Origin of the sequence: Streptomyces purpureus (assembly GCF_014648195.1) — a bacterium.
GTDB classification, from domain to species: domain Bacteria; phylum Actinomycetota; class Actinomycetes; order Streptomycetales; family Streptomycetaceae; genus Streptomyces; species Streptomyces purpureus.
Genome location: NZ_BMQQ01000022.1, coordinates 70,653 through 124,314 on the forward strand (window position 1 = coordinate 70,653; position 53,662 = coordinate 124,314).

At 72.6% G+C, this 53,662-nt stretch carries 44 protein-coding genes and 1 pseudogene; 29 read left to right on the forward strand and 16 right to left on the reverse strand.

Annotated features, from left to right (window positions below; translation table 11 throughout):
- Positions 1 to 343 precede the first annotated feature (343 nt).
- The 15 genes and pseudogenes from IEZ01_RS24775 (at position 344) to IEZ01_RS24840 (ending at position 18,336) form a co-directional block, all read left to right on the forward strand.
- Positions 344 to 1,915 (forward strand): PucR family transcriptional regulator, encoded by a 1,572-nt coding sequence (locus IEZ01_RS24775; RefSeq protein ID WP_019889838.1) that lies wholly within the window; start codon positions 344 to 346, stop codon positions 1,913 to 1,915.
- 317 nt (positions 1,916 to 2,232) lie between these two features.
- On the forward strand, positions 2,233 to 3,192 hold the full coding sequence (locus IEZ01_RS24780) for an EamA family transporter (protein ID WP_189203845.1): 960 nt from the start codon (positions 2,233 to 2,235) through the stop codon (positions 3,190 to 3,192).
- Between the two features lie 67 nt (positions 3,193 to 3,259).
- Positions 3,260 to 3,841, forward strand: a complete 582-nt coding sequence (locus IEZ01_RS24785) for a hypothetical protein (protein WP_189203847.1) — start codon at positions 3,260 to 3,262, stop codon at positions 3,839 to 3,841.
- A 51-nt stretch (positions 3,842 to 3,892) separates the two neighbouring features.
- Positions 3,893 to 4,060 (forward strand): annotated as a pseudogene (locus IEZ01_RS36270) (hypothetical protein); the annotation flags it as partial.
- Positions 4,061 to 4,096: 36 nt separating this feature from the next.
- Positions 4,097 to 4,564, forward strand: a complete 468-nt coding sequence (locus IEZ01_RS24790) for an outer membrane protein assembly factor BamB family protein (RefSeq protein ID WP_386384644.1) — start codon at positions 4,097 to 4,099, stop codon at positions 4,562 to 4,564.
- 214 nt (positions 4,565 to 4,778) lie between these two features.
- Positions 4,779 to 6,224, forward strand: a complete 1,446-nt coding sequence (locus IEZ01_RS24795; RefSeq protein WP_189203851.1) for an aldehyde dehydrogenase family protein — start codon at positions 4,779 to 4,781, stop codon at positions 6,222 to 6,224.
- 520 nt (positions 6,225 to 6,744) lie between these two features.
- Positions 6,745 to 8,676: an acyl-CoA dehydrogenase family protein gene (locus IEZ01_RS24800; protein WP_019889842.1), complete on the forward strand. Its 1,932-nt coding sequence runs from the start codon at positions 6,745 to 6,747 to the stop codon at positions 8,674 to 8,676.
- A 312-nt stretch (positions 8,677 to 8,988) separates the two neighbouring features.
- Complete coding sequence (aroA, locus tag IEZ01_RS24805; protein ID WP_019889843.1) at positions 8,989 to 10,221, forward strand: 3-phosphoshikimate 1-carboxyvinyltransferase; 1,233 nt, start codon at positions 8,989 to 8,991, stop codon at positions 10,219 to 10,221.
- Positions 10,222 to 10,269: 48 nt separating this feature from the next.
- Positions 10,270 to 10,998, forward strand: a complete 729-nt coding sequence (locus tag IEZ01_RS24810; protein WP_019889844.1) for a hypothetical protein — start codon at positions 10,270 to 10,272, stop codon at positions 10,996 to 10,998.
- A 59-nt stretch (positions 10,999 to 11,057) separates the two neighbouring features.
- Positions 11,058 to 12,317, forward strand: a complete 1,260-nt coding sequence (dxr, locus tag IEZ01_RS24815; protein ID WP_019889845.1) for a 1-deoxy-D-xylulose-5-phosphate reductoisomerase — start codon at positions 11,058 to 11,060, stop codon at positions 12,315 to 12,317.
- Complete coding sequence (locus IEZ01_RS24820) at positions 12,314 to 13,615, forward strand: M50 family metallopeptidase (RefSeq protein ID WP_019889846.1); 1,302 nt, start codon at positions 12,314 to 12,316, stop codon at positions 13,613 to 13,615. The genes dxr and IEZ01_RS24820 overlap by 4 nt, the downstream gene beginning before the upstream one ends.
- Before the next feature lie 138 nt (positions 13,616 to 13,753).
- Positions 13,754 to 14,911, forward strand: a complete 1,158-nt coding sequence (ispG, locus tag IEZ01_RS24825; protein WP_019889847.1) for a flavodoxin-dependent (E)-4-hydroxy-3-methylbut-2-enyl-diphosphate synthase — start codon at positions 13,754 to 13,756, stop codon at positions 14,909 to 14,911.
- A 136-nt stretch (positions 14,912 to 15,047) separates the two neighbouring features.
- Positions 15,048 to 15,908, forward strand: a complete 861-nt coding sequence (locus IEZ01_RS24830; protein ID WP_189203853.1) for a GNAT family N-acetyltransferase — start codon at positions 15,048 to 15,050, stop codon at positions 15,906 to 15,908.
- A 21-nt stretch (positions 15,909 to 15,929) separates the two neighbouring features.
- Positions 15,930 to 16,466: a GNAT family N-acetyltransferase gene (locus IEZ01_RS24835; RefSeq protein ID WP_019889850.1), complete on the forward strand. Its 537-nt coding sequence runs from the start codon at positions 15,930 to 15,932 to the stop codon at positions 16,464 to 16,466.
- A 175-nt stretch (positions 16,467 to 16,641) separates the two neighbouring features.
- Complete coding sequence (locus IEZ01_RS24840; protein ID WP_019889851.1) at positions 16,642 to 18,336, forward strand: proline--tRNA ligase; 1,695 nt, start codon at positions 16,642 to 16,644, stop codon at positions 18,334 to 18,336.
- Between the two features lie 410 nt (positions 18,337 to 18,746).
- On the opposite strand, the gene IEZ01_RS24845 is transcribed toward IEZ01_RS24840, so the two are convergent.
- The 4 genes from IEZ01_RS24845 to IEZ01_RS24860 form a co-directional block, all read right to left on the reverse strand.
- Positions 18,747 to 19,709 carry a slipin family protein gene (locus IEZ01_RS24845; RefSeq protein ID WP_189203855.1) on the reverse strand — a complete coding sequence of 321 codons (963 nt, stop codon included), beginning with the start codon at positions 19,707 to 19,709 and terminating at the stop codon, positions 18,747 to 18,749.
- Positions 19,710 to 19,770: 61 nt separating this feature from the next.
- Positions 19,771 to 20,670, reverse strand: coding sequence for an aminoglycoside phosphotransferase family protein (locus IEZ01_RS24850; RefSeq protein ID WP_189203857.1), 900 nt, complete (start codon positions 20,668 to 20,670; stop codon positions 19,771 to 19,773).
- Positions 20,671 to 20,721: 51 nt separating this feature from the next.
- On the reverse strand, positions 20,722 to 21,138 hold the full coding sequence (locus IEZ01_RS24855; protein WP_019889854.1) for a ferritin-like domain-containing protein: 417 nt from the start codon (positions 21,136 to 21,138) through the stop codon (positions 20,722 to 20,724).
- Positions 21,135 to 21,659 (reverse strand): hypothetical protein, encoded by a 525-nt coding sequence (locus tag IEZ01_RS24860; protein WP_019889855.1) that lies wholly within the window; start codon positions 21,657 to 21,659, stop codon positions 21,135 to 21,137. Before IEZ01_RS24860 ends, IEZ01_RS24855 begins: the two co-directional genes overlap by 4 nt.
- Before the next feature lie 164 nt (positions 21,660 to 21,823).
- Here IEZ01_RS24860 and rimP point away from each other — a divergent pair, with 164 nt between their 5' ends.
- From rimP to IEZ01_RS24905, 9 genes are all read left to right on the forward strand, one after another.
- A complete protein-coding gene (rimP, locus tag IEZ01_RS24865; RefSeq protein ID WP_189203859.1) occupies positions 21,824 to 22,321 on the forward strand; it encodes a ribosome maturation factor RimP in 498 nt (165 codons plus the stop codon).
- Positions 22,322 to 22,323: 2 nt separating this feature from the next.
- Complete coding sequence (gene nusA, locus IEZ01_RS24870) at positions 22,324 to 23,331, forward strand: transcription termination factor NusA (RefSeq protein ID WP_019889858.1); 1,008 nt, start codon at positions 22,324 to 22,326, stop codon at positions 23,329 to 23,331.
- Positions 23,332 to 23,492: 161 nt separating this feature from the next.
- On the forward strand, positions 23,493 to 23,771 hold the full coding sequence (locus tag IEZ01_RS24875; RefSeq protein ID WP_040875203.1) for a YlxR family protein: 279 nt from the start codon (positions 23,493 to 23,495) through the stop codon (positions 23,769 to 23,771).
- 148 nt (positions 23,772 to 23,919) lie between these two features.
- Complete coding sequence (gene infB, locus IEZ01_RS24880; RefSeq protein WP_078513420.1) at positions 23,920 to 27,015, forward strand: translation initiation factor IF-2; 3,096 nt, start codon at positions 23,920 to 23,922, stop codon at positions 27,013 to 27,015.
- A 142-nt stretch (positions 27,016 to 27,157) separates the two neighbouring features.
- Positions 27,158 to 27,451 carry a DUF503 domain-containing protein gene (locus IEZ01_RS24885; RefSeq protein ID WP_019889861.1) on the forward strand — a complete coding sequence of 98 codons (294 nt, stop codon included), beginning with the start codon at positions 27,158 to 27,160 and terminating at the stop codon, positions 27,449 to 27,451.
- A gap of 26 nt (positions 27,452 to 27,477) precedes the next feature.
- The gene (rbfA, locus tag IEZ01_RS24890) at positions 27,478 to 27,927 is read left to right on the forward strand and encodes a 30S ribosome-binding factor RbfA (RefSeq protein ID WP_019889862.1); all 450 of its coding nucleotides are present in this window, start codon (positions 27,478 to 27,480) and stop codon (positions 27,925 to 27,927) included.
- Entirely contained in the window at positions 27,924 to 28,823 is a 900-nt protein-coding gene (gene truB / locus IEZ01_RS24895; RefSeq protein WP_019889863.1) for a tRNA pseudouridine(55) synthase TruB, read from the forward strand. The genes rbfA and truB overlap by 4 nt, the downstream gene beginning before the upstream one ends.
- Positions 28,824 to 29,020: 197 nt before the next feature.
- Complete coding sequence (locus IEZ01_RS24900) at positions 29,021 to 32,710, forward strand: trypsin-like peptidase domain-containing protein (protein WP_189203860.1); 3,690 nt, start codon at positions 29,021 to 29,023, stop codon at positions 32,708 to 32,710.
- A 41-nt stretch (positions 32,711 to 32,751) separates the two neighbouring features.
- Entirely contained in the window at positions 32,752 to 33,708 is a 957-nt protein-coding gene (locus IEZ01_RS24905) for a bifunctional riboflavin kinase/FAD synthetase (RefSeq protein ID WP_078513421.1), read from the forward strand.
- 26 nt (positions 33,709 to 33,734) lie between these two features.
- Here IEZ01_RS24905 and IEZ01_RS24910 read toward each other — a convergent pair whose 3' ends face one another.
- Positions 33,735 to 34,952 carry a cytochrome P450 gene (locus IEZ01_RS24910; protein WP_019889866.1) on the reverse strand — a complete coding sequence of 406 codons (1,218 nt, stop codon included), beginning with the start codon at positions 34,950 to 34,952 and terminating at the stop codon, positions 33,735 to 33,737.
- A gap of 255 nt (positions 34,953 to 35,207) precedes the next feature.
- On the opposite strand from IEZ01_RS24910, the gene IEZ01_RS24915 reads away from it, so the two are divergent.
- A complete protein-coding gene (locus IEZ01_RS24915; protein ID WP_019889868.1) occupies positions 35,208 to 36,362 on the forward strand; it encodes a type III polyketide synthase in 1,155 nt (384 codons plus the stop codon).
- A 15-nt stretch (positions 36,363 to 36,377) separates the two neighbouring features.
- Here IEZ01_RS24915 and IEZ01_RS24920 read toward each other — a convergent pair whose 3' ends face one another.
- From IEZ01_RS24920 to eccE, 8 genes are all read right to left on the reverse strand, one after another.
- Entirely contained in the window at positions 36,378 to 37,370 is a 993-nt protein-coding gene (locus IEZ01_RS24920) for an oligopeptide/dipeptide ABC transporter ATP-binding protein (protein WP_189203862.1), read from the reverse strand.
- Positions 37,367 to 38,341: an ABC transporter ATP-binding protein gene (locus tag IEZ01_RS24925; RefSeq protein WP_019889871.1), complete on the reverse strand. Its 975-nt coding sequence runs from the start codon at positions 38,339 to 38,341 to the stop codon at positions 37,367 to 37,369. Before IEZ01_RS24925 ends, IEZ01_RS24920 begins: the two co-directional genes overlap by 4 nt.
- Positions 38,338 to 39,240, reverse strand: coding sequence for an ABC transporter permease (locus tag IEZ01_RS24930; RefSeq protein WP_019889872.1), 903 nt, complete (start codon positions 39,238 to 39,240; stop codon positions 38,338 to 38,340). Before IEZ01_RS24930 ends, IEZ01_RS24925 begins: the two co-directional genes overlap by 4 nt.
- Positions 39,237 to 40,289 (reverse strand): ABC transporter permease, encoded by a 1,053-nt coding sequence (locus tag IEZ01_RS24935; protein ID WP_189203864.1) that lies wholly within the window; start codon positions 40,287 to 40,289, stop codon positions 39,237 to 39,239. The genes IEZ01_RS24930 and IEZ01_RS24935 overlap by 4 nt, the downstream gene beginning before the upstream one ends.
- 3 nt (positions 40,290 to 40,292) lie before the next feature.
- Positions 40,293 to 42,158, reverse strand: a complete 1,866-nt coding sequence (locus IEZ01_RS24940) for an ABC transporter substrate-binding protein (RefSeq protein WP_189203866.1) — start codon at positions 42,156 to 42,158, stop codon at positions 40,293 to 40,295.
- Positions 42,159 to 42,332: 174 nt separating this feature from the next.
- Positions 42,333 to 45,422, reverse strand: a complete 3,090-nt coding sequence (locus IEZ01_RS24945) for an SCO5717 family growth-regulating ATPase (RefSeq protein ID WP_189203868.1) — start codon at positions 45,420 to 45,422, stop codon at positions 42,333 to 42,335.
- A 239-nt stretch (positions 45,423 to 45,661) separates the two neighbouring features.
- On the reverse strand, positions 45,662 to 46,435 hold the full coding sequence (locus IEZ01_RS24950; RefSeq protein ID WP_019889876.1) for a hypothetical protein: 774 nt from the start codon (positions 46,433 to 46,435) through the stop codon (positions 45,662 to 45,664).
- On the reverse strand, positions 46,435 to 47,718 hold the full coding sequence (gene eccE, locus IEZ01_RS24955) for a type VII secretion protein EccE (protein WP_028798050.1): 1,284 nt from the start codon (positions 47,716 to 47,718) through the stop codon (positions 46,435 to 46,437). Before eccE ends, IEZ01_RS24950 begins: the two co-directional genes overlap by 1 nt.
- A gap of 190 nt (positions 47,719 to 47,908) precedes the next feature.
- On the opposite strand from eccE, the gene eccB reads away from it, so the two are divergent.
- The 4 genes from eccB to IEZ01_RS24975 all read left to right on the forward strand — a co-directional run bounded on the left by eccB (position 47,909) and on the right by IEZ01_RS24975 (position 51,581).
- A complete protein-coding gene (gene eccB, locus IEZ01_RS24960; protein WP_189203870.1) occupies positions 47,909 to 49,462 on the forward strand; it encodes a type VII secretion protein EccB in 1,554 nt (517 codons plus the stop codon).
- Positions 49,463 to 49,477: 15 nt separating this feature from the next.
- Positions 49,478 to 50,725: a type VII secretion-associated serine protease mycosin gene (gene mycP, locus IEZ01_RS24965; protein WP_019889879.1), complete on the forward strand. Its 1,248-nt coding sequence runs from the start codon at positions 49,478 to 49,480 to the stop codon at positions 50,723 to 50,725.
- A gap of 173 nt (positions 50,726 to 50,898) precedes the next feature.
- Entirely contained in the window at positions 50,899 to 51,237 is a 339-nt protein-coding gene (locus IEZ01_RS24970) for a WXG100 family type VII secretion target (protein WP_019889880.1), read from the forward strand.
- Between the two features lie 50 nt (positions 51,238 to 51,287).
- Positions 51,288 to 51,581 carry a WXG100 family type VII secretion target gene (locus IEZ01_RS24975; RefSeq protein ID WP_019889881.1) on the forward strand — a complete coding sequence of 98 codons (294 nt, stop codon included), beginning with the start codon at positions 51,288 to 51,290 and terminating at the stop codon, positions 51,579 to 51,581.
- A 66-nt stretch (positions 51,582 to 51,647) separates the two neighbouring features.
- Here the strand turns inward: IEZ01_RS24975 and IEZ01_RS24980 are convergent, their stop codons facing one another.
- The 3 genes from IEZ01_RS24980 to IEZ01_RS24990 form a co-directional block, all read right to left on the reverse strand.
- On the reverse strand, positions 51,648 to 51,893 hold the full coding sequence (locus IEZ01_RS24980; RefSeq protein WP_019889882.1) for a DUF397 domain-containing protein: 246 nt from the start codon (positions 51,891 to 51,893) through the stop codon (positions 51,648 to 51,650).
- A 45-nt stretch (positions 51,894 to 51,938) separates the two neighbouring features.
- Positions 51,939 to 52,940 carry a type VII secretion system-associated protein gene (locus IEZ01_RS24985; RefSeq protein ID WP_019889883.1) on the reverse strand — a complete coding sequence of 334 codons (1,002 nt, stop codon included), beginning with the start codon at positions 52,938 to 52,940 and terminating at the stop codon, positions 51,939 to 51,941.
- Positions 52,937 to 53,662: scabin-related ADP-ribosyltransferase (locus IEZ01_RS24990; RefSeq protein WP_189203872.1), on the reverse strand; the 726-nt coding region annotated here is incomplete at its 5' end. The genes IEZ01_RS24990 and IEZ01_RS24985, both read right to left, overlap by 4 nt.

Consider the following 53,662-nt stretch of genomic DNA (forward strand, 5'->3'; position numbering starts at 1 on the left):
TCGGCCCACCGGCCGCCCCGGCCGGCCCGGCGGGGCCTGGCCGCACTCGCCGAGTCCGGCGCCCGTGGACGGCGCGCCCGCGGACATGCTTCCGCCGCCCGCCCACCTTCCGCCGCCCGCCCACCTTCCGCCGCTTCGGTCGGCTCGCCCCGGTCGCCCCGGTCGGGCCAGCCCGGCCCGGCTCGGCTCGGCTCACCCCGCCCCCGGTCGGCCCGGCCCACCCCGCCCCGCCCCGTTCGCCTAGCGAGGCCCGCCCCGCCGGGCAGGCGCGGGTCCGCTCGGGCCCTGGCAGAATCGGAGCACCTCCTCTCCGTCCCCGCCGCCCGAAGGGCCTACGGTCCCCATGCCCCCCACGCTCGCCTCGCTCGTGCAGCACTCGGCGCTCAAGCTCACCGTGCGCGCGGGTGAGGACCGGCTCGACATCCCCGTGCGCTGGGCGCATGTGAGTGAGCTCGCCGACCCCGTCCCGTACATGGAGGGCGGCGAGCTGCTCCTCGTCACGGCCATGACCCTCGACGCCGAGGACCCGGCGGCGATGCGCCGCTACGTACGGCGGCTCGCCGGCGCCGGTGTCGTCGGCATCGGGTTCGCCGTCGGCGTGAACTACGACGCGATCCCGCAGGCCCTCCTCGACGCCGCCCGCGAGGAGAACATGCCGCTCCTGGAGGTCCCGCGCCGCACGCCGTTCCTCGCCATCAGCAAGGCCGTGTCGGCGGCGATCGCGGCCGACCAGTACCGCGCGGTCACCGCCGGCTTCGAGGCCCAGCGCGAGCTGACCCGCGCCGCCCTCGCCGAGGGGCCGGACGCGGTCGTGGCCCGGCTCGCCGCCCATGTGGACGGCTGGGCCGCGCTGTACGACGCATCCGGTACCGTCCTCGCCGCCTCGCCCGAATGGGCCGCCCGGCGCGCCGCCCGGCTCACCGCCGACGTGGAGCGGCTGCGGGAGCGCCCCGCGCCCGCGAGCGCCGTCGTCGGCGGGACGGACGACCGGGTCGAGCTCCAGTCCCTGGGCACCGGCCGCCGGGTACGGGGCGCGCTCGCCGTCGGCACCGGCGCCCCGCTGGGTACCGCCGAGCGGTACGCCGTGCACTCCGCGATCGCCCTGCTGACCCTGACCACGGAACGCTCCCGCTCGCTCCAGGCCGCCGAGCAGCGGCTCGGCGCGGCCGTCCTGCGGATGATGCTCTCCGGCCAGCCCGACCACGCCCGTGCCGTGGCCGGTGATCTGTACGGCGGCCTGCTGGACGCCCCGTTCCGGCTGCTGATCGCGGAGAGCGCGGGGGAGAAGGACCCGGCCGCCGAAGCCCCGCTGCCCGCCCTCGCCGAATCGCTTGAGGCGGCCGCCGCCCGGGCCGGGGAGGCCGTCCTGACCGTCCCGGAGGGCGAGGACCGGCTGGTCGTCCTCGCCGGCGACGGCGGCGCGGTCGTCACCGCCTGCGAGATGTACGGCGACAAGGAGGCCGAGGACGCCCACCTGGTCGTCGGCCTGTCGGCGCCCACCGGCCCGATCGCCGCCGCGGCCGCCTACAAGCAGGCCGAGCAGGCCCTGTCGGTGGCCCGCCGCCGCGGCCGCGCCCTCGTCGAGCACGAGGAGCTCGCCTCCGGCTCTGTCCTCCCGCTCCTGGCCGACGACGCCGTCCGCGCCTTCGCCGACGGCATGCTGCGGGCCCTGCGCGAACACGACGCCACCGGCCGCGGCGACCTGGTGGCCTCCCTGCGCGCCTGGCTCTCCCGCCACGGCCAGTGGGACGCGGCCGCCGCCGACCTCGGTGTGCACCGCCACACCCTGCGCTACCGGATGCGCCGGGTGGAGGAGATCCTCGGCCGCTCCCTGGACGACCCGGACGTCCGGATGGAGCTGTGGCTGGCCCTCAAGGCGACCGGCGAGCCACAGCAGCCGGAGCAGCCGAAGTAGCGGCGAGGCGTAGGGCTCGCGTCCGAGCCGGGAGGGAAGTGTCCCGTACCCGAGCCAGGATGCGAACGCCCCGTACTCGAGCCGGCCGGCAAACGTCCCGTACCCGAGCCGGGTGCGAAAGCCCCCGTACCCGAGCCACGATGCGACGGCCCGTACCCCAGCCAGTCGGCAGCGCCTCGTACCCGAGCCGGATGAGCACGCCTCGTACCCGAGCCGCCCGCCACCACCCCCAATCCTGCCCGAGTGCGGGCAGGGCGCTGCCCGAACTCGGGCAAAACTCTTGGCGTTTGAGGTTCCTGATCCCTAACCTCCTGGACATGACACGCCCCGCCGTCGACCCGGCATCCGACACCGAAGGCCCCTCCGACGCACCGCCCGCCCCGACCCGCCGTCGGACGTCCGCGGCGGTCTGGGGCGCCCTCGCCATCGTGTACGTCGTGTGGGGCTCCACGTACCTCGGCATCAGCGTGGTCGTCGAGACGATGCCCGCCTTCCTCTCCGGGGCCGCCCGCTTCGTCACCGCCGGGCTGCTGCTCGCCGGACTGCTCGCCTGGCGCCACGGTCCCGGCGTGCTCAGGGTCGACCGCCGCCAGCTGATCTCCGCCTCCGTCGTCGGTCTCCTCCTCCTGCTCGGCGGCAACGGCCTGGTCGTCCTCGCCGAGACCTCCATACCGTCCGGCCTCACCGCCCTGCTCATCGCCGTCGTGCCCGCCTTGGTCGTGATGCTCAAGGCCGGCGCCGGCGAGCGGCCCGGCGCCGGAGCGCTCTGCGGTGTCCTGCTCGGCCTCGCCGGGCTCGCCGTGCTCACCCTGCCCGGACTCAGCGGAGACGTACGGATCGGCGGCGTGCTGACCGTCGTCGCCGCGAGCACCCTGTGGGCGATCGGCTCGTTCTCCGCCTCGCGGATCCCGATGCCGAAGAACCCCTTCGCCGCCAGCGCCTACGAGATGATCGCGGGCGGCCTCGGCTGCCTCGCCGTCGGTCTCGTCCGCGGCGAGCAGCGCGGACTCGACCTCGCCGCCTTCTCCGCCCGCTCCTGGGTCGCCTGGGGCGGCCTGGTCCTGTTCGGCTCGCTGGTCGCCTTCACCGCGTACGCCTGGCTGCTCCAGACCGCGCCGATCTCCCTCGTCGCCACCTACGCCTACGTCAACCCGGTCGTCGCCGTGGCCCTCGGCGCCCTCGTCCTCCGCGAGGCGCTCAGCTGGCCGATCGTGCTCGGCGGCCTGATCGTCGTGGGCGGCGTCTGTCTCATCGTCTCGACGGAGAGGCGCGGTTGAGACGCGGTTGATCACCGATCCCCTACCCTGAAGGCCATTCGAACAGGTGTATCTGGGGGGGATTTGCATGTCCAACGCCGAAGCGGCGGCGCAGGGGTGGAGACGGCTGCTCGCCATCCTGGTAGGGGTCGCGGTGGTCCTCGGACTCGTCGTCGGCATTCCGTTCGTGTTCCTGGTCAACTCGGGCTACCTGCCGGGCTTCTCCATGACCACGGCCTGGGAGGCTCCGAACGAAGGTGAGAGCGCCGGCCAGGGCGACCGCGTCTGGCTCGCCGACGACACCGTCGTCCGCAGCCGCTTCGACTCCGTCGCCGGCTTCGACGTCCGGTCCGGTGCGAAGCGCTGGGAGTACGTCGTGCCCCGCCGGGCCGAGATATGCGCGGTCAGCGACGGCTCGGGTGATCCGGTCGCCCTGATCGCCTACGGCGAGGCGGGCCGGGAGACCGGGACCGGGGCCGGGACCGGCGAGGGGAGGCCGGGCAAGGGCTGCGCCACCGTCGTCGCGATCGACCTCACCAAGGGCCGCGAGCTGTGGCGTACCGTCCGCACCCCGACGACCGGGAAGGCCGGCCCAGGGGCGGGCATCGTCGTCGCCGGCGGTGGACTCGGCGTGCTCCACACGGCGGCCGCGTCCGCGCCTTCGACCTGAAGACCGGCGCTCCGCGCTGGACGGCCGCCCTACCGAAGGGCTGCGTCCCGGGGCCACGTCGCCGTCTCGCGCAAGCAGGTCGTCGCCGTCCTGGGCTGCGGCACCGAGGCCAAGCTCGCCGCGTTCGACCCGGCCGGCGGGAAGGCGCGCTGGACCGTGCCGGTCGACGCACGGCGCGGCGTGGCCGCGGACGCGAACGTGCGCGTGATGTCCGCCGACCCGGCGGTGGTGAGCGTCGCGGATCAGGACGGCGGCATGCGGGCCACCCTCGCCTTCGGTTCCGACGGCCGTCTCCAGAGCCGGATCGACGACGTCGGCGATCATGGCTCGATCAGCGAAGCGGTCGTCGAGGGCGGACGGCTCTTCACGATCGCCTCGTACGAGGGTGGACAGGGCGGCTCCTGGGAGCGGGTCGTCGCCTTCGACCTCGCGAGCGGCCGTGAGCTGTGGCGGGAGGACGTCGGGAACGGCACCAGCGGCGTCGACGTCCTGAACGTGACGGACGGCCGGGTCACAACCGTGAGAACGGACTGGAAGTACGGGGACACGCTGTACGTCTTCGACGCCGCCACGGGGGACGAGGACGACGACCGGGCCTTCCGCGACCATGTGGTGGGTTACGCCGGCAAGCTCGGGGACGTGCTCACCCACCAGGATCTGGTCGTCGCGGTCCGCGGGAGCGAGGGCGGGGGCCGCCCCTTCTCGGTGTACGAGCGCTGGTGACGGGTTTCCTGTACGAGCCCTGGTGACGGGCCGGGCTCGTACCTCGGGGTCTCGTGCACGAGCCCTGGTGACCGGCCGGGGCTCCTGCCTCGCCAAAGCGGACAGGAGCCCCCGCCCACCACTCCAGGACGGACAAGCGACCCTCCGCCCGCTTCGCCCTAACGTGTCACGTGAGCGATCGCTCGCACCCCGATACGGAAAGGGCCGGGACGCAATGACGACCACCCACGGCTTCTGGCTCGCCGGCCGTCAGGCCACCGGCGAGGCCACCTTCGACGTCACGAACTCCTTCGACGGACGTCTGGTCGGCAAGGTCAGCGTGCCCACCGAGGCTCAGGTCGAGGAGGCCGTGGCCGCCGCCCACGCCGTGGTGGACGAGTTCGCCGCCACCCCCGCCCATGTGCGCGCCGCCGCCCTCGACCACGTGTCGAAGCGGCTCGCCGAGCGCACCGAGGAGATCGCCCAGCTGATCTCCGCCGAGAACGGCAAGCCGATCAAGTGGGCCCGCGGTGAGGTCGGCCGTGCCGTCTCCGTCTTCCGCTTCGCGGCCGAGGAGGCCCGGCGCTTCAACGGCGGCGAGGCCCAGCGCCTCGACACCGAGGCCGGCGGCGTCGGCCGGCTCGCGCTCACCCGCCGTATCCCCAAGGGTGTCGTGCTCGGCATCGCGCCGTTCAACTTCCCGCTGAACCTCAGCGCCCACAAGGTCGCCCCGGCCATCGCCGTCGGCGCCCCGATCATCCTCAAGCCGGCCCCGGCCACCCCCATCTCGTCCCTGATCCTGGGCGAGCTGCTGGCCGAGACCGACCTGCCGGCCGGTTCCTGGTCCGTGCTGACGGTCCCCAACGACCGGATGCCCGCCCTCGTCCAGGACGAGCGCCTCCCCGTCATCTCCTTCACCGGCTCAGACAAGGTCGGCTACGCCATCCAGCAGTCGGTGCCGCACAAGCACTGCACCCTGGAACTCGGCGGCAACGCCGCCGCCGTCGTCCTCGGCGACTGGGCGTCCGAGCAGGACCTGGACTGGGCGGCGACCCGTATCGCCACCTTCTCCAACTACCAGGGCGGTCAGTCCTGCATCTCCGTGCAGCGCGTGATCGCCGACGCCTCGGTCTACGACCGCCTGGTGCCGAAGGTCGTCGCCGCGGTCGAGGCCCAGGTCACCGGCGACCCGGCGGACGACGCCACCGACGTCGGCCCGCTGGTCGACGAGAACGCCGCCAAGCGCGTCGAGGCCTGGGTGGAGGAGGCCGTCGCGGCCGGCGCGACCCTGCTCACCGGCGGCAAGCGCGACGGCGCCACCTACGCCCCGACCGTCCTCGCCGACCTGCCGGCCGACGTCACCCTCGCCCGCGCCGAGGTCTTCGGACCGGTCCTCACGATCGCCAAGGTCGACGGAGAGGCCGAGGCGTTCGCCGCGGTCAACGACTCCGACTTCGGCCTCCAGGCCGGCGTCTTCACCCACGACCTGCAGACCGCCTTCCGCGCCCACCGCGCGCTGGAGGTCGGCGGCGTGATCATCGGCGACGTCCCGTCCTACCGCGCCGACCAGATGCCGTACGGCGGCGCCAAGAAGTCCGGCGTCGGCCGCGAGGGCGTCCGCTACGCCATGGACGACTACACCTACGAGCGGGTGCTGGTTCTCACGGGCCTCGCGCTGTAAAACGTTCGCCCCAGACCGACGGCCGGAGCCCACTGTGCGGGGGCTCCGGCCGTCTTTTTTGCGACGGTGTCGCCGACGACGGGACACCTTGCCTCAGGTGGCGTCGGCGCAGCGCGGCGAGGCCCTTCCTCAGATCGTCGAGGTTCATCACCGGCTCGAACGTGACCTCGGCGCCCATCTCCTGGAACAACGGGTCGGCGATGGCGGCAGCCGCGACCCCCACGGTCCCATCCGTGCTCAGGGGGAATCCGGTGCCCTCTTGCCCCCGCAGCCCGCTGACCCCCCACCGCAACATCTCGTACGCCGAGGCGACGAGACTCCAGCCGTCCGTCCGAGGAAAACCACCCGGACGCATCCCCCGCCGTCATGCCGATCCGATGCGGGCACCGCACAGCGCTGCACCCGTCCGCCGGCCCCGCCCCCGGGGCTCCGGCCGCCTTTCCGTCTTTCCGTACGCTCCGAAATCGGGTACTACGGACGAGTAGCCACGAGCCCCCCAACCGCGGCGAGGTGAGCTGTCATGTCCGCCCCTACTCAGAAGCCCCAGCAGCCCAAAGTCACCGAGCGTGAGGCCCGGCAGGTCGCCGAGGCCGCGCGCGAGCAGGACTGGCGCAAGCCGAGCTTCGCCAAGGAGCTCTTCCTCGGCCGCTTCCGCCTGGACCTCATCCACCCCCACCCGATGCCGTCCGAGGAGGACACACGGCGCGGCGAGCAGTTCCTCGCCAAGCTGCGCGTCTTCTGCGAGACGAAGATCGACGGCGCCCTGATCGAGCGCGAGGCCCGGATCCCCGACGAGACCGTCAACGGCCTCAAGAAGCTCGGGGCGCTCGGTATGAAGATCGACCCCAAGTACGGCGGCCTGGGCCTCACCCAGGTGTACTACAACCGCGCCCTGGCCCTCGTCGGCTCCGCCAGCCCCGCCCTCGGCGCCCTGCTCTCCGCCCATCAGTCGATCGGCGTACCGCAGCCGCTGAAAATTTTCGGCACCCAGGAGCAGAAGGACGCCTTCCTGCCCCGGCTGGCCCGTACCGACATCTCCGCGTTCCTGCTCACCGAGCCCGACGTCGGTTCGGACCCGGCCCGGCTCGCCACCCTCGCCGTGCCCGACGGCGACGACTACGTCCTGGACGGCGTGAAGCTCTGGACCACCAACGGCGTGGTCGCCGACCTCCTCGTCGTGATGGCCCGGGTGCCGAAGTCCGAGGGCCACAAGGGCGGCATCACCGCCTTCGTCGTCGAGGCGAACTCGCCCGGCATCACCGTCGAGCACCGCAACGCCTTCATGGGCCTGCGCGGCCTGGAGAACGGCGTCACCCGCTTCCACCAGGTCCGGGTCCCCGCGGCCAACCGCATCGGCCCCGAGGGCGCCGGCCTCAAGATCGCCCTCACCACCCTCAACACCGGCCGCCTCTCGCTGCCCGCGATGTGCGTCGGCGCCGGGAAGTGGTGCCTGAAGATCGCCCGCGAGTGGTCGGCCGTACGGGAGCAGTGGGGCAAGCCGGTCGCCCGGCACGAAGCCGTCGGCACGAAGATCTCCTTCATCGCCGCCACCACCTTCGCCCTCGAAGCCGTCGTTGACCTCGCCTCCCAGATGGCCGACGAGGACCGCAACGACATCCGCATCGAGGCGGCACTCGCCAAGCTGTACGGCAGCGAGATGGGCTGCCTCATGGCCGACGAACTGGTCCAGATCCGCGGCGGCCGTGGCTACGAGACCGCCGACTCGCTCGCGGCCCGCGGCGAACGTGCCGTCCCCGCCGAGCAGATGCTGCGCGACCTGCGCATCAACCGCATCTTCGAAGGCTCCACGGAGATCATGCACCTGCTGATCGCCCGCGAGGCCGTCGACGCCCACCTCGCCGTCGCCGGCGACATCATCGACCCCGACAAGTCCCTCTCCGACAAGGCGAGGGCGGGCGCCAAGGCCGGCGGCTTCTACGCCCGCTGGCTGCCCAAGCTCGTTGCCGGACCGGGGCAACTGCCCAGCTCGTACGCGGAGTTCGGCCCCCTCGCCACACACCTGCGGTACGTGGAACGGGCCTCCCGCAAGCTCGCCCGCTCCACCTTCTACGCGATGTCCCGCTGGCAGGGCCGGATGGAGACCAAGCAAGCCTTCCTCGGCCGGATCGTCGACATCGGCGCCGAACTCTTCGCGATGAGCGCCGCCTGCGTACGCGCCGAGCACCTGCGCCTCACCGGCGACCACGGCCGGGAGGCCACCCGGCTCGCGGACGTCTTCTGCCGCCAGTCCCGGCTGCGCGTGGAGGAGCTCTTCGGCCGTCTGTGGGCCAACACGGACGACGACGACCGCAAGATCGTGAACGGCGTCCTGGACGGCAGCTACACCTGGCTCGAAGAGGGCATCGTCGACCCGAGCGGCGAAGGCGCCTGGATCGCGGACGCGACCCCCGGCCCCTCCGAACACGAGAACGTCCACCGCACCATCGACTGAGACACGGGTGGCCGTCCCGCCCTGCGGAACGGCCACCCGCCACCCGGACCCGCCACCCGGACCCGCCACCCGCCACCCGGACCCGCCACCCGGACCCGCCACCCGGACCCGTCACCCGGACCCGCCACCCGGCACCTGTCCCGGCACCACGGTCGCGTGGCCGTCCCGCCGCACGGAACGGCCACCCCGCGCCGGCCAGCCGTCACCCGGACCCACCACCCGCCACCCGTCTCCGACCCCACGGCCCCCCTGGCCGTCCCGCCCTGCGGAACGGCCACCCGTCACCCACCGTCCGTCCGGCACCATGGCCCCGTGACCGTCACCCACATCCCCGGCTCCAAGTCCGTCACCGCCCGCGCCCTCTTCCTCGCCGCGGCGGCCGACGGAACCACCACCCTCCTGCGGCCCCTCGTGTCCGACGACACCGAGGGGTTCGCCGAAGGGCTCGGCGCGCTCGGCTACCGGGTCGAGCGGACGGCGGACGCCTGGCACATCGAGGGCCGCCCCCAAGGGCCCGCCGCCGACAGCGCGGACGTCTACTGCCGCGACGGCGCCACCACCGCCCGGTTCCTGCCCACCCTCGCCGCCGCCGGCCACGGCACGTACCGCTTCGACGCCTCCCCGCAGATGCGCCGCCGCCCCCTCGGCCCGCTCACCACCGCGCTGCGCGCCCTCGGCGTCGACCTCGTCCACGAACAGGCCGAGGGCCACCACCCGCTGACCGTCGCCGCGCACGGCATCAAGGGCGGCGATCTCACCCTCGACGCCGGGCAGTCCTCGCAGTACCTCACCGCGCTCCTCATGCTCGGCCCGCTCACCGCCGAGGGCCTGCGGATCACCGTCACCGACCTCGTCTCGGAGCCGTACGTCGAGATCACCCTTGCGATGATGCGCGCCTTCGGGGCGGAGGTGACCCGGGACGGCCGCACCTACACCGTCGCCCCCACCGGCTACCATGCCACCACCTACGCCATCGAGCCCGACGCCTCGACCTCCAGCTACTTCTTCGCCGCCGCCGCCCTCACCGGCACCACCGTCACCGTCCCGGGCCTCGGCACCGGCGCCCTCCAGGGCGACCTCGGCTTCGTCGACGTGCTCCGCAGGATGGGCGCCGATGTGGAGATCGCCGACGGGCGGACCACCGTCCGCGGTACCGGCCGCCTCCACGGGCTCACGGTCAACATGCGGGACATCTCCGACACCATGCCGACCCTCGCCGCCATCGCCCCGTTCGCCGACGGACCCGTCCGGATCGAGGACGTCGCCAACACCCGCGTCAAGGAGTGCGACCGGCTCGACGCCTGCGCCGAGAACCTGCGCCGGCTCGGCATCACCGTCGACACGGGCCCCGACTGGATCGAGATCCACCCCGGCACCCCCGCCCCCGCCGAGATCGCCACCCACGGCGACCACCGCATCGTGATGTCCTTCGCGGTGACCGGCCTGCGCACGCCCGGCATCACCTTCGACGACCCCGGCTGTGTCCGGAAGACGTTCCCCGAGTTCCATCACGTTTTCGAGGAGTTCCGGCACGTCACCGCCTGATCACCCATAATCGGCAGGCGATCGCGATCACCACCGATGGGGGCACGGATGTTCGGCACGGCGAAGCACACGGCGGCGCTCCTTTTGGCGGGGGTGATGCTCACCGCCTGCTCCGGCACACCCGACGGCGGCTCCGACGACAAGCCCGCCGCCTCGCCGACGCCGAAGACGCCCGCCGCGGCCGGCGCCCTCACCGAGGCCCAGCTGAAGTCGGCCGCCTTCACCGACGGCGAGAAGGTCGGGAAGTACACCGCCTCCGAGTACACCCTCGGCGCCCCGCTCAGCGAGAGCTACACCGCCCAGCCCGCGCTCTGCCAGCCCCTGGTCAGCCTCGCCAAGGAGGTCGCCGACCCCGACCCGGCCGCCGAGGTCCAGCGCAAGGTCGACGTCCCCGACGAGATGTTCGGCCTCGAAGTCGCCGTCCAGCTGCGCAGTTACGCCGACGGCGGCGCCGCCACCGTCCTCAAGAACCTCACCGCGGCCGGCAGCGGCTGCGCCGCCGGATTCACCGAGGAACGGGCCGTCGCCCAGGCCAAGTACCTCAAGGTCGAACCCGCCAAGGCACCCGCCCTCGGCGACGAGGCCAAGGCCTTCCGCTTCACGATCCTCGACGTCAAGGGCGAGGTGAAGCTGTACGAATACCTCACCGTGATCCGCTCCGGCTCCACCACGCTCGCCTTCCGCGCGGAGATCACCGACACCAAGGACATCGGCGGCGTCCCCGCCGAGGTCGTCAACGCCCAGTGGCGCAAGTTCCAGGCCCTGGGCACGGTCTGAGCACGACGGGAGGGCCCGCGCTGTCAGGGCCGCGCGCGGATACGGCAAGAATGGGGGGCATGAGCGACAGCCCCTCTCCTCTCGCCGACCCGCATATCGTCTTCGATCCCTCCGAAGGCCGCCGGGACATCGTCGTCCTCGGCTCCACCGGGTCCATCGGCACCCAGGCCATCGACCTGGTCCTGCGCAACCCCGACCGCTTCCGTGTCACCGCGCTCTCCGCCGCCGGCGGACGGGTCGCGCTCCTGGCCGAGCAGGCGCACCGGCTGCGGGTCCGTACGGTCGCGGTGGCCCGTGAGGACATGGCGCCCGCGCTCCGGGACGCGCTCAAGGAGCGGTACGGCTCCGAGCCGCTGCCCGAGATCCTGTCCGGACCGGACGCCGCCACCGAGGTGGCCGCCTCCGAGTGCCACACCGTCCTCAACGGCATCACCGGCTCCATCGGTCTGGCGCCGACCCTCGCCGCCCTGGAGGCGGGCCGCACCCTCGCCCTCGCCAACAAGGAGTCGCTGATCGTCGGCGGCCCGCTGGTCAAGGCCCTGGCCAAGCCCGGCCAGATCATCCCCGTCGACTCCGAGCACGCCGCCCTCTTCCAGGCCCTCGCCGCCGGCACCCGCGCCGACGTCCGCAGGCTCGTCGTCACCGCGTCCGGCGGCCCCTTCCGCGGCCGTACGAAGGCCGAGCTGGCCCATGTCACCCGCGAGGACGCCCTCGCCCACCCCACCTGGGCGATGGGCCCCGTCATCACGGTCAACAGCGCCACCCTGGTCAACAAGGGCCTGGAGGTGATCGAGGCGCACCTCCTCTACGACATTCCCTTCGACCGCATCGAGGTCGTCGTCCACCCCCAGTCCTACGTCCACTCGATGGTGGAGTTCACCGACGGATCGACCCTCGCCCAGGCCACCCCGCCCGACATGCGCGGCCCGATCGCCCTCGGCATCGGCTGGCCCGAGCGGGTCCCCGACGCGGCCCCCGCCTTCGACTGGTCCACCGCCTCCACCTGGGAGTTCTTCCCGCTGGACAACGACGCCTTCCCGTCCGTGGGACTCGCCCGCCACGTCGGGGAGATGGGTGGCACGGCCCCGGCGGTGTTCAATGCGGCGAACGAGGAATGTGTTGCCGCGTTCCTCGACCAGCGGCTGCCGTTCAACGGAATCATGGATACGGTCACCGCAGTCGTCACCGAACACGGCTCACCCGCCCGGGGAACCTCACTGACGGTGGCAGACGTCCTGGAAGCGGAGACCTGGGCCCGGGCCCGGGCCCGTGAACTGGCAGACAAGCTCGACCAGCGGACCGCGGAGGCGCGCGCATGACGATTCTGTTGACGGTCCTCGGCATAGCGCTGTTCGCCGTGGGGCTGCTCTTCTCCATCGCCTGGCACGAGCTCGGCCACCTCTCCACGGCCAAGCTCTTCGGCATCCGGGTGCCCCAGTACATGGTCGGCTTCGGCCCGACGATCTGGTCCCGGCACAAGGGCGAGACGGAGTACGGAATCAAGGCCATCCCGGCCGGCGGCTACATCCGCATGATCGGGATGTTCCCGCCCGGCCCGGACGGCCGGGTCGAGGCCCGCTCCACCTCCCCCTGGCGCGGCATGATCGAGGACGCCCGCGAGGCCTCCTTCGAGGAGCTCAAGCCCGGCGACGAGACGCGGCTCTTCTACACGCGCAAGCCGTGGAAACGCGTCATCGTGATGTTCGCCGGACCGTTCATGAACCTGGTCCTCGCCGTCGCGATCTTCCTCGGCGTGGCGATGACCTTCGGCTTCGCCAAGCAGACCACCGAGGTGGCCGGCGTCCAGAAGTGCGTGATCGCGCAGAGCGAGCGGCGCGAGACCTGCGCCGCCAAGGACGCCGTCTCACCCGGCCAGGCCGCCGGACTCAAGGTCGGCGACAAGATCGTCGCCTTCAACGGCGAGCCGGTCACCACCTGGGGCGACCTCTCCGACCGGATCCGCGCCACCATCGGCCCGGCCACCATCACCGTCCACCGCGACGGCGAGGAGAAGGTCCTCACCGCCAACCTCGCCAAGAACCTGGTGGCCGCCAAGGACTCCGACGGCGAGGTCATCCCGGAGAAGTTCGTCGAGGCCGGCTACCTCGGCTTCGAGGCGAAGACCGTCATCCAGCCGCTCTCCTTCGGCGAGTCCTTCGTGAGGATGGGCGACATGATCGAGAACGGCGTCGACTCGGTTGTCGCCCTCCCCGGCAAGATCCCGGACCTGTGGAGCGCGGCCTTCGGCGACGGCGAGCGCAAGGCCGACTCCCCGGTCGGTGTCGTCGGCGCCGCCCGGATCAGCGGCGAGGTCATGAACCTCGATGTGCCCACGGAGAACATCGTGGCGTCGTTCATGATGCTGCTCGCGATGTTCAACCTCTCGCTGTTCCTGTTCAACATGCTCCCGCTGCTCCCGCTGGACGGCGGCCACATCGCGGGCGCCCTCTGGGAGTCCGTACGCCGCAACGTGGCACGGCTCTTCCGGCGCCCCGACCCGGGGCCGTTCGACGTGGCGAAGCTGATGCCGGTGGCCTACGTGGTGGCGGGGATCTTCATCTGCTTCACCCTGCTCGTACTGGTCGCGGACATCGTCAACCCCGTGAAGATTTCCTGACCGGACCCCACGTCGGAGCAGAAGTACAGCGGCCGGACACCCCGTGGTGTCCGGCCGCTCGCCGTCGGGGCTGTAATCTCGGTAACTGGAGCCCGCCGATCTCGGGACCTCGATCCACACCTTGGGGTTGCACAGCAGATGACCGCGATTTCTCTCGGTATCCCGTCCGTTCCGACGAAGCTCGCCGACCGCCGGGTCAGCCGGAAGATCCACGTCGGCTCGGTCGCCGTGGGCGGTGACGCGCCTGTCTCGGTGCAGTCGATGACGACGACCCGGACCTCGGACATCGGCGCCACGCTCCAGCAGATCGCGGAGCTGACGGCGTCGGGCTGCCAGATCGTACGGGTCGCGTGCCCGACCCAGGACGACGCCGACGCGCTGGCGACGATCGCGCGCAAGTCGCAGATCCCGGTCATCGCGGACATCCACTTCCAGCCGAAGTACGTCTTCGCGGCGATCGACGCCGGCTGCGCGGCGGTGCGGGTGAACCCGGGCAACATCAAGCAGTTCGACGACAAGGTCAAGGAGATCGCCAAGGCTGCGGGCGACGCCGGGACCCCGATCCGGATCGGCGTGAACGCCGGCTCCCTGGACGCGCGGCTGCTGAAGAAGTACGGCAAGGCCACCCCCGAGGCGCTGGTGGAGTCGGCGCTGTGGGAGGCCTCCCTCTTCGAGGAGCACGGCTTCCGCGACATCAAGATCTCGGTCAAGCACAACGACCCGGTGGTGATGGTCAACGCCTACCGTCAGCTGGCGGCGCAGTGCGACTACCCGCTGCACCTGGGCGTCACCGAGGCCGGTCCAGCGTTCCAGGGCACCATCAAGTCGGCCGTCGCCTTCGGCGCGCTGCTGTCCGAGGGCATCGGTGACACGATCCGGGTCTCCCTGTCGGCCCCGCCGGCCGAGGAGATCAAGGTCGGCATCCAGATCCTGGAGTCGCTGAACCTGCGCCAGCGCCGACTGGAGATCGTCTCCTGCCCGTCCTGCGGCCGGGCCCAGGTGGACGTGTACAAGCTGGCCGAGGAAGTGACGGCGGGCCTGGAGGGCATGGAGGTCCCCCTGCGCGTCGCCGTCATGGGCTGCGTCGTCAACGGCCCGGGCGAGGCCCGCGAGGCGGACCTCGGTGTGGCCTCCGGCAACGGCAAGGGTCAGATCTTCGTCAAGGGCGAGGTCATCAAGACCGTGCCGGAGTCGAAGATCGTGGAGACCCTGATCGACGAGGCCATGAAGATCGCCGAGCAGATGGAGAAGGACGGCGTCGCCAGCGGCGAACCGACCGTCGCCGTCGCCGGCTGACCCGTCGCCGTCGCCGGCTGCCCACCTCGCCACCGGCACTTGTCGGCCACCGAAGCCCCGCCCCCAGGGCGGGGCTTCCCGCTGCGGCCGACACTCCCCAGGCACGCCAGGTACAGTGCGGAGATCAGCAGACCGCATGGTGAGGCCCCTCGTGTTGACGCAAGCCCCCACCCGGGTCCTCGAACCCGGCGATCTCGGCGCCGCGCTCGCCGTCCTGGAGAGCGCCCCCGTCGAGAACGCCTTCGTCACGGCCCGCGTCCAGGCCGCCGGGCTCGACCCCTGGCGCCTCGGCGGCGAGATGTGGGGCTGGTACGACCGCGGCCGACTGCACTCGCTCTGCTACTCCGGCGCCAACCTCGTGCCCATCTGCGCCACCCCGGAGGCCGTCCGCGCCTTCGCCGACCGCGCCCGCCGCGTCGGCCGCCGCTGCTCCTCCATCGTCGGCCCCGCCCCGTCCACCTCCCAGCTCTGGCGCCTCCTCGAACCCAGCTGGGGGCCCGCCCGTGACGTACGCCCCCACCAGCCCCTGATGGTCACCGAGCAGCCCTCGGCCGACATCGCCCCCGACCCGCTCGTGCGCCGCATCCGCAAGGACGAGATGGACGTGATCATGCCCGCCTGTGTGGCCATGTTCACCGAGGAGGTCGGCATCTCCCCGATGGCCGGCGACGGCGGACTGCTCTACCAGGCCCGGGTCGCCGAACTCGTCTCCACCGGCCGCTCCTTCGCCCGTATCGAGGACGGCAAGGTCGTCTTCAAGGCCGAGATCGGCGCGGCGACCCCCCAGGCCTGTCAGATCCAGGGCGTCTGGGTCGCCCCCGAACACCGAGGCCGGGGGCTGTCCGAGACCGGCATGGCCGCCGTGCTCCAGTACGCCCTCGCCGACGTCGCCCCCGTCGTCAGCCTCTACGTCAACGACTACAACACCCCCGCCCGGGCCTCCTACCGCCGCGTCGGCTTCCGCGAGGTCGGCGCCTTCATGAGCGTGCTCTTCTGAGGCACTTGTAGGGTTCGCCGCATGAATGACGTCGTGGTCGGACCGGTCAACCTCGCCGCACGGGTGGACGACGCCCTCGCCGTGCAGGCCCTCGCCTTCGGGCTCAGCGAGGACGAGATCGCCGTACGCCGCCATATCGTGCTGCGCCACCTGCTCAACCCCGGCGCGTGTGCGTACGGCGCCACCACCCCCGAGGGCCGCCTCGTCGGGTTCGTCTACGGCATGCCCAACGACCGCACCCACTGGTGGTCCACCGTCGTCGAACCGTACCTGCGCGCCACCGGCACCGAGGACTGGCTCGACGACTCCTTCGTCATCACCGAACTCCACGTCCACCCCGACCACCAGGGCCGCGGAATCGGCCGCGAGCTGATCACCACGATCACCGACGCCGCCGAACAGCCCCGCTCGATCCTCTCCGCCATCGACACCGAGAGCCCCGCCCGGGGCCTGTACCGCGCGCTCGGCTACACGGACCTGGCCCGCCGCGTCCTGTTCCCCAGCGCGCCGAAGCCGTACGCGGTGATGGGCGCGCCGCTCCCGCTACGGCGGCGCTGACGCACCGGCCGGGGGTCCGGGGGTTGCCCCCCGGGGGACACAGTCCCAGCGCGCCGAAGCCGTACGCGGTGATGGGCGCGCCACTGCCCCTTCTGCGCCGGAACTGATTACCGCCCGCGGGCGCCGCCCGGCTAACCTCCTAGCCATCACACTTTTCACCGCAGGAGAGTTCCCCATGGCCCAGGTCCAGCGCATGTCCCGGTTGATGGTCAAGACACTGCGCGACGACCCGGCGGACGCCGAGACGCTCAGCCACAAGCTGCTCGTCCGCGCCGGATACGTCCGCCGCAACGCCGCCGGCATCTGGTCCTGGCTGCCGCTGGGCATGAAGGTCCTGGAGAACGTCTCGCGAGTGGTGCGCGAGGAGATGGACGCGATCGGCGCGCAGGAGGTCCTGCTGCCGGCGCTGCTGCCCAAGGAGCCGTACGAGGCGTCCGGCCGCTGGGAGGAGTACGGCGCCGAGCTGTTCCGCCTGAAGGACCGCAAGGGCGGCGACTACCTCCTCGGCCCGACCCACGAGGAGATCTTCACCCAGCTGGTCAAGGACCAGTGCACGTCCTACAAGGACCTGCCGGTGATCCTCTACCAGATCCAGACCAAGTACCGCGACGAGGCGCGTCCCCGTTCGGGCATCCTGCGCGGCCGTGAGTTCCAGATGAAGGACTCGTACTCCTTCGACACCACCGACGAGGGCCTGGCCGAGTCGTACGCGCTGCACCGCCAGGCGTACATCAAGATCTTCGACCGGCTCGGCCTCAAGCACAAGATCGTCTCCGCGATCTCGGGCGCCATGGGCGGCTCCGCCTCCGAGGAGTTCCTCGCCCCGGCCGCGGCCGGCGAGGACACCTTCGTCTACTGCCCCAACTGCGACTACGCCGCCAACACCGAGGCCGTGACCTTCAAGGCCGAGGCGGTCGACGGCTCGGCGGTCGGCCCGGTCGAGGAGCTGGACACCCCCGACACGCCGACCATCGAGACCCTCGCCGAGCACCTGGGCGTACCGGCCTCCGCCACGCTGAAGAACCTCCTGGTCAAGGTCGACGGCGAGATCGTGGCCGTCGGTGTCCCCGGCGACCGCGAGGTCGACCTCGGCAAGCTGGAGGACCACCTGTCCCCGGCCGTCGTCGAGATGGTCACCGCCGAGGACTTCGAGGGCCGCGAGGACCTGGTCCGCGGCTACGTCGGCCCGCAAGGCCTGGACAAGGTCCGCTACATCGCCGACCCGCGCGTCGCCCCGGGCACCGCGTGGATCACCGGCGCCAACAAGGCCGACAAGCACGCGAGGAACGTCGTCGCGGGCCGTGACTTCGAGGTCGACGACTACTTCGACGTCGTCGTGGTCGAAGAGGGCGACCCGTGTCCGAAGTGCGCCACCGGCCTGAAGCTGGACCGCGCGATCGAGATCGGCCACATCTTCCAGCTCGGCCGGAAGTACGCCGATGCCTTCCAGCTCGACGTGCTCGGCCAGAACGGCAAGCCGGTCCGGGTCACCATGGGCTCGTACGGCGTCGGCGTCTCCCGCGCGGTGGCGGCGCTCGCCGAGCAGCACGCCGACGAGCAGGGCCTGTGCTGGCCCGCCGAGGTCGCCCCGGCCGACGTCCACGTCGTCGCCGCCGGCAAGGCGCTCCAGACCGAGCTGGCGCTCGAGGTCTCCGAGAAGCTGAAGGCCGCGGGGCTGCGCGTGCTGGTCGACGACCGGGCGGGCGTCTCCCCGGGCGTGAAGTTCACCGACGCCGAACTGATCGGCGTCCCGAAGATCCTGGTCGCGGGCCGCCGCTCGGCCGAGGGCGTCCTGGAACTCAAGGACCGCCGCACGGGCGAGCGCGAGGAACTCACGGTCGACGAGGCGATCGCCCGCCTGAGCGCGTAGCCACGCCGCCGCGAAACGCCCGAGGGGCGGTGCCCGCAGGGGCACCGCCCCTCGGCGCGTCCGGACCTGTCGCGCCGGTGGCCGTGGCGCCCGGGCGCGGCCCAGGGCGGCCCGCAGGGGGCTGCCGCGCCAAGATCCCCAGGGCCGGCCGCCGCGGCAGCGACCCTCGCCCATGCCGAGACGTGGGGCATCGCGGCCGGGGGCGTACGGCCCGCGAGGGCCTGCGCCGTCTGGATTCGAGAGCCGGCTGTCGGGGCAGCGACTCCCGCCCGCGCAGAGGCGTGTGGCCTCGCGGTGCCAAGGCAGCCCGCTCGCATCCCAGGGCCGACCGCCGCAGCAGCGACTCCTGCCCGCCCCGAGGCCCGCCTCGCCGCCCGGACGTACCGACCCGTGCCCCGCGGCGCCCTACCTCACGGCTCCTGACGACCCTCCGGGTCGGCCGCTGCGAGTGGTGGCTCCGGGGCCGCAGGGCCGCCCGGTTCGCCGGGGAGGGCTTCCGGGGCCGGGCCCGGTGGGGCCTCTGGGGCCATGGGCGGGAGGTCGCCGTCGCGCAGCAGCGGGGGTGCCGGGGCCGCGGGTGGCTCCGGGAGCGGCGACGCCGGCGCGGTCGGCGGTTGGCCCGCGCGTTCCAGGAACCGCAGCAGTTCCACCGGGATCGGCAGCACCAGCGTGGAGTTCTTCTCCGCCGCCACCGCCATCACTGTCTGCAGCAGCCGCAGCTGGAGCGCCGACGGCGCGTCGGCCATCTGATGCGCCGCCTCCGCCAGCTTCTTCGACGCCTGGAGCTCCGCGTCCGCGTTGATCACCCGCGCCCGGCGCTCCCGGTCCGCCTCCGCCTGGCGGGCCATCGACCGCTTCATCGTCTCCGGCAGCGAGACGTCCTTGATCTCGACCCGGTCGATCTGCACGCCCCACCCGATGGCGGGGGAGTCGAGCATCAGCTCCAGGCCCTGGTTGAGCTTCTCGCGGTTGGACAGCAGATCGTCGAGGTCGCTCTTGCCGATGATCGACCGCAGCGACGTCTGCGCCATCTGCGAGACCGCGAACTTGTAGTCCTCGACCCGGACCAGCGCCTCCGCCGCGTCCACGACCTTGAAGTACACGACCGCGTCGACCCGGACCGTCACGTTGTCCCGCGTGATGCCCTCCTGCGCGGGCACAGGCATCGTGACGATCTGCAGATTCACCTTGTGCAGCCGGTCCACCACCGGAACGATCATGGTGAAGCCGGGCCGGCGTACCTCGCCCATCAGCCGACCGAAACGGAACACCACACCCCGCTCGTACTGCTTCACGACGCGCGCGGCGGCGCCCACATACACGGCAGCGGCTATTCCCACGCCTGCCGCCGCGGACAACAGCTCTTCGACCATCACGGCCCCCTGAGCTCCGAGCCGGGTGTTACCCCTACCGTATGCCCGGTATGGGGTGTTTCTACAGCCAGCCGGCGAACTCCAGCAGAACCTCGCCTTCCTGACGGCGCCCGGCCGCCAGCGCGCGCGTGGCGCTCTCCACCGCGCGGAACAGCGTCCAGCCGCGCAGCCGCTCCGGGTCCAGCTCCAGCGAGTCCGCCAGCCGGTTCACCCGCCGCCGGGCCGCCGACGCGCCCGCCGAGGAGGCGACCAGGTCCTCCACCCGGTCCCGGACCAGCCGCGCCAGGTCGTAGGCCCGCTCGCCCACCAGCGGCTCCGGCCCGACCGCCAGCCACGGCGCGCGGTCCCCTCCGAGGACCTTGCCCTGCCGGAAGCAGCCGTGCAGCAGCAGCGTCTCGGGGGAGTGCGCGAGAAGCTCCTCGCGCGCCGCGAGCGCGGCCGCGACCAGCGAACCGGCCACCGGGTCCGCCGACCACGACGCCATCGCCCCGGCCATCGGCTCCGTACGCCCCGTCACCGACTCGAAGGAGTGGTCCGCCGGCGGCTCCACCCACAGCCGCCGTGCGATCCCCGCCGCCTCAAGGAGCGCCTTCGCCTCCGGGAGCGAACGCAGGGACACCTCCGGGTGCAGCCGTTCGAGCAGCAGCGACCCGTCCCGCAGCGCGGCCAGCAGCCGCACCGCCCCCCACCCGTTCCAGTGGGCCAGCGCGTCGCGCTCCCGCTCGGGCGCGGCGAACGGCGGGGCGATCTTCAGCGCGGCGGGCTCACCCTCCGCCGTACGGACGAGGATCACCAGACTGCTCCGCCCGCCCGGGACCACCGTCCGCTCGGCCTCCACCTCGCCCAGGGAGAGCGACTCCCGGGCGAGGTCGGGCAGCCGCCCGAGCCATTCGGCAGCGGCCGCGTCCCCGTACGTCTCGCCGAGCACACGTGTCAGCCGCTGGGGCGGTTCGAGACCCATACGCGCGTTGTTCCCTTTCACAGCCTGGTCGGAGCCGGACCGGAGCCCGGCTCAGGCGCGCTCGGCGAGCCCAGGAAAGGCTACGCCGCTGCCGCGCCACCGCACGGCCCGCACCGCTGCCTCACGCAGCGCCGCTGCCGCGTCCCGCCGCAGGGGCCCCTCGGCGGCGCGTACGAGATCGGAGTACACCGCCGCGACCCGGTCCTCCAGGACGGCGGCCAGGCGCACCGCGGCGGCCGTGTCCGGCACCGGGAAGGGCAGCGCGTACGCCGCGAGGGCCGCCACCGGCTGCCCGCCCAGGTCCCGTACCGTCCGCCCCAGCGCGTCCCGCCGGGCCCGGTGACCGTCGTACGCCGCGGCCGCCTCCTTGCGGCGCTCCGCGCCGATCCGCCCGCCGACGACGCCGTAGCCGTACACGGCCGCGTGCTCTGCGGCCAGCGCCGCCTGCGCGGCGTCCAGGGCGCTCATGACCGCGCCCCGGTGTCCGTGAGGAGATACGCCTGCGCCGCGCACGACGCCGCGACCGAGGCCAGCAGCCGGGCGTACTCCGGCGGGGCGGAGAGCAGTGCGGCCGAATGGCCGTCGGCCGTCCGGCGGGCGGTCGCGGCGAGCTCCTCCAGCGCGGCGGCCGGATCGGCCGGTACGGGCGCGGTGGCCCCGGCCGGCCGGGTCGAGGGGGTGGGGGAGGCGGCCGGGCCGTCGGCGCCCAGCGCCTGCCGGTGCGCCGCCGCCGACGCGCGTAGCGGGGCCAGCCGGGCGGCCAGGGACGGATGCGCCCGGGTCACCGCGTCGTAACGTTCCATCAGCGCCGTGGCGCTCGCGGTCGCCCGGCGGCGCAGTGCCGCCTCCGCGCGGGCGGCGCGCTCGGCCGCGGACCTGCTCCGCCGCCCGCCCGGGCCGTCGGACGTACAGCCCGCCAGCAGTCCGGACGCCGCGGCGGCGCCCGTCGCCAGCAGCGCGCGCCGGCGTGTCGTCCCCGTGCGCCCCACGCGTCTCTCCTTCGGACCTCGGGAAGATCTTGGCGAAGATCACCGCAGGCGAGCGTACCTGCGGCTCGGTCGGAGGTGGACGGCAACACCCCTCGGGACCGGATACCCTTTGATCTGACACGCGACGATCCCACAACAGCACACGCGGCCGAGGAGTCACCCGGATGAGCACCACCCAGAGCGACAGGCTGCGCGGGCTGCTGGAGCCGCTCGTCAGTGCGATGGACCTGGATCTGGAAGAGATCGAGGTGTCCCGGGCCGGCCGGCGTCGTGTGCTGAGGATCGTCGTCGACTCCGACGAGGGCGTCGAGCTGGACGCATGCGCCGAGCTGAGCCGCGTGATCTCCCAGAAGCTGGACGAGACCGACGCGATGGGCGACGAGGAGTACGTCCTCGAAGTCAGCTCCCCGGGCGCCGACCGCCCGCTCACCGAGCACCGCCACTACGTACGCGCCACCGGCCGGCTGGCCAGGTTCCAGCTGCAGGCGGGTGAAGAGCTCGTGGCCAGGATCCTCACCGTCGACGACGAGGGAATCGATCTCGAAGTGCCCGGCGTGAAGGGGCGCAGGCCCACCGCCCGGCGGATCGAGTTCCCCGAGATCGCCAAGGCGCGTGTCGAGATCGAGTTCAACCGCAAGGACAAGAAGGAAGAGGAGGCGTAGCCGTGGACATCGACGTGAAGCTCCTGAGGGGCTTGGCACAAGAGAAGGAGATCCCCTTCGACCTGCTGGTCGAGGCGATCGAGTCGGCCCTCCTCATCGCGTACCACCGCACGGAGGGCGCGCGCCGTCACGCCCGTGCCGTACTGGACCGGCAGACCGGCCATGTCACGGTGTGGGCCAAGGAGGACGCCGCCGACCTCGAAGAGGGCCAGGAGCCCAAGGAGTTCGACGACACGCCGTCGGACTTCGGCCGGATCGCCGCCAGCACCGCCCGCCAGGTCATCCAGCAGCGGCTGCGGGACGCCGAGAACGACGTCACCTTCGGCGAGTACGCCCGCCGTGAGGGCGACATCGTGGCCGGTCAGGTGCAGCAGGGCAAGGACCCCAAGAACGTCCTGGTCCGCCTCGACGACAAGCTCGAAGCGATCCTGCCGGTGCAGGAGCAGGTGCCGGGCGAGGAGTACACGCACGGTCTGCGGCTGCGTACGTACGTCGTCCGGGTCGCCAAAGGTGTCCGCGGTCCGTCCGTCACCCTTTCGCGCACCCACCCCAATCTGGTGAAGAAGCTCTTCGCGCTCGAGGTGCCGGAGATCGCCGACGGCAGTGTCGAGATCGCCGCCATCGCGCGCGAGGCCGGACACCGCACCAAGATCGCGGTGCGGGCCACCCGTGCGGGTCTCAACCCCAAGGGCGCCTGCATCGGCCCGATGGGCAGCCGTGTGCGTAATGTCATGGCCGAGCTGCACGGCGAGAAGATCGACATCGTGGACTGGTCCGACGACCCGGCCGAGATGGTCGCCAACGCCCTCTCCCCGGCCCGGGTCTCCAAGGTGGAGGTCGTCGACCTGTCGACGCGCTCCGCCCGGGTGACCGTGCCCGACTACCAGCTGTCGCTGGCCATCGGCAAGGAGGGCCAGAACGCCCGCCTCGCCGCGCGCCTCACCGGCTGGCGCATCGACATCCGCCCCGACACCGAGCAGCCCGCCGGGCAGGACGCCGAGCGGGACTGAGACGTGGCTCCGGCCGGGCGGACCGCCCGGCCGGGGGCGCGGGAATAGATCCCGGGGTGGTCACGTTGTGCCACCACAGGATCACGTGATCTTTTTGAGCCATCATCTGTTCGATTTTTACCCCAAAGGGGTGAGGTCGGTACGGGGAGGTAGACTTAAGCGTGTCTGGCCGGACGCATGCCCGCGCATGCCCTGAGCGAACCTGTGTGGGATGCCGGGAGCGAGCGGCCAAGCGCGATCTGCTGCGCATCGTGGCGATCGAGGGCATATGTGCCCCCGATCCTCGCGGTACGCTGCCCGGCCGGGGTGCGTACCTGCACCCCGCATCGGTCTGTCTCGACCTGGCGGTCCGCCGCCGCGCGTTCCCGAGGGCCTTCAAGGTCCCGGGCCCGCTCGACACCGCGGAACTGCGGCAGGTCCTCGAGACGGCAGCACGGTAGGAAAGAACGGCACGGAACACCCCGTGCGGTCAGGTACCTCGCGAGTTGGAAGTAGGTCGAGATTGCGATGAGCACTCGATGAGTACGCGATGAGTACGCCCATGAAGTAGCGACGGTCCGGCGGTAACCCGGACCTAAAAGGAGCGAAGTGGCTAAGGTCCGGGTATACGAACTCGCCAAGGAGTTCGGGGTTGAGAGCAAGGTCGTCATGGCCAAGCTCCAAGAACTCGGTGAATTCGTCCGTTCGGCGTCCTCGACGATCGAGGCGCCCGTTGTACGCAAGTTGACTGACGCACTGCAGGGGCCCGGCACCGCCGGCAAGTCCGCTGCGAAGCCCGGCGCGCCCCGCAAGGCCGCGCCTGCGAAGCCTGCCTCCCCCGCAGCGGCAAGCCGCGCGGGAGGTACCCCCACCGCGCCCTCCCCGGCGCAGGCGGCTCGTCCCGCTGCCCCGAAGCCCGGCGCCCCGGCGCCGAAGCCGGCCCCGGCCGCGCCCGCGGCTCCGGCGAGCAGCACCCCCGCGGCCCCGGCCGCCCCGGGCCCGCGCCCGGGTCCGAAGCCCGCGCCGAAGCCGGTCACGCCGGCCCCCGCGGCTCCGGAGTTCACCGCGCCTCCGTCGGCCCCGGCCGCCGGTCCCCGTCAGGGTGGCGCCACCCCCGGTCCCCGTCCCGCCGCGCGCCCGCAGGGCCAGGGCGGTCAGGGTGACCGTGGTGCCCGTCCCGGTGCCCCGCGTCCCGGTGGCCAGCAGGCCGCGCGTCCGGGTGCCCGTCCGGCCGGTCCCCGTCCGGGCAACAACCCCTTCACCTCGGGTGGCTCCACCGGTATGGCGCGCCCGCAGGCGCCCCGTCCGGGCGGCGGCCGTCCCGGCCCCGGTGGCCCCGGTGCCGTTCCCGGCGCCCCGCGCCCGCAGGGTGGCCCCGGTGGCGCCCCGCGTCCGCAGGGTCAGGGCGGTGCCCGTCCCACTCCGGGCGGCATGCCCCGTCCGCAGGCGCCCCGCCCCGGCGGCGCTCCCGGTGGTAACCGCCCGAACCCGGGCATGATGCCGCAGCGTCCGGCTGCCGGCCCGCGTCCCGGCCCCGGCGGCCGTGGCCCCGGTGGCCCTGGTGGCCGTCCGGGTGGCGGCGGCGGTCGTCCCGGCGGCGGCTTCGCCGGTCGTCCGGCCGGTCCCGGTGGCGGTGGCGGCGGCTTCGCCGGCCGTCCCGGTGGCGGCGGTGGCGGCGGCGGTCGTCCCGGTGGCGGTGGTCCCGGTGGCGGTGGCGGCGGCTTCGGCGGTCGTCCCGGCTTCGGTGGCCGTCCCGGTGGCCCCGGTGGCCGTGGTGGCACGCAGGGCGCCTTCGGCCGTCCCGGCGGTCCCGCGCGTCGTGGCCGCAAGTCGAAGCGGCAGAGGCGCCAGGAGTACGAGGCCATGCAGGCCCCGTCGGTCGGCGGCGTGATGCTGCCTCGCGGCAACGGCGAGACCATTCGCCTGTCGCGCGGTGCCTCCCTCACCGACTTCGCCGAGAAGATCAACGCCAACCCGGCGTCGCTCGTCGCGGTCATGATGAACCTCGGCGAGATGGTCACGGCCACGCAGTCCGTCTCCGACGAGACGCTGCAGCTGCTCGGCGACGAGATGAACTACACCGTCCAGATCGTCAGCCCGGAGGAGGAGGACCGCGAGCTTCTCGAGTCCTTCGACATCGAGTTCGGCGAGGACGAGGGCGGCGAAGAGGCCCTGGTCTCGCGTCCCCCGGTCGTGACCGTCATGGGTCACGTCGACCACGGTAAGACCCGACTGCTCGACGCCATCCGCAAGACGAACGTCATCGCGGGCGAGGCCGGCGGCATCACGCAGCACATCGGTGCGTACCAGGTCGGTACCGAGGTCAACGGCGAAGAGCGTCGCATCACCTTCATCGACACCCCGGGTCACGAGGCGTTCACCGCCATGCGTGCCCGTGGTGCGAAGTCGACCGACATCGCGATCCTCGTGGTGGCGGCCAACGACGGTGTGATGCCCCAGACGATCGAGGCGCTGAACCACGCCAAGGCGGCCGGTGTGCCGATCGTGGTCGCGGTCAACAAGATCGACGTCGAGGGCGCCGACCCGACCAAGGTCCGCGGTCAGCTGACCGAGTTCGGTCTGGTGGCCGAGGAGTACGGCGGCGACACGATGTTCGTCGACATCTCCGCCAAGCAGGGTCTGCACATCGACTCCCTGCTGGAGGCCGTGGTCCTCACCGCGGATGCCTCGCTCGACCTCCGGGCCAACCCGGACCAGGACGCGCAGGGCATCGCCATCGAGTCCCACCTCGACCGTGGTCGCGGTGCCGTCTCGACGGTCCTGGTCCAGCGCGGAACGCTGCGCATCGGCGACACGATGGTCGTCGGCGACGCGTACGGCCGTGTCCGGGCGATGCTCGACGACAAGGGCAACAACGTCGAGGAGGCGACCCCGTCGACTCCCGTCCTGGTCCTGGGTCTCACCAACGTCCCCGGCGCCGGCGACAACTTCCTCGTCGTCGACGAGGACCGTACGGCCCGTCAGATCGCCGAGAAGCGTGCTGCGCGTGAGCGCAACGCCGCCTTCGCCAAGCGCGTCCGCCGGGTGTCCCTCGAGGACCTCGACAAGGTGCTCAAGGCCGGTCTGGTCCAGGAACTCAACCTCATCATCAAGGGCGACGCGTCCGGTGCGGTCGAGGCTCTCGAGTCCTCGCTGCTCCAGCTCGACGTCGGTGAAGAGGTCGACATCCGGGTCCTGCACCGCGGTGTGGGTGCGGTCACCGAGTCCGACATCGACCTGGCGATGGGCTCCGACGCCATCGTCATCGGCTACAACGTCCGTGCGGCCGGCCGTGCCGCGCAGATGGCGGAGCGCGAGGGCGTCGACGTCCGGTACTACTCGGTGATCTACCAGGCCATCGAGGAGATCGAGGCGGCGCTCAAGGGCCTCCTCAAGCCGGAGTACGAAGAGGTCGAGCTCGGTACGGCGGAGATCCGCGAGGTCTTCCGCTCGTCCAAGCTGGGCAACATCGCCGGTGTCCTCATCCGCTCCGGCGAGGTCAAGCGCAACACCAAGGCGCGCCTCATCCGCGACGGCAAGGTCATCGCGGAGAACCTCAACATCGAGGGTCTGCGCCGCTTCAAGGACGACGTCACCGAGATCCGCGAGGGCTTCGAGGGTGGTATCAACCTCGGAAACTTCAACGACATCAAGATCGACGACGTCATCGCGACGTACGAGATGCGCGAGAAGCCTCGCGCCTGATCTCCAGCGTTGAACCGGGGCCGGTCGGCGGAAGTTAATCCGTCGATCGGCCCCGGCCGTTGCGTGTACGGTTCTGGTGTCCCTGCCACAGCGATGGCGTGGCAGGCCACCGAACCCGAACCGGCGGGACATCCGGCACCGCATGTACGTGGGGACTCTGTCCTTCGATCTGCTCCTCGGCGACGTCCATTCGTTGAAGGAGAAACGCTCCGTCGTCCGGCCCATCGTCGCCGAGCTCCAGCGCAAGTTCTCCGTGAGCGCGGCCGAGGTGGGCGACCAGGACCTCCATCGCAGGGCCCGGCTCGGGGTCGCGCTGGTGTCCGGGGACCCGGGGTTCGTGTCCGATGTACTGGACCGCTGTGAGCGGCTGGTCGCGGCCCGGCCCGAAGTGGAACTGCTGTCGGTGCGACGCAGGCTCCACACTGATGAAGACTGAATGCAAGGCAAGAAGGAGAAGGACCAGTGGCCGACAACGCGCGGGCGAAGAAGCTGGCAGACCTCATCCGGGAGGTGGTCGCCGAGAAGCTGCAGCGCGGCATCAAGGACCCCCGCCTGGGTACGCATGTGACGATCACGGACACCCGCGTCACCGGTGACCTGCGGGAGGCCACGGTCTTCTACACGGTCTACGGCGACGACGAGGACCGGGCAAGCGCGGCCGCCGGCCTGGAGAGCGCCAAGGGCATCCTGCGCTCCGCGGTCGGCCGGGCGGCGGGCACCAAGTTCACGCCCACCCTCGCGTTCGTGGCGGACGCCCTTCCGGAGAACGCCCGGACGATCGAGGACCTGCTCGACAAGGCGCGGGCCTCCGACGCCAAGGTGCGCGAGGCGTCCTCCGGCGCCAGGTACGCCGGCGAGGCCGACCCGTACCGCAAGCCCGGCGACGAGGACGAGGGCGAAGCCTCGGAATGAGCCAGCAGCACAAGACGCCCGACGGCCTTGTCATCGTCGACAAGCCGTCGGGCTTCACTTCGCACGACGTCGTCGCCAAGATGCGCGGCATCGCCCGGACCCGCCGCGTCGGCCACGCCGGCACGCTCGACCCGATGGCCACCGGCGTGCTCGTCCTCGGTGTGGAGCGGGCGACCAAGCTGCTCGGGCACCTCGCGCTGACCGAGAAGGAGTACCTCGGTACGGTCCGGCTCGGCCAGAACACCGTCACCGACGACGCCGAGGGCGAGATCACCTCGTCCACCGACGCCTCCCGGGTGACCCGCGAGGCGATCGACACCCAGGTCGCCGCCCTGACCGGCGCGATCATGCAGGTGCCGTCCAAGGTCAGCGCCATCAAGATCGACGGCAAGCGGTCGTACGCGCGCGTGCGCGGTGGCGAGGAGTTCGAGATCCCGGCCCGTCCCGTCACCGTGTCCCAGTTCACGGTGTACGACGTCCGGGAGGCCACGGCCGAGGACGGCACCCCCGTCGTCGACCTGGTCGTCTCCGTCGTCTGCTCCTCGGGCACCTACATCCGGGCGCTCGCCCGTGACCTCGGCGCCGGACTGGGCGTCGGCGGCCATCTGACCGCGCTGCGGCGTACCCGGGTCGGCCCCTACAAGCTCGACTCGGCACGCACGCTCGACCAGCTCCAGGAGGAGCTGACCGTGATGCCGATCGCCGCGGCCGCCGCGGCCGCGTTCCCCCGCTGGGACGTGGACGAGAAGCGGGCCCGGCTGCTGCTCAACGGCGTCCGGCTCGACATGCCGGCGTACCCCGAAGGGCCGGTCGCGGTCTTCGGCCCCGACGGTGCCTTCGTCGCCCTCGTCGAGGAGCACAAGGGCAAAGCGAAGAGCCTCGCGGTCTTCGGCTGACCGACAGGGACGCCCGTCGTGGAGCGGGCCCGGGACCTCCCGCCCGCTCCACGAACCCCCTCACCAAGGGTCTATTCGCCCTTTCTGTGCTATTCACCCCATTGAGCAGGCGCTCGGAGTGAAGGGCGGGGGCACACGGGGGCGCTTTCGGCAGGCGTCCTTCTCCCGGTGATCACTGCCGACCTACCGTCGGAAACATGGGACGCGGGGACGGGCCGGCGCTCGTGCGGATCTGTGATCTGGCGGGCCGGCCACGAGGCACGGGCTTCGTCGCGGACGACCGTGGCACGGTCGTGACCGGGCACGAAGCCGTCGACGGGCTGGCCCGGCTCGTGCTGCACGCCCCGGCCGAAGGGCCGGTCGACGCCCCCGGCGCCCGGACCTGCCTGGTGGAGGCCGGGGCCGTGACCGCCCTCCCCGAGGCCGGACTCGCGCTGGTACGGACCGAGGGCCTCGGCGTACCGCCGCTGCCGGTCGCCGAGCACACCGCCGTCGACCCCGGCACGTATGTCCGGCTCGCCGCGCGCGGCTGGCGCGAAGCACGCGTGCTCGGCACCTCCCCGGTCACCTACACCGCCACCGACCGCTTCCATCTCCTGGGCGAGGCACTGGAGCTGGCCATCGGCTTCGACGGCAGCGAGGCCCTCAGGCTCGGCGGCGAGGCCGCCGGCGGGCCCGTCCTGGACGCGGAGACCGGCGCCGTCCTCGCCGTCCTCGGCACCGCCCTGCACAGCGCCCGGAGCGTCGCCGGTCTCGCCGTGCCGCTCGCCGCCTCCGCCGCGCGGGACCCGCACGGACCGCTCGCCGCGCTGCTGCGCCGCAACGCGGCCACCGTCCCCGGGCACGGCCGCCACCTCAACCTCGCCGGCGCCCTGGAACTCACCGCCACCGCCGCCGGGTCCGCCCACGGCGCCGACGGCCGTTCCGGGCCCGTCGAACGCCCCGACAGCATCAGGGAGTTCGCCTTCTTCGGCGCCTCGGACGCGCTCGTCCTCGCCCTGACCGGAGACCCCGGCAGCGGCCGCACCACCGAACTGGCCGCCCTGCGCGCCCGGCGCACCCACGGCTCCGAACCGGCCCCCACCCTCTGGCTGCGCGGCGCCGACCTGCGGGCCGAGGACACCTCCCTCGCCGACGCCGCCGCCCGCGCCCTGCGCGAGGCCGGCCGGATCGCCGCGGCCTCCGGCGCCCGCGGCGACATGACCGAGGCCACCCCCGAACGCGTCGCGCACCTCTCCCGCGCCGCCGGCCGCCCCCTGCTCCTGATCCTCGACGGCCCCGAGGAGATGCCCCCGGCCCTCGCCCACCGACTGCCCGAGTGGACCGCGGGCACCGAACGCTGGCTGCGCGCCCACGGCGCCCGGCTCGTCGTCGGCTGTCGCCCCGAACACTGGGAGCCGGCCGGACGGCTCTACCGGCCCGGCTCCCTGCACCGGCCCGTACGGCCCGCCGAACGTCTGCCCGCGGCCCTGTGGATCGGCGACCTTCCGGAGCGCGAGGCCGGCCAGGCCAGGGAGGCGTACGGACTCCCCGACGACGCGCTCGCTCCGGCCGACGCGCGCCACCCGCTGGCGCTGCGGCTGCTCGCCGAGGTACGGCAGGCGCTCCCCGGCGACGTGCCCGGGCGGCCGGGCCGGCACGAGATCCTCACCGCGCATCTGGACCTGGTGTGTCTGCGGGTCGCCGTACGGATCGCGGCGGCGTCCCGGCCGGCGATCCGCGGCACAGCCGTACGCCGCCTCGCCGCCAGGGTCGCCGGGCAGGTCCACGAGGCCGCCCGGCGGTGCCTCGGCCCCGGCCAGGGCGAGTTGGACCGGGAGTCCTTCGAGGAGGTCTTCCCCTGGCGTACGGGATGGGCCTCGGCGGTCCTCACCGAGGGGCTGATCGTCCCGGCGGGCGCCGGCTACCGCTTCGCGGACGAGGAGCTCGCCGACTGGATCCAGGGCGCCCACCTCGACCTGGACAGCGCGCTGCACTCCCTGGTCCACCGCTGGCACGGCAGCCCCCCGAAGCGACTCCCGTCCCGCCCCGGAACCCGCCAGATGGCCACCGGCCATGTCCCCCCGCCGCCCGGCTCGCACGCTGGCGCGTCCCAGGTCCCGCCGCCGTCGGGGCCGGGCACTGCCGCGTCCGGCCACATCCCTCCGGCGCCCGGCTCTCACACCGCCCCGCCCGCCCACCGCTCCCTGCCCGTACCGCGCCATCGCATCGGCCCGGTTCTCCAGGCGCTGCTGCGCCTGGGCCGGGACCAGGGGCCGACGGCCCTCGCCGTCCGGCTGGAGGCGCTGATCGATGCGGTCGACCGGCTCGCCGCAGTGGCTGCGGGCGACCGGCCGGCCGTCGCCCAGGATCCCTGGGCGCCCGCCGCCCGGATCGAGGACGCCCGTTGGTGGGGCGTGCGGCTCGTGCGGGAGGTGCTGCTGAGGGTGCCCGACGCACGGCCGCTGCTGGGGGTGGTCCGGGGCCTCGCCGACCGGGTCGGGTCGCGGGCCGGGTGGCCCGGCGGCTGTGAGGAGTTCGGGCCCTGGTTCTGGGAGCGCCTGCCGGTCGGGGAGGACGAGCGGCTCGACCTGCTGCGCCGGCTCGTGCCCGCCGACGGGCCGCCCGGCACCCAGGACCGGCCCCGCTACCTCGACACGGTCGCCGAGCTGCTGGCCGCCGAACCCCGCGGGGTGCAGCCGCTGCTGTGCCGCTGGTTCGCCGACGACACCCCGCTGTCCGCGGCGCCGGACGCCACCGTCGCCGCGGCCGCCCAGGCGCTCCTGCACACCCGCCGCGGCCTCGCCGTCGACGACCTGTGCGAGGCCCTCGTCTCCACCGCGCACCCCCGCGCCGACGAGCTCCTGACCGCCCTCGCCGAGGACGAGCCGTCCGCGCTGTGCCGGGCCGTCGACCGCTGGGCCCACGACGACTGCCGCCCCGAGCGCCGGGTCGCCGCGGCCGCGTACGGCACGCTCGTCGCCGCTCACGCCGTCACCGCCGCCGACCGCGAGCTGCTGCGCTACGCCGCCCTCGCGCTGCTCGCCCGCCCCGGCGACGGCGCGCTGCACGGCCCCGCGCTCGGCCTGCTCGTCCGGGACCCGCACACCCGCTCCCACCACCTGCCGCGCGCCCTGGCCGCGTACCTCACCGGAGACCCGCACCTGCCCGCCCACGCCCTGGCCGCCGCCCTCACCACCCACCCCGAGCCGGTGTTCGCCGCCTTCCAGGCCCGGCTGCTGCACGGGCCCGGCGACGGCGCCGGGGACGTCCTGCGGGCCCTGGCCACCGTCACCACACCCGCGCTCGCCCGCCGGGCCGCCGCCCTGGTCCGCGACTACGTCGACCACCGCCCCGAAGGGGCCCGGCACGCCGCCGCCTACCTCGATCTGCGCCTGGAGCACGGCCCCGCCGCCCGAGCCGTGCTCTTCCCTCTGCTCTCCGGCCTGCTGCGGGGCCATCCGGTGCAGGTCCGGCGGGCCCTCGCGCCGGTCCTCGCCGCCCCGGGCACGGCCGCCTCGCGCGGGCTGCGCGCCGAGCTCCTCGACGTACTCCTGGAGTACGAGCAGTACGAGACCCGGGACCTGGCCGTGCTGGACGCCGTGCTGCGGGCCGCCGCGCTCGGGGCCGCGCGCCGCCCGGAGAGCCGTACCCGGGAGCTCGTGCACCGCACCGGGCTCCTTCTGGTGCGTACGCCCGAGGGCGCCACCTGCTTCGACCGCAGACTCGTGGAACTCGCCCGGGAAGTCCCGGGATTCGCCGCCCTGGTGGCCGGATGGCTGGTGGCGGACCCCGACGACTGGGCCTGTGTGGTCGGTCCGAGCACCCGGCGGACCGTCGTGAGGCTCGGCACTCCCATGCCGATGCGGACCGAGAGCCGTGGGCATGGCAGTCTTAGACCTGCGTAATCGGTCATGACGTACACAGGTTCGGGCGAGGAGCGGTCACAGTGCAGCGCTGGCGTGGCTTGGAGGACATCCCCCAGGACTGGGGGCGCAGCGTCGTCACCATCGGCTCCTACGACGGTGTCCACCGCGGCCACCAGCTGATCATCGGGCGGGCCGTCGAGCGCGCCCACGAGCTGGGCGTCCCGTCGGTGGTCGTCACCTTCGACCCGCACCCCAGCGAGGTCGTCCGGCCGGGCAGCCACCCGCCGCTGCTCGCCCCGCACAGCAGGCGCTGCGAGCTGATGGCCGAGCTCGGTGTGGACGCGGTGCTCGTGCTCCCCTTCACCCAGGAGTTCTCCCAGCTGTCGCCGGCGGACTTCATCGTGAAGGTCCTCGTCGACAAGCTGCACGCGCGCGCCGTCATCGAGGGGCCGAACTTCCGCTTCGGCCACCGCGCCGCCGGCACGGTCGCCTTCCTCACCGAGATGGGCGCCACCTACGACTACGAGGTCGAGGTCATCGACCTCTCGCTGAGCGGATCGGCCGGCGGCGGCCAGCCCTTCTCCTCCACCCTCACGCGCCGGCTCGTGGCGGAGGGCGACGTCGAGGGCGCCGCCGAGATCCTCGGCCGGCCGCACCGCGTCGAGGGCGTCGTCGTCCGCGGCGCCCAGCGCGGCCGCGAGCTCGGCTTCCCCACGGCCAACGTGGAGACCCTGCCGCACACCGCCATCCCCGCTGACGGCGTGTACGCCGGATGGCTCACCGCCGACGGGGAGCGCATGCCCGCCGCGATCTCGGTCGGCACCAACCCCCAGTTCGACGGCACCGAGCGGACCGTCGAGGCGTACGCGATCGACCGGGTCGGTCTCGACCTGTACGGGATGCACGTGGCCGTCGACTTCCTCGCCTATGTGCGCGGCATGGAGAAGTTCGAGTCCATCGAGGCCCTGCTCGAGGCGATCGCGGCGGACGTCAAGCGCTGCCGTGAGCTGACGGAGGCGTACGACCTCGGCCGTTGAGCCGGACAGCGGGCCGGGGGAGCGGGTCACCAGGTGACGAGCAGCTCCCTGGGGCCCCGGATGAGGCCCTTGGACTGCCAGGGCGTCTCCTCGGGCGGGCCCGCGAGCCGCAGGTCCGGATAGCGGGCCATCAGGGTCGAGAGCATCACCTCGGACTCCATCCGGGTCAGCATCGCGCCCATGCAGTGGTGCGGTCCGTGGCCGAACGCCATATGGGCCACGGCGGCCCGGTCGAAGTCGACGGTGTGCGGGTCCTCGAAGACCTCCGGGTCGCGGTTGGCGGCGAGATACGACGCGTACACCGCCTCGCCCGCCCGGATCAGCACCCCGCCGAGCTCCACGTCCTCGGTGGCGATCCGGGGCAGCCCCACGCCGTTGCGGTGCGGGATCCATCGCAGCAGCTCGTCCACGGCCTCCGGCAGCAGCTGCGGCTCGGCCCGCAGCCGGTTCATCAGCTCGGGCCGGGTCAGCAGCAGATACACCATGTTGGCGCTGTTGTTGCGGACCGCGTGCGCGCCGCTCACCAGCACGGCCGTCGCCAGTGACACCGCCTCGTCCGCGCTGATCCGGCCCTCGGCCCAGGACTCGGCCAGCTCGCCGGCGAGATCGTCGTGCGGCTCCCTCCTCCGCCGCTCCAGGAGCTGGACCAGATAGGCGCGGATCTGCTCCTTCGCCGCGACGCTGCTCCGCGGGCCCGGCCCGGAGGAGAGGATGACATCGGGCCATGACGCCAGTTGGGCGCGGTCCTCATGGGGGATTCCGAGCAGGTCGCAGACGACGGCGAGCGGGAGCGGGCCGTGCAGGTGGCGCATCAGATCGGCCGGCTTGCCCTGGCGTTCCATCGCGTCGAGGAGCTCGTTGGCCGTGCGCTGGGCCAGCGGACGCAGCCGGCGGGCGTTCTGGCCGGTGAACGTCCTGATCACGGCCTTGCGCAGCCGGGTGTGGTGCGGCGGGTCGGCGTAGTTCAGGGACTCCTTGGCGGCCACCCGGTGCCCGGTCATGCCGGTGACCTCACGGTCCAGCAGGGCGGTGCGGCTGAAGCGCGGGTCGGAGGTGACCGTCCGGACGTCCTCGTACCGCGTCACCAGCCAGGCTTCGCTGTGCGCCGCGAACGGCAGCCGGATGCGGGCGACCGGCTCCTCGGCGAGCAGCTCGGTCAGCAGCGGGTCGAAGTCCAGTGCGGGCAGGTCGTCGACGGCCCAGATGCGGACGGGCGGCTCTGCGGTCGTGGGTTCGGACGTCATGGGGCACAACTCCCGGTAGATCGGTCACGGCCGTCCGGCGGTCGCTCTGCGTGTTCCGGGCCGCCCGTGCGGACGGTCCGCGCTGAATCCCTTCCCGAACCGGCAAGGAGCTTGCGCGGACCGCGCGCACAGCCCCCTGAACGGACGACTCGCCGCACGCCGCCCTACGCTCCGTCACGGCCTCCCGGTTGCGGGGCCGGGGACCACGGATGAGTGTGGGCCGCAGCCCCGCACACGCGAACGAAGGAGAGCGTCGTGGCGACCCTGTGCAAACCGGCCGTGGCGGTGCCCGAGCACGTGATCACGATGGAGGAGACGCTCGCCCTCGCCCGTACCCGCCACGCCGATCACCCCCAACTCCCGCTGGCGCTGAGGCTGATCGGCAACACCGGGGTGACCCGCCGCCACCTCGTGCAGCCCATCGAGGAGACCCTGCGCCATCCCGGCTTCGAGCAGCGCAACGCGCTCTACGAACGGGAGGCCAAGCGCCGCGTCCCCGATGTGATCAAGCACGCCCTGAACAACGCCGAACTGCGCCCCGCCGACATCGACATGATCGTCTATGTCTCCTGCACCGGCTTCATGATGCCCTCGCTCACCGCCTGGCTCATCAACACCATGGGCTTCCCCAGCCACACCCGTCAGGTCCCCATCGCCCAGCTCGGCTGCGCGGCGGGCGGCGCGGCCGTCAACCGCGCGCACGACTTCTGCACCGCCTACCCGGACGCCAACGTCCTGATCGTGGCGTGCGAGTTCTGCTCGCTCTGCTACCAGCCCACCGACCTCGGCGTCGGCTCGCTGCTCTCCAACGGTCTCTTCGGCGACGCGGTGGCCGCGGCCGTCGTACGGGGCCACGGCGGCATCGGCATCGCCCTGGAGCGCAACCACTCCCACCTCGTCCCCGACACCGAGGACTGGATCGCCTACAGCGTCCGCGCCACCGGCTTCCACTTCCTCCTCGACAAACGGGTCCCCGGCACGATGGAGCCGCTCGCCCCGGCCCTGCGCGAGATGTCCGCCGCCCACGGCTGGGACGCCGGCGACCTGGACTTCTACATCATCCACGCGGGCGGGCCACGCATCCTGGACGACCTGTGCCGCTACCTCGAAGTGCCGCCCGAAGCCTTCCGGTTCAGCCGGGCCACCCTCACGGAGTACGGCAACATCGCCAGCGCGGTCGTCCTGGACGCGGTCCGCCGGCTCTTCGAGGAGGGCGCGCCCCCCGACGGCGCCCGTGGCATCCTCGCCGGTTTCGGCCCCGGCATCACGGCCGAGATGGCCCTCGGCAGCTGGAGCACGGCCCGCCCGGTCCACGACCCGGTCCTGAGCACCCGACGCGTCGTGGGCTACGCCCCCAGGGTCACCCGGCGCCCGCCGGTGACGGTGACGGTGACGGCGCCCCTGCCATGAGCACCGCCCCGGGTCTCACCAGGCCGCCGTGACCTCCGCCGGACGCGCCCCCGCCGACCAGTGACAGGCCACCTGGGCCACCGCCCCGCCGCCCAGCACCGGCAGCTCCTCGCCCCGGCACCGGTCCGCGACCGCCGCCGCCTCGCCCGAGGCCAGCACCTGACAGCGGGCGTGGAAGCGGCACCCGCCCGGGATCCGCGCCGGGTCCGGCGGCTCCCCGCGCAGCACCACCGGCGGCAGCGGCGACTCCGGCAGCACCGACAACAGCGCCCGGGTATACGGGTGCTGGGGTGACGTCAGCACCGTCTCCACCGGGCCCGTCTCCACGATCCGGCCCAGATACATCACGGCCACCCGGTCCGCGATGTTCCACGCCAGACCCAGATCGTGGGTCACCACCAGCGCCGAAAGCCCCAGCTCGTCCCGGAGCCGGAGCAGCAGCGCCAGGATCTCGCCCCGTACGGACGCGTCGAGCGAGGCCACCGGCTCGTCGGCGACGATCAGTTCGGGCCCGAGCACGAGCGCGCCCGCGATGACCACCCGCTGGCGCTGGCCGCCCGACAGCTCGTGCGGATAGCGCAGGAAGAACCGCTCCGGCGGCCGCAGCCCCGCCCGGGCCAGCGCCCCGGCGACCGCCTCCCGCTCGTCCCCGGCGTAGCCGTGGATCCGCAGCCCCTCGGCCACCGCGTCGTACACCGTGTGCCGCGGGTTGAGCGAGCCGCTCGGATCCTGCAGGACCAGCTGCACCCGCTTGCGGTACGCCTTCAGCGCGGCCGCCTTGTACGCGAGCGGCTCCCCGGCGAACGTCACCCGCCCCGCCGTCGGCGTCACAAGCCCCAGCAGCGTCCGCGCCAGCGTCGTCTTGCCGCAGCCCGACTCGCCGACCAGGGCGACGATCTCCCCGGCGCCGATGTCCAGATCGACCCCGTCGACCGCCCGGGCGGCCGGGGCGCCGCGCCGGCCGGGGAAGGTGACACGCAGCCCGGCGGCGGACAGCAGATGGCTCATGAGGGGCTCCCGACGGGTACGACATGGACACAGGCGGCCCGCCTGGACGGCCCCGCCTCCCGCAGCTCCGGCGCCGCGTCCGCGCAGCCCTCCAGCGCGACCGGGCAGCGCGGATGGAACGTACAGCCGGACGGCAGCGCCGACGGGTCCGGCGGATCACCCGGCAGCCCTCGCGGGGCACGCCGCGCGGCCGGGTCCCCGATCCGCGGGAACGCCGCCGAAAGGGCCCGCCCGTAGGGATGCTCGGCGGCGTCGTACACCTCCCGCGCCGGGCCCTCCTCCACCACCCGTCCCGCGTACATCACCGCGAGCCGGTCGCAGGTGTCGGCGAGCACCGCCAGATCGTGACTGATCATCAGCAGCGAGATGGAGTCCTCGGCGACCAGCTGCTCGATGAGCCGCAGGATCTGCGCCTGGATCATCACGTCCAGGGCCGTCGTCGGCTCGTCGGCGACGATCAGCCGGGGACCGCAGGCCAGCGCCATCGCGATCATCACCCGCTGGCGCTGGCCGCCGGAGAGCTCGTGCGGATAGGCGTCGGCGCGCGCGGCCGGCAGCCCCACGTGCTCCAGCAGCTCGCCCACGCGCGTGCGGGCCGCCGCGGGCGTGGCCAGACCGTGCACGAGCAGCGGCTCGGCGATCTGGTCGCCGATCCGCCGCACCGCGTTCAGGGAGTGCATCGCACCCTGGAACACGATCGAGGCGCCCGCCCAGCGCACGGCCCGCAGCCGGCCCCACTTCATCGTGAGCACGTCCTCGCCGTCGAGCAGGATCTCGCCGCTGATCCGCGCGGACGGGGGCAGCAGCCGCAGCAGCGCCAGCGCCAGGGTGGACTTGCCGCAGCCCGACTCGCCCGCGACGCCCAGCTTCTGCCCGGCCTCCAGGGTCAGATCGACGCCGCGTACCGCGGGCACGGCCGCAGCCCCCGTCCCATAGGTGACATGGACGTCCTTGAGCGTCAGCAGGCTCACCGTCCCACCCCCAGCTTCGGGTTGAGCACCGACTCGATCGCCCGGCCGCACAGCGTGAACGCGAGCGCGACCAGCGCGATGGCGATGCCGGGCGGTGCCAGATACCACCAGTGCCCGGCCGAGACCGCGCCCGCCTCACGGGCGTCCTGGAGCATCCCGCCCCAGGAGACCACGGTCGGATCGCCGAGGCCGAGGAAGGCCAGGGTCGCCTCGGTCAGGATGGCCGTGGAGATGCCGAGCGTGGTCTGCGCCAGCACCAGCGGCATCACGTTCGGCAGCACGTGGCGGGTCATCACATGACCGTGACCGCCGCCGAGGGCCCGGGCCCGCTCGATGTACGGACGGGACTCGACCGCGATGGTCTGGGCCCGTACCAGCCGGGCGGTGGTGGGCCAGCTGGTGATGCCGATCGCCAGGATCACCGTCCACATGGACCGGGACAGGACGGTCGCCAGCACGATCGCCAGGACCAGCGCCGGCATCACCAGGAACCAGTCCGTCACCCGCATCAGCACGGTGGAGAACCAGCCGCCGTAGTGCCCGGCGACGATCCCGACGAGGGTGCCGATGGCGACGGAGAGCGCCGCCGCGAGCAGCCCCACCGCCAGCGAGACCCGCGCGCCCCACACCAGCAGCCCGAGCAGGGACCGCCCGAACTGGTCGGTGCCGAGCGGGAAACGGCCGCTCGGCGACTCCAGCGCCCCGCCGGGCGCGTCGGTGACGCTCTGCACGTCGTCGCCGACGACGAGCGGGGCGGCCAGCGCCAGGGCGGCGATCAGCGCCAGGCCCGCCAGCCCGTAGAGCCCGGCCCGGTGCGAGCGGTACCGCTGCCAGAAGCGGGCGACGGCGTTCCTGCGCCGCGCCCAGGCCAGTGAGGTCGTCGTCGGTACGGTCGTCATCGGCCCACCCGGGGATCGAGCAGCGGATAGAGCAGGTCGGCGAGGAGGTTCATCAGGATCATGGCGCCCGCGAAGACCACGAAAAGGCCCTGCACGAGCGGCAGATCGGGCACGCTCAGCGCCTGGTAGAAGAGCCCGCCCAGGCCCGGCCAGGAGAAGACCGTCTCCACCAGGATCGAACCGGCCGCCACATGCCCCAGATTGATGAACACCATGGTGACCGTCGGCAGCAGCGCGTTCGGCACGGCGTGGCGGCGGCGCACCACGTCGTCCCGCAGCCCCTTCGCCCGGGCCGTCGTCAGGTAGTCCCCGCCCATCTCGTCCAGCAGCGACGAGCGCATCACCAGCAGGGTCTGGGCGTAGCCGACCGCGACGAGCGTGAGCACCGGCAGCACCATGTGATGGGCGACGTCGAGGACGTACGCGAAACCGGTCGTGTCCCCCGACTCCATGCCCCCGGTGGGGAAGAGCCCGGGGATCGGGCCCATGCCGACCGCGAAGACGATGATGAGCAGCAGCCCGAGCCAGAACGACGGCACCGACCACAGGGTGAGCGCCACGCCGGTGTTGAGCCGGTCGCCGAGACTGCCGTGGCGCCAGGCCGAGCGGGTGCCCAGCCACAGCCCGAGCGCCGAGTAGATGACCACGGCCACACCCGTGAGCAGCAGCGTGGCCGGCACCTTCTGGGCGATCAGCTCGCCGACCGGGGCGCGGAACTGGTACGACATGCCGAGGTCGCCGGTGAGCGCCTTGGCGCAGTAGTCGGTGAACTGCTGCCACAGCGGCAGGTCGAGGCTGAACTGCCTGCGCAGTGTGGCCAGTTGCTCGGCGGAGGTGGGGACGCCGTGCGTCATCGCCTTCACCGGGTCGCCCGGCAGGATCCGGAAGAGGAAGAAGCTGGTGACAAGCACGGCGAGCAGCGAGACGGCCGCGCCGCCCAGCTTGCCCGCCGCGTGGCGCAGATACGCGACCGTGGTGCGCGAGGCCTCCCCGGCGGTGCGGACCTCGCGGGGCCGCACCACCTCGGCCGGGGTGCTTGCGGTGGTCATCGCCTACTCGCGGTCGTCGGCGGTGGAGCGGCGGCGCAGCATCAGGAACAGCCCGGCCGCGACGGCGGCCACCACGGCCGCACCGATCCCCACGACCACGCCGGCCGACGAGGACGAGCCGCCGCCCGCGCCCGTACCGCCCTCACCGGCCGGTACGGCGGACCACCAGCTCCAGTAGCCGTCCTGGCCCCAGAGGTTTCCGCCGTCCTCCGGCATGGTCGTGATCGAGCTGATCTGGTCGGTGCGGTACGCCTCGACCGCGTTGGGGTACACCATGACATTCATGTACCCCGTGTCGTACAGCCTGGACTGCATCCGCTTGACCAGGTCCGCCCGCTTGGCGGCGTCGTACTCCACCGACTGCCGCGCGTACAGCTCGTCGAACTGCCGGTCGCAGATGAAGTTGTCGGTCGCGCCGGTGTCCTTCGGTGTCGCGGGGAGCGCGCCGCAGGTGTGGATGGACAGGACGTAGTCCGGGTCAGGGTTGACCGACCAGCCGTCGAAGGCCAGGTCGTAGTCGCCCTTGGCCCAGGGGTCGGAGACGTTGTCGAGGCAGTCGACCTTCAGTCCGATGCCGAGCTTGCCCCACCACTCCTGGAGGTATTTTCCGACCGCCTTGTCGTTGGGGTCGGTGGCGTGACACAGGATCCGGAAGTCCAGCTGCTTGCCGTCCTTGCCGGTCCGCCTGCCCGTGCCGTCCTTCTTGTAACCGGCCTGGTCGAGGATCTGGGCGGCCTTGGCCGGGTCATGGGTGAGCTTCTGGGTGGGCGCCGGCTTCCAGAAGTACGAGCCGAAGCGCGGCGGGATGTATCCCTCGCCCTCGACGGCGTGTCCTTGGAACACCTTGTCGACGATGGTCCTGCGGTCGACGGAGAGGAACAGTGCCTTGCGGACCGCCGGGTCGAGCAGCGCCCGGTGTCCGCTGCCGAAGGTCTTGCCGTCCTTGGACCGGGCGCCCGGGTTGGTGGCCAGCGCGAAGAAGCGCCGCCCCGGAGCGTCGTTGACCTTGATGTTCTCGGCGTTCTTCAGCGACGCCGCCTGCGCGGGGGTGAGGTTGGGGACGAACGACACCTCGCCCTTGCGCAGCGCCGCGACGGCCGCGTCGTTGTCCTTGTAGTACTTGAGGACCAGCTCGTCGAACTTGGGCGCGCCGCGCCAGAACTTCTTGTTCGGTGTGAGCTTGAGGTACTGGTCGACCTTGAAGTCGGTGACGACGAAGGGGCCGTTGCCGACGATCGGGAACGACTGGTCGTTGTTGAACTTGGAGAAGTCACCGACCTTCTCCCATACGTGCTTGGGCACGATCGGCACGTCGAGCGCCGTCATCGTGGCCTGGGGCTTCTTCAGCTCGATGACCAGCGTGCGCGGGTCGGGGGCGGTGACCTTCTTGAAGTTGGCGGTGAACGAACCGTTGGCGGTCGCGGCGTTCGGGTCCGTCATCATTTTGTTGAACGTCCAGGCCGCGTCCTCGGCGGTGGCCTGCGTGCCGTCGGACCAGGTGGAGTCCGTACGGATCGTGTACGTCCACGTCAGCTTGTCGGGCGAGGGCGCCCAGGCGGTGGCGAAGCCGGGGATCGGCCGGCCGTCCTTGGGGCCGTAGTTCGTGAGGTACTCGTAGGCCAGACGGTGGACGGTGGTCGAGGTGAGCCGCTGGGCGAGGAACGGGCTGAGCGAGTCGATGCTCTGCGAGACGGCGATGGTGAGGACCTTCTTGCCGCCCTTCCCGTCCTTGGAGTCGTCGGTGGCGGGCTGTGCGTGGGCGGCCTGAGCGGGCACGGCCACCAGCGCGGAGGCGGCGACACCGGAGGCGAGGAACAGTCGGATCAGGGGGCGTGTCCGGGGCGGGCGGGGCGTGACCTTAATGACCATGAGACGTGACCTCGCGTCGTGGATCTTGGGGGCGCCAACTGGTGAAGCGAAGGTTTATCAGCGGTGACCAGCCGCGTCAACGATGTCACAAACCCCTTGTGGACTGCGGGAATACAGCGAGGGCCCGTACCGGAACACCGGTACGGGCCCTCATTGGTCTATGCCCTTGACGCCCTACTGCTGAGGGGCTGGCGGCGCCTGCGGAGGCTGCTGCGGGGGCCAGCCGACCGGCGGAACCGGACCCTGGAGTTCCGCCTGCGGCTGCTGCCCGGGCTGCTGTCCCGGCTGCGCCGGGGGCTGCTGCTGGGCGGGCTGCTGCCACTGCTGCGGCACACCGGGCTGGGCCTGCTGCGGCGGGTACGGCTGTCCGGGCATGGGCTGCTGTCCGGGCATGGGCTGCTGACCGGGCTGGCCCGGCTGGGCGCCGTACGGCTGCTGCGGCGGGTACGGCTGGCCGGGCGCGGGCTGGCCCCCGTACGGCTGCTGCGGGTACGGCTGACCGGGCGCGGGCTGACCGGGGAGGGGCTGCTGGCCCGGCATCCCGTGGCCCGGCATCGGCGGAGCCATGTGCGGCGGCATGCCGCCCTGGCCGTCGCCGGTCCACAGCCCCTGCGCCTGCTGCGCCCGCGAGAAGTCCTCCGCGACCATCGCCGACAGGTTGAAGTACGCCTCGCGGGTCTTCGGGCGCATCATGTCGAGGTCGACCTCGGCACCGGCCGCGAGATGCTCGTCGAAGGGGACCACGACGACCCCGCGGCAGCGGGTCTCGAAGTGCTGGACGATGTCGTCCACCTTGATCATCTTGCCGGTCTCGCGGACCCCGGAGATGACGGTGATGGAACGCTGCACCAGGTCCGCGTAGCCGTGCGCGGAGAGCCAGTCGAGCGTGGTGCTCGCGCTGGACGCGCCGTCGACGGAGGGCGTGGAGATGATGATCAGCTGATCGGCCAGGTCCAGCACGCCCCGCATGGCGCTGTAGAGCAGACCCGTGCCGGAGTCGGTGAGGATGACCGGGTACTGCTTGCCCAGGACGTCGATCGCCCGGCGGTAGTCCTCGTCGTTGAACGTCGTGGAGACGGCCGGGTCCACGTCGTTGGCGATGATCTCCAGACCGGAGGGCGCCTGCGAGGTGAACCGGCGGATGTCCATGTACGAGTTGAGGTACGGGATCGCCTGGACGAGGTCACGGATGGTGGCCCCGGTCTCCCGGCGCACCCGGCGGCCGAGCGTTCCGGCGTCCGGGTTGGCGTCGATCGCCAGGATCTTGTCCTGCCGCTCGGTGGCGAGCGTCGCGCCGAGCGCGGTGGTCGTCGTGGTCTTGCCGACACCGCCCTTGAGGGAGATCACGGCGATCCGGTAGCAGGACAGCACCGGCGTGCGGATCAGGTCCAGCTTCCGCTGCCGCTCCGCCTCCTCCTTCTTGCCGCCGATCTTGAAGCGGGCGGCGGCTCCGGGGTTCCGGCTGGACTTGGCCTTCTGCTTGTTGTTGCGCAGCAGCCGGTCCGAGGAGAGCTCGACGGCGGCCGTGTACCCGAGCGGGGCGCCCGGCACCGAGCGCTCGCGCTGGTCGTGCGTGACGGGCGTGGGCCACGCGGCACCCGTGCGCGGATCGACGGGCGCGTGGCTCTGCTCCTGCGGCGGTACGGGCACGGGCCCCGACGGCACCTGGTAGCCCGGCGGCAGCGCACCCGGCTGCCCGTCCGACGCCTGCGGCGGCAACGGGATCGCGGGCGCGGCGGGGCTGGGCACCTGCGGCGGCAGGGGCGCGGCGGGCGCGGGCAGAGCCGGGTTCGGCTGGGCGGGCTGCTGCTGTCCGGGGTGCGGGAAGCCGTAGCCGCCCTGGTGACCGTCCGGGGCCTGCGGCGGCATCGGGGCGGCCGGTGCGGGCAGTGCGGGCTGGGCCGGGTTGGGCTGGGCGGGCTGCTGCTGTCCGGGGTGGGGGAAGCCGTAGCCGTCCTGGGGTGCCGGGGGAGTGGCCGCCGAGGGCTGGGCCGGGTTCGGCTGGGCGGGCAGTGGCTGTCCGGGGTGCGGGAAGCCATAACCACCCTGGTGACCGTCCGGAGTCTGCGGCGGCATCGGGGCGGCCGGTGCGGGCAGCGCGGGCTGGGCCGGGTTCGGCCCGGCGGGCTGCGGCTGTCCGGGGTGCGGGAAGCCATAACCACCCTGCGGCGCGGGCGCGTTGGCGTCCGGCTGGGGGAAGCCGTAGCCGCCCTGGGGTGCCGGGGGAGTGGTGCCCGCGGGCTGCGGGGGCCCGTACACGCCCTGCGGTACGGCCACCTCGGCGCCAGGCGTCGGCTGCGCCGGCCACGCGGGAGCGGGCACCGGCGCGGCCGGGGGCTGCGCGGACTGCGGCGGGGCCGACTGGTCGGCGGTCGGCGCCGGGACGGGCCACTGGGGCGCGGCGGTGGGCGCGGCGGGCTGGAAGGCGGGCGGCAGCGGCGGCAGCCCGGCCGCCCCGCCCTGCGGGGCGGCCGGGGCCGACCACGGCTGGGCGGCGGGCGCGGCGTCCTGCGGCTGCTCGGCGGGGGCGGCGTCGGCCGGAGCCGCGTCGGACGGCTCGTCGGCCTGGGGAGACCCCGGCTGGGGGGCGGACGCGGCATCGGGCTGCGGGGCGTCGGCGGGTTCGTCGGCCGAGGCCTCGGTCTCGGCCTGAGGCGCGGGCGCCTCCGCCGGCTCCTCGGCAGCCTCGCCGGCCGGAGCCGCGTCCTTGGCCTCGTCCTCGGTCTCCACGGCGGCAGCCTCGGGAGCCGGAGCGCCGGTCTCGGGCGCCTCGGTGGCGTCGCCGGAGCCGCCGGAGTCGTCGGCCTGCTCCGCCTTCTTCGCCTCGGCGATCTCCGCCATCTCACGCTTCAGCGCCGCGGGCGAGAACCGCATCGTCGCGCCGCTCTCCACATCCCCGCCACCGAAGGGCTCCGCGGCCGCCTCGGCGGGCGCGGGTGCGGGCGCGGGTGCGGGCGCGGGCGCGGGCGCCGGTGGGGCCGGCTCCACGGGAGCAGCCGGAGCCGCCGGGGTCCAGTTGGGCTCGAAGCCGCTGCCCGCCGGCAGCCCGGGCACCGCTATGGGGGCACCGGTAGGAGGCGGCGGCGTCGCACCACCGCCTGGCGTCCCCGCACCCGACGCATCCCCCGACGCGTTCTGCGTGTACCAGGCGGGCGGGGTGTAGTCGATGGTGAACTCACCCGTCATCTCGGCGGGATCCGCGTCGGACTGATCGTCGACGGGCGTGTTCCAGCCCCCACGGATCTCGTCCCGATCGCCGTTCACTATTGCCTCCTGGTGTGGTCGAGCACCCTTGTGCCGTCGTGGGCGGGGCGGCCGTCGCTGTCTCGGGGCCGCCCGGCTCTCCCCTGGTGACGCGGCTCCCCCACAGTCAGGTTCTGGCCGCGCCGCTCCCACCCTAATCGCCAACCACGGCCGCACGGCAGGGCGGCCGGTCGACCGCCGTCCGTCCCGTCCGCCGCGGGCGACCTGCGGGTGACCAACAGATGGCGAAACGGGACAGGTCAGTCCATCCGGCGCGCGGCGCCGAGCAGCCCGGTCTCCGCGTCGGTCGCCTGGGTCATCACGAACTGCCGGTCGCCGGCCGTGCACCACAGCGTCACGCCGTCCGCGAGCGTGGACAGCGCCTCGGACTCACTCTGCGGCAGATTCATGATCCGCCCGATCTGCGCGGCCTCGTCCGGGGAGACGCGCTGCACCCCGACCAGACCCGACTTCTCCATCAGCCGCGGCGCCACCGGGCTGAGATACGGCAGCAGCGTCACCACCGACTGCCAGGGCGCCGACACCACACGGCCGCGCGGCGGGCGCATACCGCAGTCCCGCACCACGACCACCGGACTGCCCGCCGAGGCACCCTGCGGCGGCACCCGGCCGACGTCGTGCAGCGTGATGCACGGCTGCCCGCCGCCCGCCGCCTGCGCGAGCGTCGTCCAGGCGTGGGCGCGGCCGGTCTCCACGGCGACCCGGGCCCCGGTCGCGGCCGCCCGCAGCGCCATCACCTGCGCCGTCCACAGACCGCCGATGAGCGTGATCTCGTACGGCGAGGGCCGGTTGATGCCGAGCACGGCGGGCCGGCCGGCCGCGTCGACACCGATGACCATGCCGTCGTCACCCACGGGCAGCGCCAGCGCCTCCAGTTGGTCCAGCGGCAGGGCGTGCCGGTCGCGGCGCGGCCCGATCAGCCCGAAGCCGATCCGGGGCCGGCCCGGCCGTCCCGTACCCGTACTCCGTACGGAAGGGGCCGACGAGGCGGAGGAAGGAGAGGAGACGGACATCAGCGGGCACCCCCGAGCGGAAGAGTCGCGAGCACGCCGGGCAGCTGCTCACGGTCGAGCCGTACGAGCCCGGTCTTCACCCCGCGCGCGGCGCGCTCCAGTTCATGACGGGCGGCCAGCAACTCCTCGTCGCTGCGCCCGGTGATGCGAACGTGACCGGTGACCGTCACTTCCTGACGGTCCCCTCCGGCCAGGGTCAGACTGAACGTCGTCGCCAGCGCCGGCAGCGAGGTCAGCAGCGCGACCAGCTGCGGCATCGGCGCGCCCCCGCCACCCAGCTGGGGCCAGCGCCCCACCCAGTACGTGGTGTGCCGCCGGTCGTCGCAGCGCCAGGTCCGCGCGGTCTCCTGGGTCCGGCGCCCCGGCGCCTGGGAGCGGCCCGCCTGCGCGATGGCCAGCGGATTGGCGCAGGAGGAGGTGGCGATCGCGCCGGTCAGCTCCTGCTCTGTGAGCACGGTCGCGGAGAAACCCGCCCCGGCCAGCCGGCTCGCCAGCTGGTCCGCGGCCCGTACGACGCACTTCTGCGCGCCCTGAAGACCGCCACCGCGCGCGGCGACCGCCTCCGGGCACAGTTCGGGGTCGAGCTTGAGCGCGATCCACGTGATCCGGACGGCCGGCGAACCCGTCTGAGCCTGCAACGGCACGTAGTTGCGCGCGGCCATCGACTGCTCGGGCAGATGCGGCGCGGGCGCGGGCTGGGTGTGCTGCACAATCTGCGCCGACTCCAGCCGGATGCCGTCGACCTCCAGCACGTCCCGTACGAGCGCGACCGGCAGCGGTCGCGCCGAGCGGTCGGGCCGCAGCGCGGTGGCGTCCGATTCGACCTGCAGGACGACCGTCAGGAACGTACCGTCGCCGATCATTCCCACCGGCCGCCGGTCGCGGTCGCTGAAGGTGTACGTACGCAGCGCCGGATCGCACTCGACGACCGGTGCGAGCCCCGGTTCCGTACCGGGCGGTGGGACCTGCGAGGCCGCCTTGCGGGTCCGGGCGCGCAGCGCCAGCACGGTGGCGAGCCACTCCGGCAGGGACCGGCGGTGCCGGCGCACGACGGCGAGCAGCACCAGCAGCGTGGCGGCCACACCGGCCGGGATCAGCAGCATCGGCTCGACCACCCAGGCCACCAGCAGCAGCGCCGCGGCGACCTCGACCAGTACGAGCTGTTGCAATCGGAACGATCCGAAATGCCCGGGACGGGCCTTGAGGCGAGGAGTGGCGGTCCCCTGCGACGGCACCGTGCTCGGCGCGGCCGGGGCAGGCCGCGTCTGCGTCGCGGAAGCCATGATGGGCAATCCCCCCAATTCGTCCCGATCACCCTGGCCTGCCAGGGCTTTGGCGGCTGGATCACCCTACCCGCCCCACAAGCACCACCGGACAGCAGGCATAGTAGGGGGCCGGTCCGACAGCCGGGGCCCGGGTGCCATGCTCCCCGGACCCCCGTGTGGAGACTGTGCCTTTCGAAGATGGGGACTCATGGCATCACGGCGGGATGAGCTCAACGCGTACACCTTTGCGAAGAAGCGCACGGTGGCCGCATTCCTCCAACCCTCTCCCTCGGGTACCGAGGAGGGGGCACCGCGTCCGCTGCGCGCGGTGGTGCCCAGTCTGATCGTCGCCGCGCTGATCGTGGCCGGGTTCGGCGCCTGGGGCATGTTCAAGCCCAACGCCCCCAAGGGGTGGGACGCGCCCGGCACGAAGGTCATCGTGGGCAAGCAGTCCACCACCCGCTACGTCGTCCTGCAGACCGGCAAGGGCAAGGACAAGAAGACCCTGCTGCACCCGGTGCTCAACCTGGCCTCCGCCCGGCTGCTGCTGACGCCGCAGCAGTTCGCCGTCATCCAGGTCGAGGACCGCATCCTCGACGCGGGCAAGCCGCCGCGTGGCCCGATCCTGGGCATCCCGTACGCCCCCGACCGCCTCCCCAGCCACACCGAGGCCGCCAAGGCCAAGCGCTGGGCGGTCTGCGAGCAGCCCGGCGGCGGCAAGGGCGCCAGCGTGCAGAAGGCCACCTTCGTCTTCGCCGACCGGGACTTCTCCCGCACCGACGGCAAAGAGCGGCTGACCGGCGGCCAGGTCCTCTATGTGAAGGGCCAGAAGGGCTCGCCCCGCTACCTCGTCGACGCCGAGGGGACGAAGTACCTGGTCCGCGGCAAGCCCGCCGAGGCGGCCGGTCTGACCACCGCCCTCGTCGGCCTCAACAAGGAGCCCCAGCAGGTCACCGACGACTGGCTGAACACCCTGCACACCGGCAGCCCCATCGACTTCCCCGTCGTGCCCGGCAAGGTCGGCGACGACGCCGGCATCGGCGGCGGCCTGACCAAGACCGAGGACCGGGTCGGCATGGTCCTGCTGGCGCAGACCGGATCCGGCCCGCAGCACTACGTGGTCCTGCCGGGCAAGGTCCAGCCGGTCTCCGACTTCATGGCCTGGCTGCTCATCAACTCGCCCCAGACCGACCTGCTCGACATGGACGGCAAGGCCACCCCGGTCGACGCGGCCTCCTTCACCCCGGACGGCAAGACCTTCGGCTCCGACCTGCGCTGGCCGCAGAAGAAGGCCGAGCAGACCAACGCCACCGGCGGCGACGACGCCCGCGACACGGTGTGCAGCGTGCTCCGCGAGGTCGACTCCAAGGGGCGTACGACGCTGTCCACCTGGGCCGGTACGAAGTACCCGGCCGAGATCACCGCCGGCGGCACCAGCACCTACGTCACGCCCGGCAGCGGACTGCTCTACACGCAGGTCCGCGGCGCCCAGACCAAGCCCGACGGCTCGCTCTTCCTGGTCACCGACACCGGCCTGCGGTACGCCGTGCAGGCCAACGGCGACAGCGACGCGGCCCGCTCAGAGATCGGCGCGGGCGCGCAGGAGAAGCAGCAGGACGGCCGGCCCGAGCCCAGCCAGGCGCAGATCCGGCTCGGCTACCAGAACGTCGTCCCCACGCTCGTGCCCATCGCCTGGTCGGAGTTCCTGTCCAAGGGCCCCCGGCTCGACACCAACAGCGCGCGCCAGCCGCAGGGTTCGTGAGGGGGAGTGCCTGCCATGCCGTACCGCACCCCTGCCGTCCTGGCCGCCGCCACGGCCCTCACGGCCCTGCTGACGCCGCCCGCCGCCGCGTCCCCGGCCGCCGCCCCCGGCCCGTACGCGCTCGACGGCGGCGGTGAGTGCACCTTCCCGATGAAGAAACAGATCGAGGGCACCCCCTGGCCGCTCCAGCGGGTGCTGCTCGACGAGCTGTGGCAGGACACCAAGGGCGCGGGGATCCGGGTCGCGGTCATCGACACCGGTGTCGACGACATCAACCCGCAGCTGAAGAAGGCCGTCGACGCCAAGTCCGGGGCCGACTTCCTCAAGCCGCTGAAGGACGCGTCGGACGACGCGAACGCCAAGCGGGGCAAGACCGACGGCACCGTCGACGAGGTCGGCCACGGCACCAAGGTCGCCGGGATCATCGCCGCCCGCCCCCGCAAGGGCACCGGGTTCGTGGGCCTGGCACCCGAGGCGACGATCATCCCGATCCGCCAGAACGACGAGAAGAACAGCGGCAAGTCGGACACGATGGCCAAGGCGATCGACCACGCCCTCGCCAAGAAGGCCCGCGTGATCAACATCTCGCAGGACACCACCCAGCCGCTGACCCAGAACTCCGACCTCGGCAAGGCCGTCGCCCGCGCGCTCGCCGCCGATGTCGTCGTCGTCGCCTCCGCGGGCAACGACGGCATGGACGGCAAGCTGAAGAACACCTACCCCGCCGCATTCCCCGGCGTCCTCGCCGTCGCCTCCTCCGACCGCAACAACGAACGCGCCGTCTTCTCCCAGTCCGGCACCTTCGTGGGCGTCGCCGCACCCGGCGTGGACGTGGTCTCCACCGTCCCCGGCAACGGACAGTGCGTCGACAACGGCACCAGCTTCTCCGCCCCGTACGTCGCGGGGGTCGCCGCCCTGCTGCGGGCCAAGTACCCCAAGTGGAAGGCGCACGAGGTCGTCGCCCAGATCGAGCAGACCGCCGAACGCTCCATCAACGGCCATGACAACCACGTCGGCTGGGGCGTCGTCGACCCGGTCCGCGCCCTCGACGGCGACGCAGGACCGCCGCAGGCCGCCACCCCCGACCCGGCACCGCCCAGGCCGCCGGCCCCGGAGCCCGCGCATCTGGCCATGACGGAGACGCCCCAGGAGCGCGCCGAGCGCCTCGCGACGTACGCCCTGGGCATCGGCGGAGTCCTCGTCGCGGTGGTCGCGGGCAGCGCCACGGTGATCCGCGACAGCCGCCGCAAACGCGCCAGGTGAACCAAGTCTCCATACATGACTTTGCAGTTGGAACTGTCGTATCAAATGGCTAGAGTGGCGGCTGGGATTACGCGAGTGATCCAGCACGGGGGCGGCATCACGAGATACCCGTCCGCATCACGACCGGTCACGGGGGCCACGCGGCCGCCGTCATCGAACGAAGAAGGGGCAAGATGTCGAAAGACCTGAATGTAACTAGTGCCGATCAGATCAAGCTCGCCGGCCGGATCCAGGACTTCCACGACGAGCTGCAGGCGCGCGTCACCTCGCTCAACAGCGTCGTGGACCGCATTCAGGCGGGCTGGCAGGGCGCGGCCAGCAAGGAGTACGACCGGGTCCAGAACGACCTGAACCTGCGTCTGCGGAACATGCGGGTCGAGCTCGTGAAGCTCGAGGAGATCATGCGGATGAGCGCCGACGGCTTCACGCGTGAGGAAGAGGACCGCATCAAGTCCTTCCGGAAGATGGACGACACCACGCAGGGCCAGAGCGCCATCCTCGGCATGGCCTGAGCGTCGCCCTTTTCCGAGACTTCCGCGTACATCCGCCACAAGGAGTAATCATGACCACTGCCGTCAATTACGACACGGTGACGCAGGCGGCGGGCGACGTCCGTCTGACCGCCTCGCAGCTCAACCAGAAGCTCGACGACCTCATGGCCGAGGTCAACCGGGTCGCCAACGCCTGGGACGGTGAGGCGAAGACCGCCTACCGCGAGATCCAGGACCGCCTCACCCGCGACCAGTCGGGCATGAACACCGACCTGAAGCGCATCGCGCAGCTGCTCGACGAGTCCGTCATCGGCTACCAGGACACGGACAAGGGCAACGCCGCCCGCTTCCGCATGATGATGTGACCCAGCACCACCACGCGTAAGGGGGGTGCCCGCACCAGCGGGCACCCCCCTTACTCATGTCCTCTGCTACCGCAGATCGAACTCGCCGTCGCGCGCGCCCAGCACGAAGGCGTCCCACTCGGCCTTCGTGTAGCGCAGCACCGTGTCCTTGTCGAGCGACGACCGCATCGCCACCGCCCCCCCGGGCAGATGAGCGATCTCGACCCGCTCCTCGTCCGCACTGGTCCCGGGCGCCCCGTGCCACTCCACCCCGGAGATGTCGAGGGCGTAGAGCTCTTCCTTCTGACGTTCCTTCTCGCTGGCGTCAGCCATCGGCGCGGTCCTTTCCCGGTGCTGTGAACGAGCCTGTGAGGCACCTTACTTGCCGAGACGCTCCGCCGTGGCGCGTACGTCCGAGACCGGGATCCGCACGGAGACACGGCCCCCCGGATTGAGCTTGAGACCCATTTCGGGCGGCAGCAGCCGCGCCAACTGCGCGCACTCCACCGGCCGCAGCCGCGGCACCGTCGCCGGAGCGTGGCCCGGATGCGTCAGCACGGGCACGAACTCACCCTGCTCGTCCGTGTACACGGCGATGTCGGGCCCGTCGTCGGGGAGGAACACCGTCGCGGCGGCCAGCGCCTCGACCACGGCCTCGTCCGGACCGTGCCCGGTCGCGGCGCGCTGGAGCGCGGCGTCCACCGCATCGGTCGGCGCGGGCATCCCCAGGCTCACGGGGGAGGGGCGGTAGTTCGGATTGTGCTGGAACGGCCCCGGGTCCCCGTAGTTGTTGACCGGCCACGCCCCGATGATCGCGAAGGGCGGCACCTGCCCGGCCGGGTCGTACATCGGGTCGATCGAGTACAGCCAGCTCCCGGGCGCCCGCTTGGCCTGCGCCCGCAGCTCGTCGGTGAGCCGCGGAGTGGCCGGCCCCGAGGGCTCCCTCGCGCTCGGCCGCCGCATCGGGGTCTCGAGCAGCCGCCGGTACGCGGCGTCCTGATCGGCGAGCGTCATCACGGCCTCGACCGGGGCGTCGTCGAAGAGGCCCACCATCTTCTCCGGATCGGTCGGCTCACCCGGCGTGATGACGTAGGCCCGGTCGGTGCCGCTGCCGGCCACCATCCCGCTCTGCCGTACGTCGGGCCGCGCACCGTTGACGGCCAGCAGCCAGCCCCCGGCCTCCAACTGCCGCCGCACCTCCGCCAGCGCGTGCGACAGGTCGTGATTCCGGCCCTGTACGGACCCCCAGGGCCCGGCCGCCTCCACCCCGTACGGCATCGGCGCGCCCTCCTCCCGCCACCAGCGCAGGGCACACCGTGCCCGCTCCGTGCCGCGCACGGCGGTGGCGTCGTCGCGGCTGCCGAGGAGCGTCTCGCTCATTGGGTCCATCCAGGGGGTAGCAGGCTAGCGGGTGGTGCGGTGGGTGCGGGGCCGCCGCCGGCCCCCGCATGCGGGTTGTAGTGAGGATTGGGCGTGAACTGATTCGAGCCGTCGGGCAGCTTCTCCCAGACGCCCTTGATGTTCTCCGTACGGACGCCGCCCGGGAACGCGATCTCGCTCTCCTTGGCGTGGATGTTGTTCGGAATGGAGGCGTTGACGTCGATACCGTTGGGGGCGTCGACCTCGTAACGATACTTCGACCCCCACGCGAGCGCCTCGTCCCGGGTGGTCGCCACGTACACGGAGTGCTGGTTGGACAGCACGTAGTTGTCCAGGTCGTAGTTGTGGTTGTTCCACGGCTTGAAGCCGTCGCGGAAGATCTCGTCCGGGCTGCGGTCGTCGTTGCGCCACAGCGGCTCGTCCGTCGTGCGCCATACGGCGTGGTCGGGGACCTTGTCCGGGTCCACGGACCGGTCCGCGGCCGCGTGCAGCTTGTCGTGGACCGTCGGCGGGTGGCTCGGCTGGTCCGGGATCTTCTGCTGGGGCAGCTCGTCGAGCTGCTTGCCGGCGCCCTCCAGCGCCGCCTCCGCGCCCTCCTTCGCGCCGACCCGGATACCCGTACGGACCCCGCCCAGACCCTTCGTACCGAAGATCTCGGGCAGGAGCCGGCCGAGGCCTTCGCTCGGGTCCTTCTTGAAGGATTCGATGAGGGCGCCGGGGAT

Coding starts and splice junctions, on each gene's coding strand:
- IEZ01_RS24935 (WP_189203864.1), bottom strand. CDS start 40,289: ATGACCACCGCAAGCACCCCGGCCGAGGTGGTGCGGCCCCGCGAGGTC.
- IEZ01_RS24840 (WP_019889851.1), top strand. CDS start 16,642: ATGGCCCAGGTCCAGCGCATGTCCCGGTTGATGGTCAAGACACTGCGC.
- dxr (WP_019889845.1), top strand. CDS start 11,058: ATGAGCGACAGCCCCTCTCCTCTCGCCGACCCGCATATCGTCTTCGAT.
- IEZ01_RS24785 (WP_189203847.1), top strand. CDS start 3,260: ATGTCCAACGCCGAAGCGGCGGCGCAGGGGTGGAGACGGCTGCTCGCC.
- IEZ01_RS24970 (WP_019889880.1), top strand. CDS start 50,899: ATGTCGAAAGACCTGAATGTAACTAGTGCCGATCAGATCAAGCTCGCC.
- IEZ01_RS24855 (WP_019889854.1), bottom strand. CDS start 21,138: ATGAGCGCCCTGGACGCCGCGCAGGCGGCGCTGGCCGCAGAGCACGCG.
- IEZ01_RS24780 (WP_189203845.1), top strand. CDS start 2,233: ATGACACGCCCCGCCGTCGACCCGGCATCCGACACCGAAGGCCCCTCC.
- IEZ01_RS24885 (WP_019889861.1), top strand. CDS start 27,158: ATGTACGTGGGGACTCTGTCCTTCGATCTGCTCCTCGGCGACGTCCAT.
- ispG (WP_019889847.1), top strand. CDS start 13,754: ATGACCGCGATTTCTCTCGGTATCCCGTCCGTTCCGACGAAGCTCGCC.
- IEZ01_RS24920 (WP_189203862.1), bottom strand. CDS start 37,370: ATGAGCCATCTGCTGTCCGCCGCCGGGCTGCGTGTCACCTTCCCCGGC.
- IEZ01_RS24930 (WP_019889872.1), bottom strand. CDS start 39,240: ATGACGACCGTACCGACGACGACCTCACTGGCCTGGGCGCGGCGCAGG.
- eccB (WP_189203870.1), top strand. CDS start 47,909: ATGGCATCACGGCGGGATGAGCTCAACGCGTACACCTTTGCGAAGAAG.
- IEZ01_RS24820 (WP_019889846.1), top strand. CDS start 12,314: ATGACGATTCTGTTGACGGTCCTCGGCATAGCGCTGTTCGCCGTGGGG.
- eccE (WP_028798050.1), bottom strand. CDS start 47,718: ATGGCTTCCGCGACGCAGACGCGGCCTGCCCCGGCCGCGCCGAGCACG.
- IEZ01_RS24800 (WP_019889842.1), top strand. CDS start 6,745: ATGTCCGCCCCTACTCAGAAGCCCCAGCAGCCCAAAGTCACCGAGCGT.
- IEZ01_RS24845 (WP_189203855.1), bottom strand. CDS start 19,709: ATGGTCGAAGAGCTGTTGTCCGCGGCGGCAGGCGTGGGAATAGCCGCT.
- IEZ01_RS24835 (WP_019889850.1), top strand. CDS start 15,930: ATGAATGACGTCGTGGTCGGACCGGTCAACCTCGCCGCACGGGTGGAC.
- IEZ01_RS24980 (WP_019889882.1), bottom strand. CDS start 51,893: ATGGCTGACGCCAGCGAGAAGGAACGTCAGAAGGAAGAGCTCTACGCC.
- IEZ01_RS24810 (WP_019889844.1), top strand. CDS start 10,270: ATGTTCGGCACGGCGAAGCACACGGCGGCGCTCCTTTTGGCGGGGGTG.
- IEZ01_RS24795 (WP_189203851.1), top strand. CDS start 4,779: ATGACGACCACCCACGGCTTCTGGCTCGCCGGCCGTCAGGCCACCGGC.
- mycP (WP_019889879.1), top strand. CDS start 49,478: ATGCCGTACCGCACCCCTGCCGTCCTGGCCGCCGCCACGGCCCTCACG.
- IEZ01_RS24985 (WP_019889883.1), bottom strand. CDS start 52,940: ATGAGCGAGACGCTCCTCGGCAGCCGCGACGACGCCACCGCCGTGCGC.
- rimP (WP_189203859.1), top strand. CDS start 21,824: ATGAGCACCACCCAGAGCGACAGGCTGCGCGGGCTGCTGGAGCCGCTC.
- IEZ01_RS24940 (WP_189203866.1), bottom strand. CDS start 42,158: ATGGTCATTAAGGTCACGCCCCGCCCGCCCCGGACACGCCCCCTGATC.
- IEZ01_RS24850 (WP_189203857.1), bottom strand. CDS start 20,670: ATGGGTCTCGAACCGCCCCAGCGGCTGACACGTGTGCTCGGCGAGACG.
- IEZ01_RS24975 (WP_019889881.1), top strand. CDS start 51,288: ATGACCACTGCCGTCAATTACGACACGGTGACGCAGGCGGCGGGCGAC.
- truB (WP_019889863.1), top strand. CDS start 27,924: ATGAGCCAGCAGCACAAGACGCCCGACGGCCTTGTCATCGTCGACAAG.
- IEZ01_RS24830 (WP_189203853.1), top strand. CDS start 15,048: ATGGTGAGGCCCCTCGTGTTGACGCAAGCCCCCACCCGGGTCCTCGAA.
- IEZ01_RS24775 (WP_019889838.1), top strand. CDS start 344: ATGCCCCCCACGCTCGCCTCGCTCGTGCAGCACTCGGCGCTCAAGCTC.
- IEZ01_RS24950 (WP_019889876.1), bottom strand. CDS start 46,435: ATGTCCGTCTCCTCTCCTTCCTCCGCCTCGTCGGCCCCTTCCGTACGG.
- IEZ01_RS24900 (WP_189203860.1), top strand. CDS start 29,021: ATGGGACGCGGGGACGGGCCGGCGCTCGTGCGGATCTGTGATCTGGCG.
- IEZ01_RS24790 (WP_386384644.1), top strand. CDS start 4,097: ATGCGGGCCACCCTCGCCTTCGGTTCCGACGGCCGTCTCCAGAGCCGG.
- IEZ01_RS24910 (WP_019889866.1), bottom strand. CDS start 34,952: ATGACGTCCGAACCCACGACCGCAGAGCCGCCCGTCCGCATCTGGGCC.